This is a genomic window from uncultured Sulfitobacter sp. (assembly GCF_947502895.1).
Lineage (GTDB): Bacteria > Pseudomonadota > Alphaproteobacteria > Rhodobacterales > Rhodobacteraceae > Sulfitobacter.
The window spans coordinates 398981-456651 of record NZ_CANNBM010000002.1 but is presented as its reverse complement, the minus strand read 5'-3'; the positions used below and the strand labels follow the sequence as shown (position 1 = coordinate 456651).

General features: G+C 57.1%; 47 protein-coding genes and 1 pseudogene (2 of these 48 running past the window's edge). 31 read left to right on the top strand and 17 right to left on the bottom strand.

Annotated features, from left to right (window positions below; genetic code table 11):
- Together Q0903_RS10160 and Q0903_RS10155 are read left to right on the top strand one after the other, a co-directional pair.
- A protein-coding gene (locus Q0903_RS10160) for a hypothetical protein (protein ID WP_299414999.1) crosses the window boundary here: on the top strand, positions 1-462 show its 3' portion. Its footprint begins 108 nt before the window's first position; 462 of the gene's 570 nt are visible here — the last part of the coding sequence; the start codon falls outside the window, past its left edge; it ends in the stop codon at positions 460-462.
- A gap of 1 nt (position 463) precedes the next feature.
- Positions 464-1582: a S8 family serine peptidase gene (locus Q0903_RS10155; protein WP_299414997.1), complete on the top strand. Its 1119-nt coding sequence runs from the start codon at positions 464-466 to the stop codon at positions 1580-1582.
- Between the two features lie 222 nt (positions 1583-1804).
- Here the strand turns inward: Q0903_RS10155 and Q0903_RS10150 are convergent, their stop codons facing one another.
- Both Q0903_RS10150 and Q0903_RS10145 read right to left on the bottom strand, forming a co-directional pair.
- Positions 1805-3499: a flotillin domain-containing protein gene (locus Q0903_RS10150; RefSeq protein WP_299414995.1), complete on the bottom strand. Its 1695-nt coding sequence runs from the start codon at positions 3497-3499 to the stop codon at positions 1805-1807.
- 63 nt (positions 3500-3562) lie between these two features.
- Entirely contained in the window at positions 3563-4234 is a 672-nt protein-coding gene (locus Q0903_RS10145) for a YqiJ family protein (protein WP_299029249.1), read from the bottom strand.
- A 154-nt stretch (positions 4235-4388) separates the two neighbouring features.
- Here Q0903_RS10145 and Q0903_RS10140 point away from each other — a divergent pair, with 154 nt between their 5' ends.
- The 3 genes from Q0903_RS10140 to Q0903_RS10130 all read left to right on the top strand — a co-directional run bounded on the left by Q0903_RS10140 (position 4389) and on the right by Q0903_RS10130 (position 9994).
- Positions 4389-4835: a helix-turn-helix domain-containing protein gene (locus Q0903_RS10140; RefSeq protein WP_299414993.1), complete on the top strand. Its 447-nt coding sequence runs from the start codon at positions 4389-4391 to the stop codon at positions 4833-4835.
- Between the two features lie 202 nt (positions 4836-5037).
- On the top strand, positions 5038-5586 hold the full coding sequence (locus Q0903_RS10135; protein ID WP_299414992.1) for a YaeQ family protein: 549 nt from the start codon (positions 5038-5040) through the stop codon (positions 5584-5586).
- Between the two features lie 349 nt (positions 5587-5935).
- Positions 5936-9994: a hypothetical protein gene (locus tag Q0903_RS10130; protein ID WP_299414990.1), complete on the top strand. Its 4059-nt coding sequence runs from the start codon at positions 5936-5938 to the stop codon at positions 9992-9994.
- 107 nt (positions 9995-10101) lie between these two features.
- On the opposite strand, the gene Q0903_RS10125 is transcribed toward Q0903_RS10130, so the two are convergent.
- The 6 genes from Q0903_RS10125 to Q0903_RS10100 all read right to left on the bottom strand — a co-directional run bounded on the left by Q0903_RS10125 (position 10102) and on the right by Q0903_RS10100 (position 17249).
- Positions 10102-11064: an oligopeptide/dipeptide ABC transporter ATP-binding protein gene (locus tag Q0903_RS10125; protein WP_299414988.1), complete on the bottom strand. Its 963-nt coding sequence runs from the start codon at positions 11062-11064 to the stop codon at positions 10102-10104.
- Positions 11064-12038: an ABC transporter ATP-binding protein gene (locus Q0903_RS10120; RefSeq protein ID WP_299029263.1), complete on the bottom strand. Its 975-nt coding sequence runs from the start codon at positions 12036-12038 to the stop codon at positions 11064-11066. The genes Q0903_RS10125 and Q0903_RS10120 overlap by 1 nt, the downstream gene beginning before the upstream one ends.
- Positions 12038-12982 carry an ABC transporter permease gene (locus Q0903_RS10115; RefSeq protein WP_299029266.1) on the bottom strand — a complete coding sequence of 315 codons (945 nt, stop codon included), beginning with the start codon at positions 12980-12982 and terminating at the stop codon, positions 12038-12040. Before Q0903_RS10115 ends, Q0903_RS10120 begins: the two co-directional genes overlap by 1 nt.
- Positions 12982-13962, bottom strand: a complete 981-nt coding sequence (locus Q0903_RS10110; protein ID WP_299029269.1) for an ABC transporter permease — start codon at positions 13960-13962, stop codon at positions 12982-12984. The genes Q0903_RS10115 and Q0903_RS10110 overlap by 1 nt, the downstream gene beginning before the upstream one ends.
- A gap of 51 nt (positions 13963-14013) precedes the next feature.
- On the bottom strand, positions 14014-15579 hold the full coding sequence (locus tag Q0903_RS10105) for an ABC transporter substrate-binding protein (RefSeq protein ID WP_299414986.1): 1566 nt from the start codon (positions 15577-15579) through the stop codon (positions 14014-14016).
- A gap of 89 nt (positions 15580-15668) precedes the next feature.
- On the bottom strand, positions 15669-17249 hold the full coding sequence (locus Q0903_RS10100; RefSeq protein ID WP_299414984.1) for an ABC transporter substrate-binding protein: 1581 nt from the start codon (positions 17247-17249) through the stop codon (positions 15669-15671).
- Positions 17250-17527: 278 nt separating this feature from the next.
- On the opposite strand from Q0903_RS10100, the gene Q0903_RS10095 reads away from it, so the two are divergent.
- From Q0903_RS10095 to Q0903_RS10060, 8 genes are all read left to right on the top strand, one after another.
- Positions 17528-18271 (top strand): amino acid ABC transporter ATP-binding protein, encoded by a 744-nt coding sequence (locus Q0903_RS10095; protein WP_299414982.1) that lies wholly within the window; start codon positions 17528-17530, stop codon positions 18269-18271.
- A 9-nt stretch (positions 18272-18280) separates the two neighbouring features.
- A complete protein-coding gene (locus Q0903_RS10090; RefSeq protein WP_299414981.1) occupies positions 18281-19084 on the top strand; it encodes an amino acid ABC transporter permease in 804 nt (267 codons plus the stop codon).
- A 21-nt stretch (positions 19085-19105) separates the two neighbouring features.
- Entirely contained in the window at positions 19106-19954 is an 849-nt protein-coding gene (locus tag Q0903_RS10085; protein ID WP_299029282.1) for a transporter substrate-binding domain-containing protein, read from the top strand.
- A 12-nt stretch (positions 19955-19966) separates the two neighbouring features.
- A complete protein-coding gene (locus Q0903_RS10080; RefSeq protein ID WP_299414979.1) occupies positions 19967-20836 on the top strand; it encodes an amino acid ABC transporter permease in 870 nt (289 codons plus the stop codon).
- Positions 20837-20942: 106 nt separating this feature from the next.
- The gene (locus Q0903_RS10075) at positions 20943-21257 is read left to right on the top strand and encodes a metalloregulator ArsR/SmtB family transcription factor (protein WP_299029292.1); all 315 of its coding nucleotides are present in this window, start codon (positions 20943-20945) and stop codon (positions 21255-21257) included.
- 53 nt (positions 21258-21310) lie between these two features.
- Positions 21311-22363 carry a permease gene (locus Q0903_RS10070; protein WP_299414977.1) on the top strand — a complete coding sequence of 351 codons (1053 nt, stop codon included), beginning with the start codon at positions 21311-21313 and terminating at the stop codon, positions 22361-22363.
- A 285-nt stretch (positions 22364-22648) separates the two neighbouring features.
- Positions 22649-24457 carry an autotransporter assembly complex family protein gene (locus Q0903_RS10065; protein WP_299414976.1) on the top strand — a complete coding sequence of 603 codons (1809 nt, stop codon included), beginning with the start codon at positions 22649-22651 and terminating at the stop codon, positions 24455-24457.
- On the top strand, positions 24457-28608 hold the full coding sequence (locus Q0903_RS10060; RefSeq protein ID WP_299414974.1) for a translocation/assembly module TamB domain-containing protein: 4152 nt from the start codon (positions 24457-24459) through the stop codon (positions 28606-28608). The genes Q0903_RS10065 and Q0903_RS10060 overlap by 1 nt, the downstream gene beginning before the upstream one ends.
- A 2-nt stretch (positions 28609-28610) precedes the next feature.
- On the opposite strand, the gene Q0903_RS10055 is transcribed toward Q0903_RS10060, so the two are convergent.
- From Q0903_RS10055 to acs, 3 genes are all read right to left on the bottom strand, one after another.
- A complete protein-coding gene (locus Q0903_RS10055) occupies positions 28611-29108 on the bottom strand; it encodes a flavin reductase family protein (RefSeq protein WP_299414973.1) in 498 nt (165 codons plus the stop codon).
- A gap of 91 nt (positions 29109-29199) precedes the next feature.
- Positions 29200-29439: a hypothetical protein gene (locus Q0903_RS10050; protein WP_299414971.1), complete on the bottom strand. Its 240-nt coding sequence runs from the start codon at positions 29437-29439 to the stop codon at positions 29200-29202.
- 82 nt (positions 29440-29521) lie between these two features.
- Positions 29522-31474 carry an acetate--CoA ligase gene (gene acs, locus Q0903_RS10045; protein ID WP_299414970.1) on the bottom strand — a complete coding sequence of 651 codons (1953 nt, stop codon included), beginning with the start codon at positions 31472-31474 and terminating at the stop codon, positions 29522-29524.
- A 290-nt stretch (positions 31475-31764) separates the two neighbouring features.
- Between acs and Q0903_RS10040 the strand changes: the two genes are divergently transcribed.
- The 10 genes and pseudogenes from Q0903_RS10040 to ureC all read left to right on the top strand — a co-directional run bounded on the left by Q0903_RS10040 (position 31765) and on the right by ureC (position 42451).
- Positions 31765-32781 carry a C4-dicarboxylate TRAP transporter substrate-binding protein gene (locus Q0903_RS10040; RefSeq protein WP_299029310.1) on the top strand — a complete coding sequence of 339 codons (1017 nt, stop codon included), beginning with the start codon at positions 31765-31767 and terminating at the stop codon, positions 32779-32781.
- Positions 32782-32896: 115 nt separating this feature from the next.
- Positions 32897-33526, top strand: coding sequence for a TRAP transporter small permease (locus Q0903_RS10035; protein ID WP_299029314.1), 630 nt, complete (start codon positions 32897-32899; stop codon positions 33524-33526).
- Positions 33526-34926, top strand: a complete 1401-nt coding sequence (locus tag Q0903_RS10030) for a TRAP transporter large permease (RefSeq protein ID WP_299029317.1) — start codon at positions 33526-33528, stop codon at positions 34924-34926. The genes Q0903_RS10035 and Q0903_RS10030 overlap by 1 nt, the downstream gene beginning before the upstream one ends.
- Positions 34927-34996: 70 nt before the next feature.
- On the top strand, positions 34997-36130 hold the full coding sequence (locus tag Q0903_RS10025) for a metallophosphoesterase (RefSeq protein WP_299414968.1): 1134 nt from the start codon (positions 34997-34999) through the stop codon (positions 36128-36130).
- A complete protein-coding gene (locus tag Q0903_RS10020) occupies positions 36130-38772 on the top strand; it encodes an AAA family ATPase (protein WP_299414966.1) in 2643 nt (880 codons plus the stop codon). The genes Q0903_RS10025 and Q0903_RS10020 overlap by 1 nt, the downstream gene beginning before the upstream one ends.
- A 103-nt stretch (positions 38773-38875) precedes the next feature.
- Positions 38876-39727: an urease accessory protein UreD gene (locus tag Q0903_RS10015; RefSeq protein WP_299414964.1), complete on the top strand. Its 852-nt coding sequence runs from the start codon at positions 38876-38878 to the stop codon at positions 39725-39727.
- Positions 39728-39730: 3 nt separating this feature from the next.
- Positions 39731-40033 carry an urease subunit gamma gene (locus Q0903_RS10010; RefSeq protein WP_299414962.1) on the top strand — a complete coding sequence of 101 codons (303 nt, stop codon included), beginning with the start codon at positions 39731-39733 and terminating at the stop codon, positions 40031-40033.
- A 12-nt stretch (positions 40034-40045) separates the two neighbouring features.
- Positions 40046-40348: pseudogene (locus tag Q0903_RS10005) on the top strand (urease subunit beta); the annotation flags it as partial.
- The gene (locus Q0903_RS10000; RefSeq protein ID WP_299029865.1) at positions 40337-40714 is read left to right on the top strand and encodes a lysozyme inhibitor LprI family protein; all 378 of its coding nucleotides are present in this window, start codon (positions 40337-40339) and stop codon (positions 40712-40714) included. The pseudogene Q0903_RS10005 and the gene Q0903_RS10000, both read left to right, overlap by 12 nt.
- 27 nt (positions 40715-40741) lie before the next feature.
- On the top strand, positions 40742-42451 hold the full coding sequence (gene ureC / locus Q0903_RS09995) for an urease subunit alpha (RefSeq protein WP_299414960.1): 1710 nt from the start codon (positions 40742-40744) through the stop codon (positions 42449-42451).
- Here the strand turns inward: ureC and Q0903_RS09990 are convergent.
- Positions 42436-42843, bottom strand: a complete 408-nt coding sequence (locus Q0903_RS09990; protein ID WP_299029340.1) for a hypothetical protein — start codon at positions 42841-42843, stop codon at positions 42436-42438. The two genes, ureC and Q0903_RS09990, sit on opposite strands and share 16 nt — an antisense overlap.
- 39 nt (positions 42844-42882) lie before the next feature.
- On the opposite strand from Q0903_RS09990, the gene Q0903_RS09985 reads away from it, so the two are divergent.
- From Q0903_RS09985 to Q0903_RS09965, 5 genes are all read left to right on the top strand, one after another.
- Positions 42883-43374 carry an urease accessory protein UreE gene (locus Q0903_RS09985; protein WP_299029343.1) on the top strand — a complete coding sequence of 164 codons (492 nt, stop codon included), beginning with the start codon at positions 42883-42885 and terminating at the stop codon, positions 43372-43374.
- Positions 43304-44008 (top strand): urease accessory UreF family protein, encoded by a 705-nt coding sequence (locus Q0903_RS09980; protein ID WP_299414958.1) that lies wholly within the window; start codon positions 43304-43306, stop codon positions 44006-44008. The genes Q0903_RS09985 and Q0903_RS09980 overlap by 71 nt, the downstream gene beginning before the upstream one ends.
- The gene (gene ureG / locus Q0903_RS09975) at positions 44005-44625 is read left to right on the top strand and encodes an urease accessory protein UreG (RefSeq protein WP_299414956.1); all 621 of its coding nucleotides are present in this window, start codon (positions 44005-44007) and stop codon (positions 44623-44625) included. The genes Q0903_RS09980 and ureG overlap by 4 nt, the downstream gene beginning before the upstream one ends.
- A gap of 77 nt (positions 44626-44702) precedes the next feature.
- Positions 44703-46808 carry a hydantoinase/oxoprolinase family protein gene (locus Q0903_RS09970; RefSeq protein WP_299414954.1) on the top strand — a complete coding sequence of 702 codons (2106 nt, stop codon included), beginning with the start codon at positions 44703-44705 and terminating at the stop codon, positions 46806-46808.
- Positions 46809-47148: 340 nt separating this feature from the next.
- The gene (locus Q0903_RS09965) at positions 47149-48156 is read left to right on the top strand and encodes an extracellular solute-binding protein (protein ID WP_299416036.1); all 1008 of its coding nucleotides are present in this window, start codon (positions 47149-47151) and stop codon (positions 48154-48156) included.
- Positions 48157-48251: 95 nt separating this feature from the next.
- Here Q0903_RS09965 and Q0903_RS09960 read toward each other — a convergent pair whose 3' ends face one another.
- From Q0903_RS09960 to Q0903_RS09940, 5 genes are all read right to left on the bottom strand, one after another.
- Positions 48252-48398: a hypothetical protein gene (locus Q0903_RS09960; protein WP_299414953.1), complete on the bottom strand. Its 147-nt coding sequence runs from the start codon at positions 48396-48398 to the stop codon at positions 48252-48254.
- A gap of 88 nt (positions 48399-48486) precedes the next feature.
- Entirely contained in the window at positions 48487-49050 is a 564-nt protein-coding gene (locus Q0903_RS09955) for a sarcosine oxidase subunit gamma (RefSeq protein ID WP_299414951.1), read from the bottom strand.
- Positions 49043-51979, bottom strand: a complete 2937-nt coding sequence (locus Q0903_RS09950; protein WP_299414949.1) for a sarcosine oxidase subunit alpha family protein — start codon at positions 51977-51979, stop codon at positions 49043-49045. The genes Q0903_RS09955 and Q0903_RS09950 overlap by 8 nt, the downstream gene beginning before the upstream one ends.
- Positions 51976-52263, bottom strand: coding sequence for a sarcosine oxidase subunit delta (locus tag Q0903_RS09945; RefSeq protein WP_299414948.1), 288 nt, complete (start codon positions 52261-52263; stop codon positions 51976-51978). Before Q0903_RS09945 ends, Q0903_RS09950 begins: the two co-directional genes overlap by 4 nt.
- An 86-nt stretch (positions 52264-52349) precedes the next feature.
- A complete protein-coding gene (locus tag Q0903_RS09940) occupies positions 52350-53600 on the bottom strand; it encodes a sarcosine oxidase subunit beta family protein (protein ID WP_299414946.1) in 1251 nt (416 codons plus the stop codon).
- Positions 53601-54014: 414 nt separating this feature from the next.
- Here Q0903_RS09940 and Q0903_RS09935 point away from each other — a divergent pair, with 414 nt between their 5' ends.
- From Q0903_RS09935 to Q0903_RS09925, 3 genes are all read left to right on the top strand, one after another.
- Positions 54015-54929 (top strand): LysR family transcriptional regulator, encoded by a 915-nt coding sequence (locus tag Q0903_RS09935; protein ID WP_299414945.1) that lies wholly within the window; start codon positions 54015-54017, stop codon positions 54927-54929.
- 120 nt (positions 54930-55049) lie between these two features.
- Positions 55050-57140, top strand: coding sequence for a hydantoinase/oxoprolinase family protein (locus tag Q0903_RS09930; RefSeq protein WP_299414943.1), 2091 nt, complete (start codon positions 55050-55052; stop codon positions 57138-57140).
- On the top strand, positions 57140-57671 hold the start of the coding sequence (locus tag Q0903_RS09925; protein WP_299414942.1) for a hydantoinase B/oxoprolinase family protein. 1178 nt of this gene lie beyond the right edge of the window; only the first 532 of its 1710 coding nucleotides appear in the window; its start codon is at positions 57140-57142; its stop codon lies beyond the right edge, outside the window. The genes Q0903_RS09930 and Q0903_RS09925 overlap by 1 nt, the downstream gene beginning before the upstream one ends.

Below are 57671 nucleotides of genomic sequence, written 5' to 3'. Positions count from 1 at the left end.
GCATTGCGCGCGGAACTGGCGCTTATGGCAGGACTGCGCGATGCGCTCGCACAGGGCGACGGTGCGGCGCATGGGGGGTGGGCAAGGCTCGCCGCTGAGATTGACCAAACCAAACCGGCAAATCAGACCCATGCGCCTGTATGGCGCATAGCGGCCATGCTTCTGGGTGCTGTTGTTTTACTTCAGGGGGCATTTCTCATCGTTGGTGGCCCAACAGCGGATGCACCTGTTTATCGCACCGTATCCGAGGCGCCGATTGACGCGACCCTCGCAGTCGCTTTTGAGGCAGATACAACGATGGCAGACATCGAGGCTCTGCTGCGTGAGACTGGCGCAAATATCGCAGACGGGCCGAGTGCTCTGGGTCTCTACCGGTTGGTTTTTGATGATCCCAACGCGCGCGAAGCGGCGCTGTCCACGCTGGAAACCTCGCCTTTTGTCGCTCTCGTTGCTGAGCAATAACATGAAGTACTTAGTTTTTGCTTTTTTGAGCTTGTTCATGGCTGCTTGTGAGGCTGGCGATGCATTCCGCACCGCAGGTTCGGGCAATTTACCTTTTCCCGTAGCGGACGAGCGTGAGTTGATTGTACTGACCGCCGATGCGCCCGAAGGACTGATCAGCACAGCCCAAGCGCGCAAATATATCTTACGGGCGCAGCACGCTCTGCCTCGGTTGGATGATACGCTCGTTGTATTCGGAATTCCGACTGGTACTACCATTCCCGAGGCTATTAGCGAGATTGAGGATGCAGTTCCCGGTGTGACTGCTGGTGCAAACCATCTCTATTTTTTGCAGGGTAACGCCGAGGCGGAACTGGACTATGCCGGAGCAATGATCGGTTGGCCAAAGGAGGGCTGTGTGGCCCGTACATCTTTCGGCATGATCGACGGCGGAGTGACGGAGGATAATCCTGCTCTTGTATCGGGGCAGATCATACAAAAGGCGTTCGGCGACGGATCAAACCCGCGCGCCACAAAGCACGGCGGACGGGTTGCTGCGCTGTTGGCGGGGAAGGGGCGATTGCGCGGTGCGCCGCTCTACAGTGCTAATGTAATCGCGCGGGGGGATGCGGCAGGTGTTGTGCCGATCCTGCGGGGGCTCGACTGGCTGGCATCAAATGGTGTGCGTGTTGTAAACATCAGCATGGCGGGTCCGCGCAACAAGTTGATGAACCGAGCTTTGTCGCGGGCGGCCTCGAACGGGATGGTTCTTGTGGCGGCGGTAGGCAATGACGGCCCTAATGCCCCTCCCCGATACCCCGCCGCGTTTCCCTTTGTATTGGGCGTGACAGCGGTTGATCGCGATGGTGACGTTTTCCGCCGCGCAGGGCGTGGGGCGCATGTGGATGTGGCAGCACCAGGCGTCGATATCAGATTGCCCGATGCAGACCGGTTGCAAATTGCCAGCGGCACCTCAATGGCCGCGCCTTTTGTAACGGCGGCAATTGTAGCAGACCGGAGCATGGCACGGCGCCCGGTTGAGGTTATTCGGAAATCCTTGGCCACCACAGCGACAGATCTGGGGCCCGCAGGGCGCGACACTGTTTTTGGCGCAGGTCTGTTGCGGTTCCCCGGATGCTGATCTTCACGTTTTAGCCTCCTAGGGAGACTGGTCTGAGTGCTATGCGGCAGGTTTTTATACTTCTGTCAGCGCTGATGTTGCTTTGTCAAAGACTGCGCGGCCTCTGCCTGTATCGTCGGCTGCCAAAAAGGGCTGTGCAACAAAACCCAAGTCGTAAAGTGATACAGGCACCCGCGCGAACGCAGGTGCCTGTTAGTCTTAAGACGCTGGTGATTGCCAAGATCAGGACGTCGGCGTGTTTTCCTCTTTCGAAGTGTCAGGCTGCTCAGGCTTGGCCTGCTGGACGTCCGCTGTCTGCGGGACGTCGAGGACATCGTTGGCAACGCCCGCCATACCATTTTCCAAACTAATCCCAAGCTCTTTGCCCAAAGCTTGCATCGCGGGCATTTGCAAAGCCATTCCCAGAACGGAATCGAGCGCCTGATTGACAGGTGTGCCACCCGTTCCCGACATGCCTTCGCCGCCGCCGCCAGCATGGCCCATACCCGTGACCTGATGGATTTTGATCGAGTCGATTTTCTCTGCTGGCTTGACCATCTCGGCAATAATCGCTGGCATTGCCTCAAGGCCCGCAAGACGGATTTTCATAGCGATGATCTCGGCGCTCAACTCGTTTTCGGAGTTTGCAATCGCCGTCTGACCTTCGGCTGTGGCAAGCAGGTCTGCCTTTTTAGCGTCAGCGCGTATAATCATGGCGTTTGCATCTGCCTGCGCCTCTTCCAGTTTTGCGGATGCGCGATCGCTTGCGGCGTCCTTTTCGGCTTGCGCTGCAAGGCGGATGCCTGTGGCTTGGCGCTCTGCCTCTTTCTGGGCCTCGATCAAAGCAATCTGCTTTTGACGCTCGGCTTCGGCAACAGCGCGGGCGGTTTCAATTGCTTCTGAGGCCTTTTTGGCGTCTGCGCGCGCATGGTCGGCAGAGGCCCGTGCGTGGCTCTCTTCTTCGGATTTCTTGGCAACGATAATCTGGCGCTCTTGGTCTGCGACCTCCAATTCGCGCTCTTTGGCGATCTCGGCCTCTCGGATGGTCCGCTCGCGGTCAATCTCGGAGGCGCGCACCGCACGTTCACGCTCAATCCGTGCTTGGTCCTTTGCCTGATCTGAGGCCTCTTGATTGCGTGCGATTTCGGCTTCCTGACGGGCTTGCAACGTCTGGATTTCCTGAATTTGCATAATTGACGCTTCTTGCTGCTCACGGTCGATCTGGTATTTCAGTCTCTCGGCCTCCATCTCGGAGCGCGCAACAGATACATCGGCTTCTGCCGTAATCTCGGCACGTTGTTTGCGCGATGTTGCAATCACAGCAGCCAGCTTCTGCATACCTACTGCGTTAAACGCGTTATTTTCATCAAGTGATTCAAATGGCGTCTGATCAAGCGCGGTGAGTGATACAGCCTCAAGCTCAAGACCGTTTTTCAACAGATCCTCTGAGATCGCATTCTGGACCTCCTGCACAAAACTCGCACGGTTTTCATGCAGCTCATCCATGGTCATCTGCGCCGCAACAGCGCGCAAGCCGTCGATCAGTTTACCCTCGATCATTTCGCGCAACTGCTCGACGTGGAAGGTACGGTCGCCCAGTGTTTGGGCAGCGCGTGAAATGCCGTCATCGGTTGCATTGACAGACACGTAGAACTCGACGCCCACGTCGACACGCATCCGGTCCTTGGTGATCAGGGACTGTTCGTTGACGCGCGCCACCTCTAGCCGCAGTGTCTTCATATTGACCTTGGCGATTTCATGCAGGAACGGCACAACGATCGTACCCCCGTCCATGATCACCTTTTTGCCGCCCGAACCTGTTTTGACCAAACTGGTCTCGCGGGTGGCACGTTTGTAAAGCCGCGCCATGATCAGGCCGATAAAAACCAGAAGGGCGACGATGATACCGGCAATTGTTAATATGTTCGTGAGGTCCATTAGGTTCTCCTTCGGGCCGTGTTTATAAATAGAGTATTGGGTCGGCGCAGTTTCGAGTGTTCTCTAGATGACAAAGAACTTGTCGCCCCGTTTGCGGATGAGGGTAACATCGCTGCCTTGTGGAAACAGCCCGTCATCATCCAGCGGCTCGACACGCAGGTAATGCATGTTGCCATAGCGGTCTTTGATCTTGGCTTCTGCGGGGCTGCCGCGACGCGCAGTGCCTTGGGTGATCGTTCCGCGATGCCCGCCCAGAAACCGCGTGCGCATGGCGCTGGTTTCGGTCTTTGGCATGATAAGCGCCACCCAGTTTGCGATAACACGGGTAACAGCCAGGGCAGGCACAAAGGCAATCACGACGGCAAGGATCGTAAACAGCGGCGTGCCGAGGATGGTGGTGGACGCCGACTGTATCAACAACCCGAACAGGCCAAACATCGTCAGAAACGATATGAGCCAGATCAGGAAAGGAACGTCCCGCGCGCCGATCCAAGTCAGAATTCCAGAAGGAGCAGCGGATAAATCGCCCACCGGATCAGCGTCCAGCATGTCGACGTCAATGTCGGCGGATAGATCAAAATCTGCATCGACATCAAAATCCGGCGCCTCTCCTCCTAAGCCGAGCACGGTTGCCCCAAGAAGTAAGCTTATAATTTCAATAAGAAATAATCCCGCGACGACGGACAGGGCAATTGAGAATGGAAGTGCGTTTGGTGTCAAGAATAGGTCGAACATGTAATCTCCTTCACGCTACATATATCATAAATACACAAAAATGTTAGCTATAAATGTGCAAGATTGATATTTTTGTGATAAAAAATTAGATTTCGAGATGCATTTACGTTATGATAGTCGAGAAATAAGTCAGAAACTCGACCTAAGGGTAGCCATGCCGGACTTTATCCAACGAAGACGTCTCGCCCGCATTCTCGATCGCAGTGCGGAGCGTTTTGCCGGTACGTCCAACCCCGAAAAAGGGTGGATTGCAACCATGCGTCTGGCACTGGGTATGACAGCGGAGCAGGTCGCCCTGCGTAAAGGCGTCAGCCGGAACGCGGTCTATCAGGCAGAGCGGAGTGAGAAAGAGGGGGCGATTTCGCTCAAACAGATGGAAAACCTAGCAGCGGCTATGGGAGGGACCTTTGTCTATGCAATCGTGCCGAACGCCCCGATCGAACAGTTGAAATACCAGCAAGCCTTGCGTCGGGCATGCGCCCTGGCACGTCAGCAGACGGAATTTTCCCATTGGTCCGCGGATGAACGTCAGGACTGGATTGATGATGCAGCAGCACAGCAGTTGCACGACATGCCACCCGATTTCTGGGACGAAACGTGAGGTCAGCAACATTAATCACGGGCAAAGGGACACCTGCGCAATCTACCCTTAGTGTCAGGCCGTCGCTGTGATCGACAGATCGTCTGTCTGCAGATCATTCGATGCGTTGGTATAGCCCGTTTGGTGCGACCATTCTTTATCCGCTTTCATAACGCCCCCAGACGCAATAGACAGCGCTATCTCGGGAATATCAGGGCAGACCATGGCGCAAAAAGCTACCATTTACAAAGTTGAACTCTCTGTCTCTGACATGGATCGCCACTATTACGACAGCCATAAACTGACTGTTGCCAAGCACCCCTCCGAGACGGATGAGCGGTTGATGGTGCGGCTTTTGGCGTTTGCTCTTAACGCCCATGAGCAACTGGAAATGACCAAAGGGCTGTCGACAGATGACGAGCCTGATATCTGGCAAAAAAGCCTGAGTGACGAGCTGGAGTTATGGGTGGCGCTGGGCCTGCCCAGTGACAAGATTGTCCGCCAATCATGCGGCAAAGCGGGCAAGGTCATTGTCTACTGTTACGGCGGCCGGACGGCCGAGGTCTGGTGGGACAAGATCAAGAACAGCACCACCCGTTTCGACAACCTCAGCGTTATTAATCTGTCCGAGGCCGATACCACGGCCTTGGCAAAACTTGCGAGCCGCTCCATGAAGTTGCAGGTCAATATTCAGGATGGCGAAGTGATGGTTAGTCTCGATGACAGTATGATCTACATCACGCCAGACAAGTGGAAAACTGCGGCGCACTAACTGCTAGCGCAGCGCAATACACACCGCCGTTGTATCAGCATCAGGTTGCGTGATTTATCTGAGTTGTTTTGCACCGTTCAGGTGAAAGGCGCAGGAAGGGGCGCGGCGACATAATGCGCGCAGCTTGATCGGCAAGTCTATGTGTGGTTAAGGTTTGTTAATACTTTTTCGGGCGCGCTCATCCTGCGAAGCGTTTGCTTTCTATTTGTTATCACAGCAATTTTTTTGCGTGGTTTTTACCCCGGTTCACGCGGTTATTTTCCAACAGACAACGTAATATTTATGCGAAGCGGCCGAGGTTTTTTTAGCGGCATTATCGTAGCTATCATATATTCAAAGGACTTTTCACATGCCTGCACCAACAATCTGGTCATCCGTACAAACCGCCAATACAGGCCTCGCCAATACCGCAGGCATTAAAGACACGCAGATCACCGGCCTGGCGAACGGCAATATTCTGGTGACATGGGTCGAATCCGGCACCAGCGGTGTCGGATCATCCGCCGGTACTGATATCATAGGTAAAATCTATGCGGGCGACGGCGTCACGGTGATACGCGACAGCTATGTTCTAAACACGTTGTCTCTAGGGGATGACGATGAGGACTATGATGTGGCAGCCACCAATGACGGCGGTTTTGTCATGGTTTTTGCAGCGACAAACGGGGACGACTCAGCTGTGATCTGGGAGAGCAAGGATGCTCTTGGTGACTCGCTGCTTGCTAACATAATCGTTTCCGAGACAGGTACAGGCAACTTTAGTAATCCCCGTGTCGTGGTGGATAACACTGATAATTCTTCGTTTGTGACGTTCACCGATGTTTTCGTGGCTTCTGTACCCGAAGACGACGTGCGCGCGATGCGGCTGAACGCGTCGGGGGTCATCATAACGTCAGAGTTTAGTGTGGCGAATAACAATTCAAACAACCAGTTTCAAAACGGCGCGGCATTGATGACCAATGGCAATCTTGCCTCGGTCTACCGCGATGTCCAGACAAACGCAGTCCTGCTCGAAGTGCACAGCACAACAGGTGCCTTGGTCGGATCGCGGATAACGGTTGACGCAACAGGCACGCCGTTTGATCCGCAGATCGCAACGCTGACCAATGGTAACATCGCGGTTACGTGGATCGATGACACCGATGATTTGTCGATGGCGGTGTATGATTCATCTTTGGGCGTGGTCCGGAGCCCTATTTCACTCGATTCAACAGGCAGCGAACAGCCTGAAATTGTGGCACTTCCCTCGGGTGAATTCGCCCTCATCTATTTCGACAATTTTACTAACGAAGTAAAGATTCGGAACTATCAGAGTGATGGCACGTTTGACGGCCTATTGAACATCCCCGCAGCTGCAGGCGTTCAGACGCCGGATGTGGGCGTCACATCGGATGGCCGCCTGCTGCTAACGTGGGAGCAGTCGGATGATGCACAATTTATGATCGTCGATCCGCGCAATGGGGATATCTCAACCATTGATTATGACAACCCCGCGCGCAATTTTGTCGATGGGGATCATATTTACGGCAAGATCACAGGCACTTTGATTACGGGCGACAACGGCACAGCCGAAGTGATCTTTGGTCAGGCGGGCAATGATACAATCATCAGTGGCGGGGACGCGGATACGATCAGCGGGGGCGCGGGTGACGATTCAATCACGTCATCATCAGGGGCCCAGATCGACGCCGGATCGGGAAATGATACGGTACTTGTGTCTGGAAACAGTTCGGTAAACGGCGGCTTGGACGATGATTTGTTTATCATGTCGAGCAGCACGGCATCCTTCACGAGTACGTCGACGGTTCATGGGGGCGACGGGACAGATACGCTTGATTTCTCCGGGGCTTCTTCTTTTACGGGCACCTATGGTTTTGATTTGGATGAAGGTGTCAGCTCACTTAATAATGGCGTTTACACTGGCGATTGGAGTGGGATTGAAAACTTCATTGCACTGCCAAATGTGAGTTCCAACATCATTGGCAACGCACTTAACAACAGCATCACTGGTGGCTCGCAAAACGACACTATTATCGGTGAGGGCGGCAATGACACGCTGATCGGTGGCGACGGCAACGACACCCTGGACGGCGGGGCGGATGCCGACTTTCTCAGTGCGGGGATTGGTAATGACCTGATGCTGGGCGGAGACGGTAGTAATAGATATACTTGGGGATCAGGTGAAGATACGATCACTGGCGGCATCGGAAGTGATGCCGTACGTGTGTTCGATCCTACCGACCTATCCAGTGGGGATAGCGTTGTTGGGGGTGCAGGGGCATCGAGAGACGACATTATCGTCGATGGTGCGAATAACGAAGACTTTGATTTCACCGAAGCATCGATCAGCGGTTTTGAATTTTTTGCGATCGCTGGAATTACCGGAGACATCGGCGTTTTCTTTACTGCCGAACAAATCCAGCAATTTAACAGTGGGCAACAGGGGAGTAGCGGTATTCAGCTTGTCTCTCGCGGCGTTGCGCCAGCGGTTACGATAAACGTTGAGATGGGCCCCACCGCGTCATTGGATTTGTCGCCGATGCAATTCAGTTTCTTTACATCGGCAGACAAGTTCCACATCACCGGCGACACCAGTGACGAGATGATAACAGGGACGGCGAGAAACGATATTATCGACGGTAACGACGGTAACGACACGCTGAACGGTGGTGAGGACAACGACACGTTGAGGGGTGGTGAAGGTGACGACTTTATCGATGGTGGTTTTGATGCCGACCTGATCGAAGGGGGAATCGGCAACGACACCCTGATCGGTGGGGGCGGATTGGACACGATCAATGGCGGAAGCGGTGACGATTCTATTGTTGCGAGTCAGAGCAGTATGATTGTCGCGGGGGATGGTAACGATACAGTTATAGTCGGTGGCGATAGCACGGTAAATGGTGGGTTGGATAACGACGTGTTTGACATGTCTGTTGATGCCAACACGATCATCGTGTCGGCTACGTTGGACGGCGGAGATGGCACGGATACGATCGATTACTCGGCGACTACATTCAGCTCTTCCACGTTCGTACGAGGCTTTGATCTGGACGAAGGCTATAGTTTCTTAAATGACGGTACCTTTTTCGGCAGCTGGAGCGGGATCGAGAACTTCTTGACCACTGCAAATTCCATCAGCAACATCGTAGGTAACGATTTAAACAACCACATCACGGGCAGCTCTCAAAACGACACGATCTTGGGCGAGCTTGGAACTGACACGCTGATCGGCGGAGACGGGGACGACTCCGTTGACGGTGGTGATGATGCCGACGTCCTCGAAGGAGGGATCGGCAATGACACGCTGATGGGCGGCGGGGGAGATGACACCCTCAGCGGCGGCAACAGTGATGACCGTCTTGATGGTGGCGATGACAATGACAGATTGACCGGGTCGCTAGGGTTGGATGTTCTGCTGGGGCGCGATGGTTCCGACACGCTACTGGGGCAGGGCGGTGACGACACCCTACGCGGCGGCAGCGGTGCAGATTCGTTGAACGGCGGTAGCGACAATGATTTGATAACCGGCGGCGGATTTGGCGATAGTATCATCGGCGGAACGGGAAATGACACGCTCAGCGGTGAGAAAGGGTCCGACCTGATTGCTGGCGATGATGGTAATGACAACATTCAGGGCGGTTCTGGCAATGACACGCTTGAGGGTGGCAAAGGCGCCGACACTATAGGCGGTGGTGTTGGCAGTGACAGCATTGATGCGGGCGGCGGCGCGGACGATGTATCGGGGGCCTCTGGTAATGACACGGTGATCGGTGGCGACGGCAATGATACGATCGACGGTGGCGGCGGTGGCGACAGCCTGACGGGCGATGGTGGCAACGATTTCATGACCGGCAGCACTGGACAGGACACAATGTTTGGCGGGTCGGGTCAGGACACCATCGATGGCGGAAGTGATCATGACCTGATGTTCGGAGGCAATGCCGACGACATTATGACAGGCGGAAACGGTCGAGATACTATCTCGGGCGAAGGTGGCTCGGACTTTATTTCTGGTGGCGCGGCTGCGGACTTGATCAGCGGCGGCCTTGGCAACGATACCTTGAACGGTGATGACGGTGACGACGTCATTGGCGGGGGCGAGGCCAACGATGTCATTTATGGCAATCTTGGGAATGACACGATCATCGGCGGCGCGGGCAATGACCAGATGCTCGGGGGGAATGGCGCGGATGATTTCGTGTTTGACGGCCTGTTTGGCAACGACACCATCATCGGCTTCTCCGACGGCTTTGACGAGATTCTCATGATCGGCTACGGGGAGGCTGATCTGACGCTCAATACAGCCTCGGGCAGCACCACTGTCGAGGTTAACGGGGCGACCGATACGATCTTCTTCCAAGGCACGGTCTTGACCGATTTCTCGGACTTCAGTTTCATATCATAAACACTCTGCGGCGCCCCTGTTTACGCGGTGGGGTGCCGCAGGGCTAAGGCTGTTTGTCTGTCACTGAACACTGCCATAGCGCGTGCAGCCGCCATATCCGGCAGGGCTTAGTCCGCCAGATGGCAGGCCACACGCGTTTCATTGATTTGTCGCATGACCGGCCGCTCTGCCTTGCATATGTCGGTGGCAATCGGGCAGCGTGGATGAAAAGCACAGCCCGTTGGCGGATTGATCGGATCAGGTATCTCACCTTCTGGCAACACCGCTTCGCGGCCAAAGCCGTCCATACGTGGTGCCGCCTCCAGCAGCATTTTTGTATAGGGGTGTTTGGTGTTTGCAAACAGGTCTTCGGGGCTTGCTTCTTCGACGAGACGACCAAGGTATAGAACCCCGATGCGGTCCGCCATGTGCTGTACGACGGTCAAATCGTGGCTGATCAGCACGTAGGTCAGGCCAAAGTTGTCTTTGAGATCGCTCATCAAATTCAGTACTTGCGCCTGCACCGATACATCCAGTGCCGATGTAGGCTCGTCGCAGACGATCAGCTTTGGCTCTGAAGACAAGGCGCGGGCAATACATATACGCTGCCTTTGACCGCCTGAAAATTCATGCGGGAACTTCCCCGCATCCAGCGCCGACAGCCCGACTTGTTCAAGCAGCTTTTCGGCCAGCCCTGTTGCATCACCGCCCCGTGCCACGACAGGCTCGACAATAATGTCGCGGACGCGCCAGCGCGGGTTGAGCGAGGCAAAGGGGTCTTGGAAGATCATCTGGATATCAGAGCGGATCAGGTCGATCTTTGCCGCACTCTTCTCGGAGGCGAGGTTGACCCCGTTGATCTCCACCGTGCCCGATGTGGGTGTTAACAGCCCCACAAGCATACGACCGATGGTGGATTTGCCCGACCCGCTTTCGCCCACCAATGCGTAAGTGCTGCGCGCGGCCACGTCAAAATCGACTTCTGATACAGCCGTCAAAAGTGACTTGCCACGCCGTTCCAGCACACGGTTCAGCCACGGTTTGGAGACGTCAAAGACGCGGGTAAGAGATCTGACAGAAATCAGCGACATCAGGACACCTCTCGCTCGGCGATGGGGAACCAGCAGGCGGCTACGCCGTCTTGTATTTGGGGGCGGGGGGCGACACGGCATTTGTCTTGCGCATAAGTGCAACGCGGGTTGAAGGGACAGCCTTCGGGCACCTTGTTCAGCCTTGGCATTGCACCCTCGATCTGATGCAGCCGCGCCTTGCCAGCCGAGGCCAGCGGTGTCGAGGCCATGAGGCCAAAGGTGTAGGGGTGGCGCGGCGCGGTCAAAACATCGCGCACATTGCCCAACTCGGCCAGCCGTCCTGCATACATCACTGCCACGCGGTCTGCTGCTTCTGCGATAACACCCATGTCGTGGGTGATCAGCATCACTGCTGTACCGCGTTCGCGGCACAGGCGTTTGAGCAGGGCAATAATCTGCGCTTGGACGGATACATCCAGCGCGGTTGTCGGCTCGTCCGCGATAATTAGAGAAGGTTCAGCGCAGAGCGCCAGCGCAATAACCACACGTTGTCGCATGCCGCCGCTGAATTCATGGGGGTAGCTGCCGATCCGCTCGGCCGCTCCTGGAATGCCTACTTCTTCCAGTGCAGCGATGGCGCGTTTCTGCGCCTCCTGACGGGTGATATCCAGATGGGTCAGCATGGTTTCGGTTAACTGCTCGCCGACGCTCAACAGCGGGTTGAGCGACGTGAGCGGGTCCTGAAAGACCATCCCGATCTGCTTGCCGCGCAAACGGCGCATGTCTTCGCCCTTGAGGGTGTCGATGCGCGCACCATTCAGCCAGATTTCGCCTGCCGCGATATGGGCAGGTCGCGTCAACAGGCCGATCACTGCGTTACCCGCCATGGATTTACCTGCACCACTTTCGCCCACGATGCCCAGTATCTCACCTGCATGAATATCATAGCTGACGTCGTCCACAGGCTTTACCGTGCCTGTGCGGCTGGGGATTTCGACACAAAGCCCTCTGATTGACAAGACAACATCAGACATCAGCGTAACCTCGGGTTCAAAGCATCGCGCAGCCAGTCGCCCAGCAGGTTCACACTCAGCGCGAGGATCAACAGTGTCATGGCGGGAAACAGCAATATCCACCACTCACCCGAGAAGAGAAAACCCTGACCAATGCGGATGAGCGTTCCCAGCGACGGCTGGGTGGCAGGTGCACCCACGCCAAGAAAGCTCAGCGTGGCCTCGGCGATGATAGCAAGGGCCAGCGAAATTGTAGCAATCACCAGAACGGGCGACAGTACGTTGGGCAGGATATGACGCAGCATGATCGCAAACGGGCTGCGGCCGATCAGGCGGGCGGCCTCGACGTATTCTTTGCGTTTCTCGACCATTGTTGCGCCCCGCACAACACGCGCGAATTGCACCCAATCGCTCAGCCCAATCGCAAGGATCAGCACCCAGATCGCCATTTGGTCGCGGTATTCGACAGGGGTGATCCCCTTGGCAACACCAAAGATCAGCATCGCGACAAGGATAGAAGGAAAGGTCAGCTGCACGTCAGCCGTGCGCATTATGATCGTTTCTGTCCAGCCGCCGACATAGCCCGAGATCAACCCCAGCGTGATGCCCAGCACCATAGCCAGCAACACTGCGGTTACCCCTACAAAGAGCGACACGCGCATTCCGTAAAGGATGGTAGAGAACACATCGCGACCCTGATCGTCGGTCCCCAGCAGAAAACTCTCACCTGTAAAGGCATTGGGGGTCATCGGCCCTGTAAAGCCGTTCATCAGGTTCAACGATGCAGGATCAAACGGGTTTGTCGGCGCAATGAAGGGCGCAAAGATCGCCGAGAGCAGAAGGGCGCCGAAAACGACGGCCGAGACAACCGCTACGGGCGATTTTTTGAACATGTAGAAAACGTCGCTGTCCAGAAAGACACGCAAGCGCGATTTCTCGACTGCTTTGACTGGCAGATCGGTCATCAGTGGCCTCCTGTGCGGTCAGCCCGCAGCCGTGGATCAATAAAGAAATAGAGGATGTCCACAATCAGATTGATCGCAACAAACATGACCGAGATCAGCATCAGATAGGCAGCCATTACAGGGATATCTACAAACTGCACCGCATTGATGAACAGCAGGCCCACACCGGGCCACTGGAATACGGTTTCAGTGATGATCGCAAATGCGATGATCGCGCCCAGTTGAAGGCCGATCACAGTAATAACGGGGACCATCGTGTTTTTGAGTGCATGGCGGAAGTTGATTGCCCGCTCGCGCAGGCCGCGCGCACGGGCAAAGCGGATGTAATCCTGACGCAATACCTCCAGCATCTCTGATCGGACGAGCCGCATGATCAGCGTCATCTGGTAAAGCCCCAGTGTGATCGAAGGCAGCACCAGCGCCTTGAGCCCCGATGCGGTAAGCAGGCCCGTTGACCAGTTCCCGATCTGCACTGTTTCGCCACGGCCAAAACTGGGCAGCCACCCTAGCTCGACCGAGAATATGTAGATCAACAGGATACCGATCAGGAAAGTGGGAAGCGATACGCCGATAAGTGAAGCGGACATGATGAAATTCGCCACAAACCCGTCACGCCTGATCGCTGTAAAGACGCCAAAGGCGATGCCGAATGCAATGGCAAGGATTCCCGACACAGCGGCAAGCTCCAGCGTTGCAGGCGCGCGCTCGAGTAAAATCTCCGCAACCGGTCGCCCTTGGCGGTAGCTGACGCCAAAGTTACCCTGAGCCGCCTCTTGCAGGAACTTCACGTATTGCACGGGAAAGGGTTGATCGAGGCCAAGCTGCTCGCGCAGCCGCTCGATATCCATTGCGGTGCGTTCCTGACCCAGCATGTTGTCGATAGGATCACCTACAAAGCGAAACATCGAAAACGCGGTCAGTCCGACAATCAACAAAACAAGCGCGGATTGCAAAGCGCGCCGGATGATAAAGGCAAGCATGGTGGTGAATATCCCAATGGCCGGAGGGCCTGTGCAGCCCCCCGAGTGGTCTTAGTTAACCGTGACCCAGCGCAAGATAAAGAAGTTATCGGGGCGTTGCACCAGATCAATGTTGGCGCGCGTGCCCCAGACCAGCGGCTGCACATAAAGCGGCACATAAGCGGTGTCGTCTTGCAGCGTTTGTGCGACCTCGTCGAGCATCGCCTGACGCTTTGGCTCGTCGATTTCGGACTGGATCATCGGCAGCAGCGTGTCAACGCGTTCATTCGAGTAGCCGCCGAAATTCCAGCTGCCCAGACGCTTTTCCTCGTTGGGGGTGGCGGCAAGGAAACGGATCGGGTGTTCTGCATCAAACGTGCCGGGCGACCAGCCGAGCAAGTACATGTCAAAGTTATCAGCGCGCAGTTCTGGCCAGTAGTTTTGAACAGGCATCGCGTCCAGCGTGGCGCGCATGCCCACCTGTGCCAACATCCCTGTGATTGCCTGACACAAAGCTTCGTCATTGAGGTATCGGTCGTTGGGGCATTTCAGCCCAAAGGAAAATCCGTCGGAATATCCTGCCTCGGCCAAAAGGGCGCGCGCGGCATCTGGATCATATGCGGCATCATTCCCCAGTGCGTCCGAATAGCCGCGCATGGCAGGGCTGACCAACTGGTTTACGGCCTGCGCGTTGCCGCGCATCGTAGTCTGCAAGATGGCGGGTACATTTACCGCATGGGCCACTGCACGGCGCACGCGCGGGTCAGCGAACGGGTTGGCATCCGCCGTTTCGGATGAATATTTTAGTGCGTCAGCCTCATGTGGGAAGCCTAGCATAATCACACGTGCCTCGATCCCCTGAATGACGTCCACGTTGGGATCGCTCTGCAGGCGTGCTACGTCTTGAACAGGCACAGGGTTGATAAAATCAACATCGCCAGACAGCAGGGCGGCCAATGCTGTCGCAGGGTTCTGGATAGGCGTCAGCTCGGCGCGGGTGATGTTATGGGTGGCCTCCCCCCACCAGCCTGCATGCGGCTCCAGCACAGTGCGCAAACCGGGTTCGCGGTTTGTGATGGCAAAAGCGCCTGTGCCATTGGTGTTGAGGGTCGCAAAGTTGCCTGCCTCTTTATCAGGGCGAATGGCATCATTTGCTTGCGCCCAATCGCTGTCCATAATCATCCAGTTGGCAATGCTGTCGGGAAAGATCGGGTTGGGCGAGGCGGTCATGATATCAACGGTAAAGTCGTCTACGACGATCACATCAGACACAGGCGAGAACCAGCTGCGTGTGTCTGCTTCTTCGCTGGATGCACGCTGGTAGGAAAACAGCACATCTTGTGCTGTAAAAGCAGCGCCGTCCTGAAACGTCACACCTTCGCGCAGCCGAAAGCGCCAGCCTTCGCCCGCGCCGATTGGCTCCCAGCTGGTGGCAAGGGCAGGTTCAATCGTCATATCCTGTCCGCGGCGGACCAGACCCTCGTAGACGTTGTTCAAAAAGCCCAGAACAGGCGCCGAGTTTACGGCGTGTGGGTCCATCGTCTGCGGATCAGTGGTCGTAGCCCATGTGAACTCTGCGGCATAGGCTGCCGGCGCCAATGCGGCAATAAGCGCGGCGAAGCTGAAAGTGCGTAACATGCTAAATCCTAAATCCGTGCCACGGCAGCGCAGCGCAATGGCATGTGAAAAAGCGGCGCGCCGAAGGGTCCGGCGCGCCGCGTGTCAGGTTAGTTCATGGTGAAGTATTTAACCTTTGGCTGGTCTTCCGGATCCACTTCGATCCCGACTTTGTCTGCCATGCCCCAGTTCAGGACCTGGTGGTGGATGGGGATGTAGAGCGCTTCGTCCTGCACGACGCGCCAGATAGACGCGATATCGGCATTGCGTGCTTCCAGATCGGTGTTGGACGCCAGCGATTTGATTTTCGCATCCAGCTCGTCGTTGTCAAAACCTGTGCCATTCCATGTGCCGATCTCGGCTTCACGGCCATGCACGAGGAAGTTGAAGACATATTCGGAATCGTAAGTCGGCACACCCCAGCCCAACATGTAAAAGTCGGTCTTGCCATCGGTGATCAGCGGGAAGTGTTGTGCCTTTGGCTTGGCATCAAGGTTCACGGTCACGCCGATCTGGCCCAACATACCTACAGCTGCCTGACAGATGCCTTCGTCGTTGACATAGCGGTCATTCGGGCAATCCAGACGGATGGAGAAACCGTCAGCAAATCCTGCTTCTGCCATTAGCGCCTTTGCACCTTCGATGTCGGTGGATGACTCTGCGTCCATCTCAGCAGTCCAGCCGTTGACGAAGGGCGGTGCGATCATGCCCGCAGGCTCTGACTGGCCGCGCATCACGACCTGCTTGATTGCGTCGCGGTTGATTGCCATCGACATCGCCTTGCGCACACGCACATCAGCCAACGGGTTTTTGCCGTCGATGTTGTCTGCCTCGATATCATCGGCGCCTTGGTTCATGCCAAAGAAGATAACGCGGTTCTGCGGGGCTTGCTTGACCACCAGACCGTCGACAGCATTCACACGCTCAAGGTCTTGCACGGGCATGTCTTGCAGGAAATCAATCTCGCCCGATAGCATGGCAGCCACGCGGGTAGCCGCGTTCTGGATAGGGGTATATATGATTTCGGAGACTTCCATCGGGAACTGGTCGCGACCCCAATAGGCCTCGTTGCGCGCCATGACGGTTTTGACGTCAGGCTCGCGGCTGACCAGTGTATAGGGGCCAGTGCCGTTCACGTTGGTTGTGGCAAAGGTGATTTCGCCACCCTCAAAATCCTGAACGGCGACTGTGTTGTTCGCCTCGGTCCAGCCTTTGTCCATCATGTACAGGTTCGTCAGGTTGGAGGGCAGGATCGGGTTCGGGCCGTCTGTAACGATCTCGACCGAGTAATCACCAACAGCGCGCACTTCGGTGATAGAACCGATCAACTCTTTCATATCCGAGTTCGGCTGCTTGGCACGCTCGAAGCTGAACACAACATCTTCTGCTGTGAAATCAGCACCATCGTGGAATTTTACGCCTTGGCGCAGGTTGAAGACCCAAACGTTCGGATCGTCTGCTTTTGGGGCCCAATCAGTGGCAAGTGCAGGCTCGAACGCGCCCGTGACGTCGCGAATGACCAGCGGCTCGTACATCTGGTGGCGAATTGTGTGTGTCGGGCCTTCGTTCTGTGAATGCGGGTCAAGTGTCAGTGCATCGCCCGAGCGTGCCCAACGCAGTGTTTCCGCCGCGAGCGGTGCGGCTGTCGTGAGCAGCAAGGCGCCAATTGTGATTGCCAATGTCGGTTTCATCAGGATTCCCCATTTGTTGATTTTGTCGCTCAAGGTTGGGGTATTTTGCGACAATGGCAAGTCCCTGATCGGATTTGATGCTCCTGTTGCAGTCATTTTCGACAAAGACTTGGGCTTTGGGGAAATCTTGCCCTGTCTCGAACCACGCTCGTTGGCTGAGGGGGGGATGAGGGATGCAATTTGCGGAAAAGATTAAATAATAGATAGTAGGGCATGGCAGGTTGCCCATTTGGAATGCCGCTCTAGCTTGTCCTTTCTCACGGGGGCGAAACACAACTATGGCGCAAACGCCGATAATCATTGCCGAAGGGGTTGGTAAGTCTTTTGGGGATTTCAGCGCTCTTACAGATGTGGATCTTACCGTTCATCAGGGCGAGCGGGTGGTCATTTGCGGGCCATCGGGATCAGGAAAGTCTACGTTGATCCGCTGCTTTAACGGGTTGGAAAACCATGATGCGGGCCGCCTTAGTGTAGACGGTATGGAGGTGCGCGAGGACGTACCGGGTATGCGTCAGCTGCGGCAGGATGTCGGGATGGTGTTTCAACAGTTTAACCTGTTTCCACACCTGACGATCCTTGAAAACCTGATGATCGGCCCGATGAAAGTCCGCAAGCTGGACCGCACCGAAGCCGAAGAAACCGCACGCAAATATCTGGACCGTGTGCGCATCCCCGAACAAGCAGACAAAAAGCCTGCGCAATTGTCTGGCGGCCAGCAGCAGCGCGTGGCGATTGCGCGCGCTTTGTGTATGGAGCCGCGCGTGATGCTGTTTGACGAGCCGACGTCGGCGCTCGACCCCGAAATGATCGGCGAAGTGTTGGATGTTATGGTCGAACTGGCTGGCACCGGCATGACCATGGTCGTCGTCACCCACGAAATGGGTTTTGCCCGCAAGGTGGCTGACACGATGGTGTTTATGGAGGCGGGGCGTATCGTGGAAGTGTCACCGCCCGACACATTCTTTACCGCGCCCACAAGCGCGCGGGCTCGCATGTTCCTAGATCAGATACTCGAGCATTAGAATTTGCATATGGCTGCCCCGCTTACCCTTAAACGCGTCTTGAATACGCCGCTGGTGGCAGTTGCGCTCTATGGTGCAATCGTTACCGCTGTTGTCTGGACATCTTACACTGGCGCGCAGCAGATGGGCTATAACTGGCAGTGGTATCAGGTGCCCAAATACATCTACACCTTTACGGATCAAGGCTTTCAGGCAGGCGAAATTCTGACGGGACTTTGGGCGACAATCGTGCTGTCGCTGACGTGCTTTATCCTTGCAACGGTTTTGGGGCTTGGTGTGGCTTTGCTGCGGCTGTCAGGTCTGATTGTGGGGCGTGCTGTCGCCATCGGGTATCTGGAGTTCGTGCGCAACATTCCGTTGCTGGTGCTGCTCTATCTCTTTTACTATGTGCTTGGCCCGATATTCGGACTGGACCGCTGGACTGCCGCGGTGCTGACGCTCAGCGTCTTTCACTCTGCCCTGATTTCCGAGATTTTTCGCGCTGGCATCAATTCCGTGGCTGTAGGCCAGTGGGAGGCTGCTGCCTCTATCGGGATGAGTAAGGCGCAGGCCTACCGCTATATCATTCTGCCCCAATCCATCCGCATCATGCTGCCGCCGCTGACGGGAGAGATCGTAAACCTGATAAAGTCCTCGGCGATCGTCAGTGTGATCGCTGTGGCCGAACTGACAACTGTAGGGCGCAACATTATCTCTGATACCTACATGAGTTTCGAAATCTGGTTCACGATTGCTGCCGCGTATCTCGCACTTACCCTCGTCCTGTCCTTCGGCGTCTCGGCGCTGGAGCGACGATTTACCACTCAAACCTGAATTCAACCCAAGGAGACTATCATGTCAAACAACCGCAGAACCATTATGAGCGGCGCACTGGGCCTCGCCTTTGCAGCGCTCACCAGCACAGTGTTCACCACTGCTGCACTCGCTCAATCGACGACACAGACTCTCAGCTCTGAGTCCGTGATCGAGACGATCAAGAAAGACGGTGTTATCCGGATCGGCCTGTCCATTTTCACGCCATGGTCCATGCGCGACGTAAATGGTGAGCTGATCGGCTTTGAGCTGGACGTAGGCCGTGAACTGGCCAAGGATATGGGTGTGGACGTCGAGTTTGTGCCAACTGCATGGGACGGGATTATCCCGCAGCTTGTGTCGGGCAATTTTGATGTGATCATCTCGGGCATGTCGATTACGCCGGCGCGTAATCTGACTGTTAATTTCACACAGCCCTACGCCTACTCGGGTCTGACCATCCTTGCCAACAAAGAGATGACCAAAGGCTTCACGCTGGAGGACTACAACTCTCCCGATGTGACCTTCTCTGCGCGCCGTGGCGGTACACCCGCAACTGTCATCGCGCAGCTGTTCCCAGAGGCCGAGCTGCTGCTGTTTGACGAGGACGGTGCTGCGACCCAAGAGGTGCTGAACGGCAATGCGCACGCCAATATGCAGGCAGAGCCTACACCCTCTATCGAGGTGCGCCGCTATCCCGATCAGTTGGTTGTGCCGTTTGACCAGACCTTCCTTGCCACAGGCGAAGGGTTCGCACTTCGCAAAGGGGACGGGGACGCGCTCAACTTTTTCAATAACTGGATTGCTGTTAAGCAGGCCAGCGGTTGGCTGAAAGAGCGTAACGACTACTGGTTCAAAGGCAACGACTGGGAAGATCAGGTCAACCAGTAAGGAAAACTGCGCGTGCTCTCCTTGTTCAAACGTATCACATGGGCCGACTGGCTGATCCTTGCCGTATTGGCAGGGGCGGTGGCTTATGTGGGGCTGCGTCTGGAGGGCACGCTCAACTACACATGGCGGTGGGAGCTGATCCCCGACTATGTTATCCGCTACCGTGAGGACCGTCAGGAATGGTTCGCCAACTTGCTGTTGCAAGGGCTGATCGCCACCATCCGCATTTGCATCTACGCAGGTATACTGGCCGCATTTTTCGGCATCATTCTCGGTGTGGCGCGCTGCGCCGAGAACCTCACCGTGCGCTTGCTGGCACGTACCTACCTAGAGGTGCTGCGCAACATTCCTCCCGTTGTCATCATCTTCATCTTCTTCTTCTTCCTCTCTCAACAGCTGATCGACGCGCTGAACATGAACGCATGGGCGCGTGAAATCGCGCGCGGCGACAATGCGGGTGTGTGGGAGTTCTTTTTCGGTGACATGCGCCGCTTTCCATCACTGGTATCGGGCGTTTTGGTGTTGGGCCTGTTCCAAGCTGCATTCGTGGGCGAGATCGTGCGCGCAGGTATCCAGTCAATCCCCAAAGGCCAGTTCGAAGCTGCCCGCGCCATCGGGATGAGCCGCTTTCAAGAGATGCGGTATATCGTCATGCCGCAGGCCCTGCGCAAAGTGGTGCCGCCCATGGCGAACCAATTTATCAGCCTTATTAAAGACAGCTCTATTATCTCGCTGATATCTGTGCAGGAATTGACCTATAAGACGGTTGAGCTTGTCGCATCCACAAGGTTGATTTTCGAAGCGTGGCTGACGACTGCGGCTTTCTATTTCATCCTGTGCTTTGGCTTGTCACTGTTGTTTCGCCGTCTCGAGCGCGAGTAGGTGCATTAAGCGATCATTTGGTCAGCAGCTTTGCGTTAAGCGCCGGTATTTGCCTCGACATCATTTGGCGTTTGACAAAACTATAAAGTTAGTTTTATGGTGATGTATGATAAAACACTCATCCGCCGCCCTATCGCTCGCCGCACTTGGTCATGACACACGCCTTACAATCTTTCGGTTGCTTGTGCGGGCAGGGGAGGAGGGGCTCAATATCGGGGATATTGCAGATCATCTCGACATGGCCCCGTCAACACTGGCCTATCACCTCAAGACTTTGGTGGATGCAGGGTTGGTCGTGCAAGAGCGGCAAGGGCGCCAGATTTTCAATCGGGTAGATTTTGATGTGATGCACCAGACCGTATCGTTCCTGACGTCGGAGTGTTGCGCAGGTGTGAAACTTACGCAGGAGAATGCGGCATAGGCGTTTTACGGATTTTCGTCGATTAAAATAACTACAAAATTAAGGATATAGATATGACAGATATTGCTCCTAGCTTTCGTTCTCGGACCTCCGAGATGCTGGCCCGTCTCTGGATGACCGAAAAGGTCTGGCTCTTCTCCGCCAGCCTGCTTGCCGTGCTACTCATCTTTGCGCCAGAACTTGGGCAAAGCACTGTGGGGTTCGCCGCGCAGAACCTGCTGAATGTTGCGCCCTTTCTTGTCCTGTCCGTAGGTGTTGCCGCTTATGCGGGCGCAACCAGCGCCGACGCATTGATTGCGCGGGCCTTTACGGGCTCTCCTTTGGTGATGATTATGATTGCAGCAGCAATGGGCGGGCTTTCCCCCTTTTGTTCATGTGGTGTTATCCCGCTGATCGCAGCATTGCTGGCGATGGGTGTGCCGCTTTCGGCGGTGATGGCATTCTGGCTGGCCTCACCTGTGATGGACCCGTCGATGTTTGTGCTGACAACGGGCGTGCTGGGCCTTGAATTTGCAGTAGCCAAAACGCTCGCTGCTCTTGGCCTCGGTATCTTTGGCGGTCTTGTCGTACATCAAATGTCCCGCGCGGGCGCTCTTAGCGACCCGCTGCGAGAAGGTGTCGGAAATGGTGGCTGTGGTGGGGCCAAGGTGCGCACGGTGCAGCCGGTTGTCTGGAAGTTCTGGCGCGATGAGGTCCGCGTTGCCAAGTTCTGGGCTGAAACGATCAAGACATCGCTCTTTCTGGCGAAATGGCTGACCCTCGCGTTTATCCTGGAAAGCCTGATGCTGGCATGGGTGCCTGCCGATCTGGTGGCTACTGCACTGGGCGGGACTGGCCTCGCACCTATCGGGATTGCAACATTGGTCGGGGTGCCCGCTTATCTGAACGGCTATGCAGCATTGCCGCTTGTTGGCGGGCTTATCGGGCAAGGCATGGCCCCCGGTGCGGGCCTTGCGTTTCTGGTAGCTGGCGGGGTCAGCTCCCTTCCCGCCGCAATTGCGGTCTGGGCGCTGGTCAAGCGAGAGGTGTTTTTCCTCTATCTCGTCCTAGCATTGGCGGGATCGTTCGGGATCGGGGTGCTGTTTCAGTTCTGGACCACGCTATAAGCAACCGTTGTTTGACGAAAATCCTTGCAGGCGCATTTCAGATGCCTGCAAGGGCATTTCTATAAGAAGCCCTGTGATCGGCTGGTTCACCTTATCCGGATTGGCAAGAAGTGGCCGATGGCGTCCTCCGCGCCCAGCGGTGGTGGATAAGCTGGACAATAGTCGTTTGCGCCTGCCACCGCTAATCAGTTACAGTTAAAGAAAAAGCGTGTGTCAGCGCCGCAGGTTCAAGAGTACGCAATAAAGCGAACCGGAACGCAGCGGTACAAATTCGAGGGTAAGAGCATGGAGCGAGCAACTCGGTCAGAGGTTCGGCGTGTCGTCGCGTGTTGCATGGCGTTATGTGTAGCGACAGGGCCATTGTGGGCTGCCGATGTCCAGATGAATCCGTTGCAAGACGAAGACCTGAATAGCGCGCTGCGCGGTGGGTCGCTGTTGTTCGAGCAAACGCTGCTTGAAGAAAACAAACCCTCTACCGCCGAGGTCTTGGCGGCTGCACAGGCTGATTATAAGCGCCTATTGGCAGTCCTGTATGACAACGGCTATTTTAGCGGCGCAATTAATATCACCGTCGACGGGCGCGAGGCGGCAGCGATCCCGCCCGTGCAACCACCCGGCAGCATCAATCGCGTAAAGATCGCCATTGATCCGGGCCCCAAGTTCCAGTTCGGGCGTGCGCGTATCGCACCGCTTGCTGCGGGTACAGAATTACCTGAGGGGTTTGCCACGGGCCAGACGGCCAGTCTCGGTGTGTTGAAAAACACGGTGTCGGCCGGTGTGGACGGCTGGCGCGCTCAGGGTCACGCCAAGGCCGCGCTGGTCGCGCAGGAGCTGACAGCAGATCACCCCAACCGCCGCATCAATGCGGAAATGACCCTTGATGCAGGGCCAAAGCTGCGGTTCGGCCCCTTGCTGATTGACGGTCAAAGCGATGTGCGCCGCCAACGGATTATCGACATCGCAGGGCTGCCCGAAGGCGAGGTTTTCTCACCTGAGGAAATCCGTTTGTCTACAGAAAGGCTGCGTCGTACGGGCGCGTTCAATGCAGTTGCTCTCAGCGAGGCCGAGCAGATCGGGCCGAATGATACCTTGCCGATCATTGCGCAGATTACGGATGCGCCCAAACGCAGGCTCGGCTTCGGCGCAGAGCTTTCGACACTGGAAGGGGGCACAATCAGTGCATTCTGGCTGCACCGCAATTTCCTTGGCGGGGCCGAGCGGCTGCGCTTTGATGCCGAGATTAGCGGCATCGGTGGCAGTTCGGGCGGGACTGATTACTCCCTGAGCGCGCGCTTCGAGCGACCGGCGACGTTCAACGAAGATACTGACTTCTACGCACTGGCCAAAATTGAACAGTTGGACGAGGTGTCTTTTTTCTCGCGCCAGCTGGACCTAGAAGCAGGGATTGAGCGGATCGCATCGCCCGAGCGGACATATACGCTGGGCGTAGGCCTGCGCACTGCGGAAACCCGCGATGCCTTTGGCGAGAACAAATATACATTGCTGACACTTCCGCTCAGCGCGACATTCGACTACCGCGATAATCCGCTGAACGCGAAAGACGGCTATTATATCAAGGCAGATGCAATGCCTTTCGTGGCGCTTTCAGGGGCTGATAACGGTATCCGCACGTTTGTCGATGCGCGCGGCTACAAGACGTTCGGCACAGCGCGGCCTGTTACGTTGGCTCTGCGTGGGCAGTTCGGGTCGGTCTATGGGCCTGACCTGTCGGTAACCCCAGCAGACTATTTGTTTTATTCTGGTGGCGGTGGCACCGTCCGCGGGCAGGAGTACCAGTCCCTTGGCGTGGCTGTCGGATCGGACACAACAGGCGGGCGCAGTTTTGTCGGCCTGTCTGCCGAAGTGCGCGTGGGCGTGACAGACAGCATCGGTTTGGTCGGTTTTGCCGATGCAGGCTATGTCGGCGAAGAAGAATTTTATGACGGCTCAGGCACATGGCATTCAGGTGCGGGCCTCGGCCTGCGGTACAACACTGCCATCGGGCCGATCAGGCTGGACGTGGCTGTGCCGACATCTGGCCCTGAAACGGACGAGGATTTTCAGGTCTATATCGGTATAGGACAGTCTTTTTGATGCGTATGATACGGTACATTCTGATGGCGTTCGCGCTTGTCCTTGCTTTGCCTGCGATGGCGCAGGAAGAAGACAAAGGCTTTTTGACGCGAAAAATCCAAGAACTGCTGAGCGGAGCAGGCCGCGAAGTGAGCATCACTGGATTTACCGGCGCGCTTAGCTCCGCCGCTTCGTTTGAGCTGATGACCATTTCCGACGACGAAGGCGTCTGGCTTACCATGGAAGATGTGGTGCTGGATTGGAACCGGTCTGCGCTGCTGCGCGGGCGGCTGGAGGTGCAAGAGCTGAGTGCAGCGCGCATTGATCTTCCGCGTCTGCCGAAGGGCGATGAAGAGACGCTGCCCGATGCCGAGGCTACGCCCTTTACCTTTCCTCAACTTCCCGATCTGCCCGTATCGGTCGATATAGCGGTTCTGAATATCGCGCAGTTGCGTCTGGGTGCGCCCTTGGTCGGGCAAGAGGTTCTGCTGCAAATGACAGCAAATGCCACGCTGAACGATGCGGGGCTGGATGCGGCGTTTCAAGCAAACCGTACAGACGGCAAGCGTGGTACGTTTGATCTGCGCGCAACCCTGTCACGTGACGCCAGCACGCTGGATATGCTGCTGCGGCTAAGCGAGCAGGCGGATGGTATCGCAGCCAACCTGCTGGATATTCCTGACAAACCCTCTGTTGATCTGACCGTGCAGGCAGACGGGCCATTGGATGATCTGCGCACTGATCTAAAGGTTGATACTGACGGTGCCGAGCGTTTGGCGGGGGTGGTTAGCATCACAACGCAAGGCAGTGCATCCGATCCTGACAGACAGATAGTGGCGGATATTGGTGGTGATCTCACAGCCGTGATTTTACCTGAATATCGCGACTTCTTCGGCAATGATGTCTCTCTACGGGCTTCGGCTTTGCTGGAGGCGAGTGGCGCGATCACACTGGACCGCTTTGCGCTCAAGGCTGCTGCAGTCGATCTGGAGGGGCGTGCGGCGATCTCCGAGAATAACTGGCCCACGCTGTTGGATATTGAGGGGCGTGTGGCGCGTGCCGATGGCGCGCCTGTCGTGCTTCCAGGTGGAGGTGGCACTGCTTTTGTTGACCGGATCGTGCTGGACGTGGACTATGACGCCGCAAACGGTGACGCCTATGAGGCGAGCTTTAATATATCGGGCCTGCAAACTGATAGCGGCACGATAGAGCAGTCCACCCTCCGCTCTACGGGGACACTCACAGGGGCGCAGGGCAATCTGGGACAGTTGCGCGGTGTGGTCCAGTTTGCAACGCAGGGCGTGGCATTGGTTGACGCCGCACTTGCCGAAGCGTTGGGCGCACAGCTCACGGGCTCGACCGAGGTAAATTACATCACAGACCAGCCTTTGCGTTTGTCCAATCTGCAGGTTCAGGGCAGCGACTATAGCCTCAAAGGGGATATCGCCTTTGGGGGGCTCGGCTCTGGGGTAGAAACAGAAATAGATGCGCAGCTGATTGCCACCGACCTCAGCCGCTTTTCCGCGCTTGCTGGTCGGGAGCTGGATGGCGCAACGACACTGGCGCTGAGCGGTACGATCGTGCCGCTAAGTGGCGCGTTTGATTTGGATGCAAAAGGAACCGCAGATAACATCAAAACGGGTATCGCGCAGGCAGATGCTGTACTGGAAGGCCGGACAGATCTGACCATGAAGGCTATTCGAAACGAGAATGGCACCTTCTTGCGTGATCTTGAGCTGAGTAATGCGGCTCTGCTGTTTACTGGTTCAGCCGAACTTGCGAGCACGTCTTCGCGTGTGGATGCTGACATTGTGCTGCGCGATATCGCAACAGTTTTGCCGCAGTATGAGGGGCGCGTCGTTCTGAAAGGCGCCGCGCGCGAAAACGGATCGGGCTGGCGTGTGGATGTAACGGGCGACGGCCCGTATGATACAACACTGTCGCTCGAAGGGTTGGCGACAGGACCTGACGCCGAATTGGCATTTGACGCAAACGTGCCAGAGCTTTCGCCCTTTGCCGAAGGGATCGAGGGGCCGCTGCGTGCAGAGGGGACACTTCGTCAGACACCGCAAGGTTGGTTGCTGCAAACAGACGCTGCGGGCCCGTTTGATGCAACAGCCCGTTTGAACGGATTGGTGACCCCCTCGGTTGATCTGGGCTTTGATGTGGCCGTGCCACAGATTGCGCAAATCGCCCCCCAAGTTAGCGGCCCTGTTCGTGCCACAGGACGGCTGCGCCAGACCGATACAGGATTTGATATCACAACCGATGCGTCAGGTCCCTACAATGCGGATCTGTCTGTGACTGGTGCGCTGACACCAGCGATAGATGTGGCGTTCGATTTGGCCCTGCCAAACCTGCAGCCGCTGGTCCCGCAGGTGAACGGGCCTTTGCGTGCCAAAGGGCAGCTGCGTCAGAGCGAGCAGGGATTTGTGATCGACACGACCGCTAGTGGCCCCTACGGCGCGCGGGCGGCAGTCGAGGGATTGGCAACAGGGCCGGACGTGGCGCTTGAATTTGATGTATCCCTGCCGAATGTTGCGCCCTTTGCTCCTGGTGTGAATGGCCCGCTAACGGCCAAAGGCAATCTGCGCCAAACGCCTGCTGGTATTGCTTTGAACACCAACGCCACTGGCCCTTACAGCAGCCGCGCCTCGGCGCGCGGGGTGGTAACAGGACCAAACGCAGCGGTGGACTTTACGTTGGCGATGCCCAATATCGCAGCATTGGTGCCAAAATTGAATGGTCCTTTGAACGTGAATGGCGCGGCCAGCAAAACAACTCAGGGCTGGCAACTGGATACATCCTTGCGGGGGCCGTCAGGCACACAGGCCAGTGTCGCGGGTCTGGTGGGCAATGACGGGCGTTTGAATATCGGTATCAACGGCAACGCGCCATTGGGCCTTGCGGGGCCTTTCATCGCGCCGCGAAATTTGCAGGGGCAAGCGCGGTTTGATCTGCGCCTTGATGGCCCTGCGGGACTGGATGCGCTCAGCGGTCAGATACAAACATCAGGTGCGACGCTGACGGCCCCCAATTTCAGGGTCGGGCTGGAAGGAATAGATGCGGATATCCGCCTTGCCAACAGCCGCGCCCAACTGGATATCACGGCCAGTGCAACGGGGGGCGGGCGCCTTGGGGTCGCAGGTTCAGTAGCTCTGAGCGGCGCGCAGGTGGCTGATCTGGGCATTACATTGAATGATGTCGTATTGGTCGACCCGCGGCTCTATCGGACCTCGCTTAGCGGCGCGTTGCGACTGTCTGGCCCGCTTTCGGGGGGCGCTGGCATTGCTGGCAATATCGTGATTGGCGAGACGAACGTCACCGTTCCCTCAACGGGCCTAACGAGCATTGGTGATATCCCACCAATCACCCATATCGGCGCACCCGACGACAACCGCGCGACACGCCGCCGTGCAGGTCTGTTAGAAGAAGGCGCCGCGAGCGATCCTGTCCAGAATGGCAGCAGCGGAGGCGGTTTTGGTCTTGATATCAATGTGAACGCACCGGGGCGCATATTTGTGCGCGGTCGCGGGCTAGACGCGGAGTTGGGCGGTAATCTGCGGATCACGGGCCGCACAGATGCAATCGTGTCTTCCGGCCGCTTTGAGCTGCTGCGCGGCCGCCTTGATATCTTGGGCAAGCGCTTTGATCTGGAGGAAGGCTCGGCCCAGTTTCAGGGTGACTTCATTCCCTACATTCGATTTGTTTCAACCACATCTACGCAAACAGGTACGGCAAGCGTGATTGTCGAAGGGCCCGCCGATGCGCCCGAGGTCACATTCGAGAGCACGCCAGCGGGGCCGCAGGACGAAGTCCTCGCGCAGCTTTTGTTCGGACGCAATCTGTCCGAGATTTCCGCGTTTCAGGCGCTGCAACTTGCCAATGCCGTCGCCACGCTGGCGGGGCGCGGAGGTAACGGTGTGGTCGGCAACCTGCGCGACCGCTTCGGGCTGGATGATCTGGACGTCACCACCACCGACAGCGGCGAGACCGCTTTGCGCGTGGGTAAGTATCTGACAGATAATGTCTATACAGATGTCACCGCAGCCTCGGATGGCACCGGTGAAGTGTCGCTGAACATCGACATCACGCCCAACCTCAAAGGCAAGGCAACGCTGGGATCGGATGGTAACTCATCTATCGGTCTGTTTTTCGAGAAAGACTACTAGGCTCAGGACGGTGTGAAGCGCCCGAATTTGCCACGCTTGAACAACAGACCATCTGCTTCTTCCGGTTGGATCGCTGCAGAGGTGATCTGGCCCAGAATGATCGAGTGATCCCCCGCGGCGTGGACCGCGTAAGTATCGCAATGAAAGGTCGCCAGACAGCCATGAAGTGTTGGCGCACCATTCGGCCCTGCATCATAGAGATAGGGTGCAAAATCATGTCCTTGGGCCGCAAAATGGTTGGCAATTTCCATCTGATCGGCGCTCAGCACGTGGATGCAAAAGGACGCGGCATTGGTAAACGGATCATGGCGCTGTGACTTGCGCGCAGCCGACCACAGCACCAGCGGCGGATCCAGCGAGACAGAGGAGAATGAGTTTGCCGTCATACCCAGCGGTCCTGCCTCCGTCTGGGCCGTGATCAGGGCGACACCTGTCCCGAATTGACCCAGTGCGCGGCGCAGGTCAGTGGTGCGGGTAGGGTCGGGAACGAAGCTATGCATGTTGTTTTCCATCTGCCGAGCGGTGCCATGCAGCCGCTCATTTGTCCAGAGCGGACGACGTAGCGCACAACCGTGCGGCGCCAAGGCAGGATTAGTCGTTCAGGGCCTCTTTCAGCCAGTGAACGGTATCGCAGGCTGCTGCCAGTGCGCCTTCAAAGTCTTTCCAGCTGTCTGAACCGTGGTGTCCGATGCTGTACCAGCCGCGCCCGTCTTCGGGGTCGCGGCGAAATTCATCAAAGCCGTAGGTGCCATTTGGCCGCAAAAAGATGTCCACGCATACCGTCTCGCCTTGCAAATTGACCGAGCGGATAACCTTGTTTTCATGTGCCATTGCGGCCTCTCTTGGGATGTGCCTGAAAAGGCGAAGGGCGCCCCGCCAAGCGAAGCGCCCCCTTTTTTCGACTATTGCCAGCTTACTTGTTCATCCGGTTCTCGATCAGATCATCCACCACCGAAGGGTCGGCGAGCGTCGATGTATCGCCTAAGGTGGCATGATCATTCTCGGCGATCTTGCGCAAGATACGGCGCATGATCTTGCCTGAGCGTGTCTTGGGCAGACCAGGCGCCCATTGGATCAGATCGGGCGAGGCGATTGGCCCGATCTCGGTGCGGACCCAGCTGCGCAGCTCGGCGCGCAACTCGTCGGTATATTCCTCACCACCCATCAGGGTGACGTAGCAATAGATGCCCTGACCCTTGATCTCATGCGGGTAGCCAACAACCGCTGCTTCGGCGACTTTTGCGTGTGCCACGAGGGCCGATTCAACTTCGGCAGTGCCCATGCGGTGGCCCGACACGTTGATGACATCATCAACGCGGCCCGTGATCCAATAGTCGCCATCCGCATCGCGTTTGCAGCCGTCACCGGTAAAGTAATAGCCAGGATAGTCGGCGAAATACGTCTTTTCAAAACGCGCGTGATCACCCCAGACACTGCGCATCTGGCCCGGCCAGCTGTCTGCAATGCACAGCACGCCTTCCGCCGGATTGCCCTGCAGCTCTTCTGCGGTTGTCGGCTCCAGTACGACAGGTTTGATGCCAAAGAACGGCTTCATCGCCGAGCCTGGTTTCATCGCATGCGCACCGGGCAGGGGGGTCATCAAATGGCCGCCTGTTTCGGTTTGCCACCACGTATCCACGATGGGACAAGTGCCGCCGCCGACAACATCGTTGTACCAGTTCCATGCCTCGGGGTTGATCGGCTCGCCCACCGTGCCGAGAATGCGCAGGCTACTCAGATCGGCCTTTTTTACAAAATCATCGCCTTGGCCCATTAGTGCGCGGATCGCCGTGGGGGCGGTGTAGAACTGGTTGACCTTGTGCTTTTCACAGACCTGCCAGAAGCGGCTGGCATCGGGATAGGTCGGCACGCCCTCGAACATCAGTGTTGTCGCACCATTGGCCAGCGGGCCATAGACAATATAGCTGTGGCCCGTGACCCAGCCCACATCAGCCGTACACCAGAAGATATCGCCCTCTTTGTAGTCAAACGTCACCTCATGGGTCATGGCCGCATAAACCAGATAGCCGCCCGTGGTATGTACCACGCCTTTTGGCTGACCGGTCGAGCCTGAGGTGTACAGAATGAACAATGGGTCCTCTGCGCCCATCGCCTCGGGTGCGCAAGTGTCAGAGGCTTCGGCGGCAAGCGCGTTATAGTCAAAATCGCGCCCGTCGACCCATGTGGTTTGTCCGCCTGTGCGTTTGACCACCAGACATTTTACACTGTCTTTGCAATGCAGCAGTGCCTGATCCGCGTTTGTCTTGAGCGGGGTTGCCTTGCCACCGCGCGGGGCGTGATCCGCTGTGATAACGACCTTTGCTTCGCAGCCATTGACCCGCGCAGCCAATGCATCGGGGGAGAAACCGGCAAATACGATGGAATGAATTGCGCCAATCCGCGCGCAGGCCAGCATGGCATATGCCGCCTCGGGGATCATTGGCATATAGATGATCACACGGTCACCACGTTCGACCCCCATATCCTTGAGGACATTTGCCATTTTACAGGTGTTGGCATGCAGCGCACGATAGGTAATGTGCTGGGCTTGCTCTTCAGGGCTGTCCGGCTCCCAGATGATGGCAGTTTGATCGCCGCGTGTCTCAAGGTGACGGTCGATGCAATTGGCAGCGACGTTGAGCTGCCCGTCACCGTACCAGTTGATCTTGACCGACCCTAGGGTGAAATCCACATCCTTGACCTGCGTAAACGGCTTCATCCAATCCACGCGCTGTCCCTGTTCGCGCCAAAAGCCTTCGGGATCGTTGATAGATGCGGCATACATGGCATCATATTTGGCTTCGTTCACGTGCGCCTGCGCGGCCAGATCGGCGCTGGGCGGATAGGTTTTTGCGTTTTGTGACATGGGTGGTTTCCTCCAAAGGTGCGGCTTGCGTCTTGGGGTTGCGCAATGTCGCGGGTGTTTGGCGGCAGCTTAGGCTGTGTTCACGGGTAAGGGAATAATCAAGGCGGGCATTGCCTGTTGCTTGTGTAAACAAATTTCCCAACAGGGGTAAAGTTTGTAAACTCGTGGGTGGCGCGGGCATGGTCATGGCGGTTGATTGGCGTCAACAAAGGGTTGGCACTGGGAAACGGACAGGCTAGCGTATGCGCCAAGCGGGCCGTGAAAAGGCGCGCATCAATCGGGAGAAACCAATGAGTAAATATCTTAGCACCGCCGCTATTTGCGCCATCAGCTTTGCCTTCGTGACCGAGGCCGCTGCCACTGAATGGAACGTATCTGTCTGGGGCAAGCGCCGCGCGTTTACCGAGCATGTTGAAAAGCTGGCCGAGCTGGTGTCGGAAAAGACAAATGGCGAGTTCACAATGAACGTCAGCTACGGCGGTCTGTCCAAAAACCGTGAGAACCTTGATGGCATCTCCATCGGCGCTTTCGAGATGGCGCAGTTCTGCGCAGGGTACCACCGCGACAAAAACCGTGTTGTCACAGTGCTTGAGCTTCCCTTCCTCGGTGTCGAGAACCTTGAGCAAGAGCTGGCTGTGTCCAAAGCTGTATACGCCCACCCTGCGGCAGCCGAAGAAATGGCGCAGTGGAATGCAAAGCTGCTGATGACCTCGCCCATGCCGCAGTACAATCTTGTGGGTACAGGTGATCCACGCGCAACGCTGGAAGATTTTCAGGGTATGCGCGTCCGCGCGACAGGCGGCATTGGCCAAGCGTTCGAAGCGGTCGGCGGTGTGCCCACATCTGTGACGTCCTCCGAGGCGTTTCAGGCGATGGAATCGGGTGTTGTGGACACGGTTGCATTCGCCCAGCATGCGCACCTGTCCTTCGGCACGATCAACGAAGCCGACTGGTGGACAGCAAACCTGAACCCCGGCACGGTGAACTGCCCTGTCGTCGTCAACATCGACGCCTATGAAAGCCTGACAGACGCCGAGCGCGCAGCGTTGGACTCCTCGGTAGACGAGGCGTTGGAGCACTATCTGACCAACTACGGTGAATTGCTCACGCGTTGGGACGCCGTTCTGGAAGAGAAGGGCGTGGAGAAAGTAATGATCGCAGATGATGTGATTTCCGAATTCCGCGCCAAAGCAGCTGACCCGATCCGCGACAAATGGATCGCTGACATGGAAGCGCAAGGCATCCCGGGTCAGGAACTGTATGATCTGGTTGTCAAAACACTTGCCGACGCCAAAAGCGGTAGCTGATCCAGAGGCAGGGGGCGGATGCCCCTTGCCTGTTCAAGCACAGGCTGCGCGATCAACGCGCAGCCTTTTTGCACACTCTGACTGTCTGCATTGAATTCATAAAAGGGGCGTGGTTATGGCAGGTTCAGCCGCAGTGCTGGAGGATTCCAGCCTACTGAGCAAACTCGACCGCATGTTGTTGCCGCTGGAGCGTTTTTGCGCATTGCTGAGCGGCATTGCGATTTTCTCACTGATGTTTCTAGCGGCCTATTCCGTCACGGCGCGCAAGTTCTTTGGCAGCCCCCTGATGGGATATGTTGACTACATCGAAGCCGCGATGCCTGTCATTGCGATCATGGGTGTCTCTTACGTGGCACGTGATGGCACGCATATCCGCATGGATATGCTGGTCAACGCGCTCAAGGGCCGCGTTCTCTGGTTTTTTGAGCTGGTTTCGGTGTTGCTGATGCTTTTACTGATCGTTGGCCTGACCTACGGCGCATGGGAGCATTTCGACCGTTCGTTTGATTGCGCACGTCCCTTCTGTTCGCGCGACAGCTCTATCGACGTGAGCCTGCCAATCTGGCCCAGCAAACTGGTGGTGCCGATTGCCTTTGCGGTGCTGACACTGCGGCTTTTGTTGCAGGCGTGGGGCTATGGGCGCGCGCTGGTGCTAGGGCTGGAAAACCCTGTTGCCGTGCCGCTTTCGCTGACCATCGAAGAACAAGCCTTGGCCGAAGCGAAGATTTTGGAAGGGGCGGACTGATGGAACCTATTGAAATCGGGCTTTGGGTCTCGGGTGGTATGTTGGTCATGGTACTGCTTGGCATGCGCGTCGCATTCGCCGCGGGCCTTGCTGGCTATATTGGTCTGATCTGGTTGCGCTGGAACGGCTTTGACTATGATCCCGAGCGGTTCTGGAAGGCTGTCGAAATCAGCACCAAGATCGCGGGCCTGACACCCCATTCCAAAGTGAGCGCACAGGTCCTGAGCCTTATCCCTGTGTTTATCATGATCGGGTATCTCGCCTATCACGCCAAGCTGACGACTGCGCTGTTCGAGGCCTGTAAACGCTGGTTTGCATGGGTGCCCGGCGGGCTGGCTGTCTCTACTGTGTTCGCAACTGCAGGCTTTGCTGCTGTGTCGGGTGCATCTGTGGCAACGGCTGCCGTATTCGCACGTATTGCGATCCCGGAAATGCTCAAGATTGGCTACAACAAACAGTTCGCGGCGGGCGTAGTGGCGGCAGGTGGCACGCTGGCCTCGCTGATCCCGCCTTCCGCGATCCTTGTGATTTACGCAATTATCGTTGAGCAGGACGTGGGGATGCTCCTGTTGGCAGGCTTTATTCCGGGCATGTTCTCGGCCATTGTTTATGCTGCGCTGATTATTACAATCGCACTTGTGTGGAAGAACGTAGGCCCGCCTGTGCGCGGCTTCACGTGGAAGCAGCGTTTCGAGAGCCTGCCGCCCGCGCTGCCCATTGTAGCTGTGGTCGTGATTATTATCTTCTTTGTCTACAACCCTTTTGGCGATGCGTGGGGCACCCCCACCGAAGGCGGTGCTGTAGGGGCGTTCATCGTGTTCCTGATGGCGCTTTATCGCGGAATGCGCTGGGCCAAGCTGAAAGAGGCATTGCTGGAGACTGCAAAGCTGACCGTAATGATCTTTTCGATCATTTGGGGCGTTCTGATCTACGTGCGTTTCTTGGGCTTTGCAGAGCTGCCTGACGCGTTCTCGTCATGGATAACATCGTTGGATCTGGCGCCTATCGTTATCCTGATCTGTATTCTGCTGGCTTATGCAGTGCTGGGGATGTTCATGGATGCGATCGGGATGCTGCTGCTGACACTGCCTGTTGTCTACCCTGCTGTGATGGCGCTGAACGGGGGCGAGACTGTTGCGGCGGTGGATAGTGCGTTTGGAATGTCTGGCCCGATGTGCGCGATCTGGTTTGGTATTCTGGTGGTCAAAATGGCCGAATTCTGTCTGATCACACCGCCTATTGGCCTGAACTGTTTTGTCGTGGCAGGCGTGCGGGATGATCTGACCGTGCAGGACGTCTTTCGCGGTGTGATGCCGTTCTTTCTGGCCGATGCTGTGACAATCGCTCTGCTGGTTGCATTTCCTGCAATCGTCTTGTGGCTGCCCTCGCTGGCAAGCTAGATACCTCTCCGCATCGCTGTTGTAGTGGTGCGGGGTACCCGCTTAGATAATCCCGAGTTTGACGCCAAATATGTTTCGTTTCGTGCATTCCTCCGATCTGCATCTTGGCAAGCCGTTTGGCCGCCACAGCGAGGACGTGCGCGGGCGGTTGCGCCAAGCGCGGCATGGCGCGCTGGACCGTCTGGCGCTGGCAGCACGGACAGGCGGCGCGGCTGTTGTCATGCTGGCTGGCGATACGTTTGATCAAGAAACACCCGCCCCGCAAATCACCCGTCAGGCGCTTAATGCGATGGCGCAAGCGGATGACATCACGTGGGTCTTGATGCCAGGAAACCACGACAGTCTCGCAGCAAGCGAGTTGTGGCAGACCATCACCCGCGACACGCCCGAAAACGTCGTGCTGGCCCTGACGGCCGAGCCGATTGCCCTCGGTGAGGCTTATGTCCTGCCCGCGCCGTGTACTGTGCGCAACGCAGGGCGGGACCTGACAGTCGATATGGCGCAGCCCACACCCGAGGGCGCATTGCGCATCGGTCTGGGTCACGGCGGTATCACGGAATTTGCCAGCCTCGGCACCGTAGCTGCCGAGGGCCCCAGCGGCACAATCGCACCTGACCGCGCGGCGCTGGCAGGGCTTGATTATCTGGGGCTGGGTGATTGGCACGGTCAAATCAGGGTAAGTGGGAATACGTGGTATTCCGGTACGCCCGAGGCGGATAGCTTCAAACACGCAGACAACGGACGCGCGTTATTGGTGGCGCTTTCGTCAGCAGGGGCGATGCCTGATGTGACACCCGTCGAGACAGGTGAAATTGATTGGTTGCGCCAGAGTATCGAGTTGACGCCGCAAGATGATATTGATGCGCTCGTGCGTGCAATTACCCCACCATTGGGTAAACGGCGCGACACGCTGCTGCATGTCGTTGCCTCCGGGCGGATGGGCGTGCAGCAGATGCAACTCCTGTCAGCCGCGCTGGCGGCGATCACGCCCGATTTCCTCAGTCTTACGCAAAATACGGATGCCGTGACGCTGGCCCATAACACCGCCGATCTGGAGGCGATTGACCCGTCGGGAGGTGCGCTGCGCCAAGCTGCCGATGCACTGTCTGCACGGGCTCAAGATGGTGATCTGTCGGCCGCCGACCGCCGTTTGGCGGCCACAGCCCTATCGCAGCTCTTCTCGTTTGTGGCAGAGGAGCCTTGATGAGACTGCGCAGCCTCACCCTCACAAATGTGCGCAAATTTGCGGGCCAGACCGCAACAATCAGCGGCATCAGCGATGGCGTTACCGTGGTGGCCGAGGCCAACGAATTTGGCAAATCCACATTCTTTGACGCGCTGCATGCGCTTTTCTTTCTCAAATACGGCGCTGCGACCCGCGATGTGAAGGCGCTTCAGCCGCGCTCGGGCGGTCCTGTGCGCATCAGCGCCGAGGTTGAACTGCCAGAGGGGACGTTCACCTTAGAAAAAAGCTATCTCGCGCAAAAGCGGGCTACTGTACGCAATCAAGCGGGAAGCATCATCGCGCTGGATGATGAGGCAGAAGCATGGATCGCGCAGCTGATGGGCAGCGGGTTGGAAGGTCCGGCTGGCCTGCTGTGGGTGCGCCAAGGCACCACTGCGCTAGAGCCGTCGGGCACGGCAGCGGCAGACAAAACCGAGAAAGAGCGATTGCTGGGCGCACGGCGCAACTTGCTTTCTTCGGTTGCGGGCGAGATTGATATGGTCACTGGTGGGCGGCGCATGGACCGCGTGATCGAGGCCGCAGCGGCAGCTTTGGGGCGTCTGGCAACTGCCACGGGCCAACCAAAAGCAAACGGCCCGTGGAAAGAGGCAGAGCTAGAAGCGCAGGAACTGTCCGCGCGTCATGACGAGTTGTCGCGCCTGTGCACTGATCTGTCGCGCGCATTGGCCGAGCGGCGCGAAGTGATGCAACGGCTTGCTGTGCTTGAAGCGCCGGGCGCCGAAAATGCGCTGAGTGAGGCCGTGCAGCGCGCGCAGCAGGTCTATGATGCCGCGGCGGCCCATGCCGACAGGCTTGCACAGGCCGAGGGGCAAGCAGCCCTGCGCCGATTGGAACTGACCAGCGCAGAGCAAAAACTGGATGCGTTGATTGCAGCTGCAGCATCATTTGACGCGGCACAATCTGGTTTGGCGGCTGCAAAGGCCGTACATGAGCAGGCCATTCAGGATGTGCAGAGCACCCAACAGAACACGCAGAGTGCGCAGACTGCCTTGGAAACCGCTACGCGTGCGCTTGGCGTTTTGCAGTCGGCCAGAGAGGCCGTACAAAACGCTGCTTTGCGTCAGTCGGCGACTGACAAATACACCCGCGCCCAATCCGCACTGGCACAGGTAGAGGAAAAGCGCACGGCGCTTGAACGCGCACACGCTACTTTGGCGACACTTCCCGTGACGCAAGCTGCGCTTGATAAAATTGAGACGGCTGAGGCGGCTGTAAGCCGTGCAAAGGCAGATGTGGCGGCGCAGGGTGTTCAGATCGAGCTGTTTTATCAAGGAGATGCGCGCGTCAGCGTTGCCGGTGGCACGCTGCTGCAAGGGCCACATACAGTTGCTGCGCGTCAGGAATTCGACTTGCCCGGAATTGGCCGAATGATCGTTGATCCCGGTGCGGCAGCTATTGGGGAAGATAGTGTTAAATCGGCGCAAGAACGCCTAATTCAAGTATTGCAGGTGGTTCAGGTGTCGGATGTGGCGGCGGCGCGTCAGGGGGCTGGTTTGCGCGCTCAGACCGCGGGGGAGGTGGCGCTGCTGGAAAATGTACTGGCGACGCTGGCACCTGACGGGGTTGCGCGATTGCAGGCGGAGGTTTTCCAAGCCAAAGCAAGCCTTGATATGCTCTCTGCCGCCGAGATCCCCAAGGATATTGATCCCCAAACCATCGCCGCGCAACTGCAAGAAGTGCAAAGCGCAGAGGCGACAGCACGCGCAGCCTATGAGCGCGCGCGTGATGCTGCAGAAAGTGCGCGGACCACCGCCGCCCGCGCGCAAGCCAGATACGAGACAGCGCAGACCGCATATGCGGGGGCGGCAAGCGCCTATGGCGATGTGGAGAGTTTCGAAGCCCGAAAAGCCCAAGCCGCACGAGCACAGTCGCTGGCACAGGTCGCAGCTGATGATGCCGGCACCGCCGCAGACGCGCTGATGGAAGACGCACCAGATCTGGTGACGGCGCAGGCAGATTTGACCCGTGCCAAATCAGCGGCCGAGAATGCAAGAGACGCCCGCGCGCAGTTGCAGACCCGCTGCGCTGATCTGAATGCCACGATCCGCGCCCGCGCCGAAGACGGTGTGGAGGAAAAACGCGACGAGGCGGAAGGCATGATGCGGCGCGCGAAAGAACGCGCGGCAAGACTGGCGGAAGAGGCCGCAGGCCTGACGCTGCTTCTAGCGGCATTGCGTGACAGGCGCGGTGCGGCACAAGAGGCATATTTCGGACCTGTGCAAAAAGAACTGGCACCATTGCTGGCGCTGTTGCATGCGGATGCGGCGCTGAGTTTTGATCCTACGTCATTGCTGCCGCAAGGTATCGCGCGCGGGGGCGCTGATGAGGCGATGGAAACACTGAGCGGCGGAACCCAAGAGCAGATCGCAATCCTCACGCGTCTGGCCTTTGCGCGGCTTTTTGCACGGCAGGGCAAACCGATGCCCATTATTTTGGATGATGCGCTGGTCTATTCCGACGACAGCCGGATTGTCTCGATGTTCACGGCTCTGCATCGCGTGGCCCATGACCAGCAGGTTATCGTATTCACCTGCCGACAGATGGCATTCGAGCAGTTGGGCGGGGCCCGCCCGCGGGTCGAGATCACGCAAGAGGCATAAACTGCCTGTCATTTAGGCACTTTTCTTTTTCGTGGGTTTATTCACATTGAAAAAGCTATTCTTGCGGGTGGTCTCATGTTCAACTTTTCCCAAAGAGAAGTTGATGAGCCTAGATACCCTTCAGATCCACAGCGATAGAGATGCAGTTGCACCGCGCCATATACCGCGTGCACAAGGCGCGATAGATGTGTCGGTGTATTGCCGCGACGGGGCCACGCGGTTGTTTGCTCTGCGGCAATCGGGCTGTATGAAGTGCGTCTTTCCCACCATCTTTCGACCCGACGCTGAAGCGGTTCTGGTGAATACATCAGGGGGTGTAACGGGGGGCGACCGGATTTCGGTATTAGGCGCCATCGGGGAAGACAGTACGCTAACCCTAACCACACAAGCAGCCGAACGCATCTACCGTACAACGGACGGCACAACGGGGGGCGTGCAGACACGCCTGTGCGTCGCGCCGGGGGGGCGATTAAATTGGCTCCCGCAGGAAACTATTGTGTTTGACCGTGCGCGCTTGCGACGGGATTTGCGGATTGATCTGGCTAAAGGTGCCACGGCCTTGTTGTGCGAAACGCTGGTGTTTGGCCGCGCTGCAATGGGCGAGACACTGCAAGACGTCTCACTGCACGACAGTATCAAGATCACGCGCTGCGGCCTGCCGCTGTTTTTGGACGCGGTAAGGCTGAACGGCGCTGTGGCGCAGCATATGGACCGCGCAGCGATTGGGAATGGCGCGGGCGTTGTGGCAACTGCCGTACTGGTGTCGCCGCAGGCAGGGCTCCTTCTACCCAAGGTCCGCGCTCTGCTGCCCGCGACTGGCGGTGCCAGCCTGCGCAATGAAGACGTGCTGGTCGTCCGTGCGCTGGCCGAAGATTCGCTGGCACTGCGCCGATTTATGATTCCGGTGTTGGAACACCTCGCCGGTCAACCGCTGCCCGCTGTATGGAGGCTATGACACATGCAACTGACCCCGCGTGAAAAAGACAAACTGCTGATCGCGTTGGCCGCTGAAGTGGCCCGCAAACGGCTGGCGAGGGGCGTGAAGCTGAACCACCCAGAGGCGATCGCATTGATCACCGATGCTGTGGTTGAGGGCGCGCGCGATGGCCGCTCTGTCGCGGATATGATGGAGGCGGGTGGCCACATCATCACCCGCGATCAGTGCATGGAAGGTGTGCCCGAAATGATCGCGGATGTGCAGGTTGAAGCAACATTTCCCGACGGGACCAAGCTGGTCACAGTCCATAACCCGATCAGGTAGGAGGGGCACAGAATGATACCCGGAGAAGTAATGCCAGCAGAAGGTTCGGTGACGCTGAACGAGGGCGAAAAAACGACGGCCATGATTGTGGCAAATACGGGTGACAGGCCCATACAGGTCGGCAGTCATTATCATTTTGCCGAAACCAACCCTGCGCTGGATTTTGATCGCAAGCTGGCCCATGGAATGCGTCTGGATATCGCCGCCGGCACTGCTGTGCGGTTTGAGCCCGGACAACGCCGCGAGGTCCAGCTGATCCCTATAGGTGGCGCGCGCCGTGTCTTTGGCTTCAACGCCAAAGTTATGGGGCCTCTGGCCGTGGCTGTGGCCGTTGTGCTGGGCAGTCAGTTTGCAAGCGGTGCAGATGCCCAAACGGTGGCGCAATGCACCGCCCCGCAAGACCAGGCTACGATGAATGCCTGTGCTGCCCAAGCTTATGCGCAGGCAGATGCGGAACTGAATACCGCGTGGAAATCGGCCAGCACATTCGCAAAGGCCATCGGACAGGACAACGCATTGCTGGAGGCACAACGCGCATGGCTGCGCTACCGCGATCTGGCCTGTACTGTGCAGGCAAGCCCGTTCGAGGGCGGCACTCTGCAACCGTTCGTAAAGCTGGAATGTCTGCGCGAAGTGACTGCGGCGCGCACCAGAATGCTGCTTGATTTCAACGCCTACTGATCCCCGCGACATATAGGAGAGCACATTATGCCCGTCTCGATCCCGCGCGCCCAATACGCTGCCATGTATGGCCCCACCACAGGTGACCGCATCCGTCTTGCCGATACCGATCTCGTGATCGAGGTTGAGCATGACATGACGACCTACGGTGAAGAAGTGAAGTTCGGCGGGGGTAAAGTGATCCGTGACGGGATGGGCCAAAGCCAGTTCAGCCGCGCGCAGGGCGCTGTGGATACGGTCATAACCAACGCGCTGATCGTTGATCACACGGGCATCTACAAGGCGGATGTTGCGCTGCGTGACGGCCTGATCCACGCCATCGGCAAAGCGGGCAATCCCGACACGCAGAGCGGTGTGGACATTATCATCGGGCCGGGTACCGAAGTGATCGCGGGCGAGGGGCGGATACTAACGGCGGGCGCTATGGACAGTCACATCCATTTCATTGCCCCGCAACAGATGGAAGACGCGCTTCATTCAGGTGTCACGACATGTTTCGGGGGCGGTACGGGCCCCGCGCATGGCACTTTGGCCACCACCTGTACGCCCGGTCCGTGGCACATCGGGCGGATGTTGCAGGCATTCGATGGCATACCCATGAACATCGGCCTGTCAGGCAAAGGCAATGCCAGCCAGCCGCAGGCGCTGGAAGAAATGGTGCGTGGCGGGGCTTGCGCGCTGAAGCTGCATGAGGATTGGGGCACGACCCCTGCGGCGATTGATTGCTGCCTGAGCGTGGCCGACGCTATGGACGTTCAAGTTATGATCCACACTGATACGCTGAACGAGAGCGGCTTTGTCGAGCATACTGTGGCCGCTATGAAAGGCCGCACAATCCATGCATTTCATACCGAAGGGGCAGGGGGCGGGCATGCCCCTGATATCATCAAGATTTGTGGCGAGGAGTATGTGCTGCCGTCCTCTACCAACCCCACCCGCCCTTTCACGGTCAACACCGTGGAGGAGCATCTGGACATGCTCATGGTCTGCCACCACCTTGATAAGTCCATCCCCGAGGACATCGCGTTCGCCGAAAGCCGCATCCGGCGCGAGACAATCGCTGCAGAAGATATTCTGCACGATATGGGTGCTTTTTCTATCATCGCAAGCGACAGTCAGGCGATGGGCCGTGTGGGCGAGGTTTTGATCCGCACTTGGCAGACCGCAGACAAAATGCGCAAACAGCGCGGACGATTGAGCGAGGAGAGTGGCGACAACGACAATTTTCGCGTCCGCCGCTATATTGCAAAATACACCATCAATCCTGCAATCGCACAAGGCGTCAGCCATGTCATAGGCTCGGTCGAGGTGGGCAAACGCGCCGACCTTGTACTCTGGAATCCTGCATTTTTCGGGGTGAAGCCGGAAATGGTGCTGCTGGGGGGCAGCATCGCTGTGGCGCAGATGGGTGATACCAACGCGTCGATCCCGACACCCCAGCCCGTCTATTCGCGCCCCATGTTCGGGGCGTACGGGCGTGCCTTGACGGAAACGTCAGTTACATTCGTTTCGGCTGCGGCACATGCCGACAGTCTGGGCAGCACACTTGGGTTGGCCAAGCAGACGGTACCAGTGAAAAACACCCGGACCATCGGCAAAAAAGATTTGATCCTGAATGATGCCACGCCGCAGGTTGAAGTGGACCCCGAGACCTACGAAGTACGTGCTGATGGTATATTGCTCACCTGTGAACCGGCCACAGTGCTGCCAATGGCGCAGCGCTATTTCATGTTTTGAGGCGGCTGCGCATGGGTTTTTGCAACGACGTAGGTCGTGAATTTTACAGTGTTATACCGCGCATCTTCCAGAATTTCTGGCGGCAGCAGGCTACGGTCAAAGACGGGTTTATAGTACCAGTCATCCTCGCGGATTATGGCAGGCAGCTTTTCAGCATCCAAAAAGCGTTTGCAGAATTGCGGATCGTCCAGAACGGCATCGGGCAACAGGGCCGTGTCGAATTTGAAGGTCGGACGCTGATGCACCTCAACAGTGTAGCGACTGCCGCTAATCGGACCATTCGGGCGAAAGGCTATGATGCGCGCCCGCAGCGATGCTTCGCGCGCTTTAAGCGTCTTGATCTGCTCACGTATCGCGCCCAGCTCATCCGCAATTATGTCGATTCCATTCATGCAGCCACGCTGCCACATCCTGGTAAATGAAAGTATAACATGCCTGACCATCTTACCCGAACAATTCACGCCGCTGGTACGTGGCACAAAGCCGATGCACGATGTGAGCTGACCTATGACCAGCGGTTTTTGCGGCGCAAAGTGATTTCGACCACCGACGGGCAGAGTGTGCTTGTCGATCTGGAACATACGACGTCGCTGAATAACGCGGACGCTCTGGAAACCACGGCAGGTGTGATGATTGAGGTCGCCGCCGCGCAGGAGGCATTGTTGCAGATAACTGGTGATAACCTTGTGCAGCTTGCATGGCATATCGGAAACCGCCACACACCCTGCCAGATCGAGGCCGATCATCTGCTGATCCAGACCGACCCTGTAATCGGCCATATGCTGACCCATCTGGGGGCCGTCGTGAAAGAAGTGCAACGCGCGTTTACGCCGGAAGGGGGCGCTTACGGCCATGGCCGCACGCACAGTCACGAGCATGTCGCCACCGCCCATGCGCCCCATTTGCACAGCCATGATCATTGATCCGGTCTTTACGCTAAACCAATGGTTTTCCCCGAACTATCCACTGGGCAGTTTCGCCTACTCCCATGGGATGGAAGTCGCCATTCAGGACGGCAGGGTTTCCAGTGCCGCCACGCTGGAGAATTGGGTGCGCGATATTCTCGAGCATGGCACGGGGCGCAGTGATGCTATCTTGTTGCACGCGGCATATCGGTGTGTCGATGCAAATGCAGCAGTGGAACTTGACGCCGTTGCACGCGCCTATTCCCCTAGCGCAGAGCGGTTGATGGAGAGCATTCAGCAAGGCGATGCCTTTTGCCGCACGACCAACGCGATCTGGCCTGTGCAACTACCAGACCTCTGTCACCCTGTCGCTGTCGGCTATTCAGCGGGGCAGCTGGGCCTGCCTGCCGTCTTGGCAGCAGGAATGTACATGCAGGCGTTTGCGGCCAATCTGGTGTCTTGTGCCGTGCGGCTGGTGCCGTTGGGTCAGACCGAGGGGCAAATGGTTTTGCACAGGCTTGCTTCTGTATGCAGCAGTATTGGCGCGGCATCAGCCAAAGACAGCCTTGATGATCTGGCCAGCAGTGCCTTTGCCGCCGAGATCGCATCAATGCAGCACGAAACCCTCCACCATAGGATATTCAGAACATGACACAGATGAACGGCCCCCTGCGTGTGGGCATTGGCGGACCCGTCGGCGCAGGCAAAACAACACTGACGGCGGCGTTGGCCCGTGCGCTGCACCCCAAACTGTCACTGGGGGTGATCACCAATGATATTTATACCCAAGAAGATGCCGAGGCGCTGATGCGCCTGCAAGTTTTGCCCAAAGACCGCGTGATCGGAGTAGAGACAGGCGGTTGCCCCCATACGGCAATCCGCGAGGACGCCTCTATCAATCTGGCGGCGATTGCACAGATGCGCGCACGCCATGATGATCTTGATCTGGTTCTGATCGAGAGCGGGGGGGACAACCTCTCTGCCACTTTCAGCCCCGAACTTGCGGATCTGACAATTTATGTGATCGATGTGGCTGCTGGCGAAGAGATACCGCGCAAAGGCGGTCCTGCGATTACCAAATCCGATCTGCTTGTGATCAATAAAACCGATCTTGCCCCCCATGTGGGTGCGTCGCTGGACGTCATGGCGCGGGATGCCAAAAGAATGCGTGGTGATCTGCCTTTCGTCTTCTGTGCTCTGCGTCATGGCAAGGGGGCTGACGCCGTCGTGCAGCATATCGTTCAGCAGGGCGGCCTGCATGTGGCCTAGCTTCGCGTGAATAAAAAGGGTTTGTAGTCGCAGCCCGCCTGTCACACAGTTTGCTTGCGCAACTCGGGAGGTATGCTGTGGCAACGCAATCTGTGCGGCTGGCGGTTGATACTGGCGGAACTTTTACATCTGTCATGCTGGATGTGGAGGGACAGACCTTTGCGGCCAAGACGCTTACGCCCTGTTCAAAACCCGAAGATGCGGTGATTGAAGCCATGCGAACAGTCTGCGCCGAGGCGGGCATCATACCAAACGAAATTACCCAGATCATCCATGGCACGACACTGGCAACCAATACCCTACGCGCACGGCGTGGCGCTAAAACAGCTTTCATAACCACTCAGGTCTATCCTGAAACGACAGATGGGCAAAGAGACCAACAAGGACAGATAATCAGCCCGAACCCGCCATTGCCGGAACAGCTGCTGTCGCGTGATGCTTGGTTCACCATACCCTTGCGTACAGTTGATGCCAGCGACGCCAGTTTTTCGCTGATCCGCGCGGATGTCGAAGCGGTTGTGTCCCAGCTGTCCGTCGTAGGGTTTGAATGTGTGGCCGTGGGGCTTTGCCCGTCGCATCATAGCGCCGCGCAAGAGATGTTTGTGGCACAGGTGCTGGCAGAAATGATGCCAGATGCGTGGGTATCGCTATCTTGCAAAATGCCTCTGCAACCACGCGCGTCCAAGCGTTTTAGCAAAGTAGTTGCCAACGCTATTATCGCACCCGTGATGACCGCCTATCTTGCAGGGCTTGAGACACAGTTGAGAGCAGAGGGTGTGGCCTGTGATGTATTGCTCATGTCTGCGGATGGGGGGCTCATGTCATTTGACGAAGGCATGGCGTCTCCTGTGCGGCTGGTTGCTGCCAGCAATGACAGCGGTGTGGCTTTTGCCAAAGATATCGCCGCGCGCTACGGGGTGGAAAAAGTCATATCGTTTGAAATGGGGGGCGTGTCATCCAAGATTTCGCTCATTGATAATGGACCTTCGAAAACGCGCAGCCCGTCTGGCGAGATTGGCGCACCCCGACACACGGAAGGCTGGGACGTACGACCTAAACTGCCTGATGTTGTCGAAATTGCAGTAGGGGGCGGGTCGCTCGCTAGTCTGGATGCGGCCCGAGATATCTGTGTCGCAGCGGACACCGCAGGATTGGTGCTGGGGCCTGCATGTTACGGGCGCGGCGGTGGCAAACCTGCGGTGAGCGATGCAAATCTTGTGGTGGACAGAATGCGTGAAACTTACGTTGCGGGCGGTACAATAGAGCTGGACCATACAGCTGCGCTGACAGCGATTCAAACAGTAGTGGGTAAGCCACTTGATATTCAAACCCGCACGGCCGCTTTTCGCATTGTCGAAGCGGTAGATCAGATCTTGGCCAGAGCAGGAGTGGCACTTGCAACAGCGACTGGTGCAGACCTGACGGGATATACAATGATCGCTTTTGGTGGGGCTGGCCCGCAGCATGCAGGCCGTTTGTGCGAAAACCTCGGTGTTACGCGCTGTCTGGTTCCGCCTGATGCTGGTATCGGGTCTGCCATCGGGCTGTTGCGCGCGCCGTTCAGTCATAGGGCCTACTGTCATGCACAAATGTCCCTTTCGGCGTTTGAGGTGGGCGAGACCAAAGACCTGTTTGCGCAGCTTCGGGCCAAGGCCACATCTTTTCTGCGCAAGTGTAATGCCAGCAGCCCGATCTTGTTTGAGTTCACGGCCCAAATGCATGTCTCGGGAGAAGACCGTGAAATTGCAGTCACCCTGACCGAGGCGCAAGCCTTGAGCCCTGATGCGGCGATATTGCGTAGGTTGTTCCTGGGCGTATACGAAAAGCTGTTTGGCGACAGTTTCGGGGATGCCGAGATTTTGATTGTGGCATTGTCGGTCAATGCCATGACACAAGAGCAACAAGTTGCCCGAAGCGCGCAGGTTCAACCACCGCTTAAAACTGCGGTTATCAACGGAAAATGTAGAATATATGATCCTGGGGTGGGCACATCCCTGTCGAGCTACCGCTATGATCGTGACAGGTTCAAGGTGGGCAGGCTGGTCAGGGGGGCTGCTCAGATCGCAGAAGCGAATACCACAACGATTGTTCCCAAAAGCCGTGTTGCCATATGCCAGCCTGATGGCTGTATCGACATTGTGGTGCCAAGCGAAAATACCCGTATCGCACCCTCCAAGTACTGAAACAGTAGCGCGCCATTCTCCGTGATCCATGCAAGCAATGCCACGCGCGGATTTTATGTAAACGCGGTCAGGGACAGGTGCGGGCGTTGTACATGTCCGGTCTGCGGTAGGATCACACAAGCTGCGTTAGCGGATAATTACCAATGTCCATCCACCCGCCGCGCATTTGAAGAAGCGCTGGCAAATGTGAGTACGGTGTAGTTGAACCAAACCAAGATAGGCAAAAAAATACACGACTAATTTAGTCGGAATAGTTGCGCTTGCCGAAAAAATAGTGTCTGACTGTTTTAGTAAACAAATTTTTCAAGGATATCCTATGAAACGCTCTTTCACATATCTGATGGCCTCAATGACAACGGCGTTGGTTGCGCTTGGGCCGGTTGTGGCTTCGGCCGAAGGTGAGCTGAACCTGTATTCATCGCGTCACTACGACACGGATGAACGGCTTTATTCTGACTTTACTGAAAGTACGGGCATCACGATTAACCGGATTGAGGGCAAGGCGGACGAACTCATTGCCCGCATGCAAGCAGAAGGTACGAACTCTCCTGCGGACATCTTGCTGACGGTAGATACTTCGCGACTGGAACGGGCGAAATCCGTTGGGGTGCTACAGTCTATCGACAGCGATGTCCTGGAGGCGCGCATTCCTGCAAACCTGCAAGATGCAGACAACCAGTGGTTTGGTTTCAGCCAACGTGCGCGGATTATCTTTTACGACAAAAATGATGTAGCCAACCCGCCGCAGGATTATGTATCGCTGGCTGATCCGGCCTATAAAGGCATGGTCTGCCACCGTTCCTCCTCCAACGTGTATTCGCAGACCTTGCTGGCTGCAGTGATCGAAAACCACGGTGAAGAGGCGGCAACAGCATGGGCGCAAGGCGTGGTCGATAACTTTGCCCGCGATCCTGAAGGTGGTGACACCGACCAGCTGCGCGGGATAGTGTCGGGCCAGTGTGATATATCGATTGCGAATACCTACTATTTTGCGCGTTCTATCCGCAGAGAAGTCAGCGGTCTGCCAGAAGACGCGCGTGCGAACATCGGCTGGGTGTTTCCAGCGCAAAACGGTGAAGGCGCGCACATGAATTTGTCAGGTGGCGGCATTGCATTGAATGCACCCAATAAAGAAAACGCGATCCGGTTTATGGAGTATCTTGTGAGCGATCAGGCGCAGCAGTATTTCTCGGCTGGCAATGACGAGTATCCCGCTGTGCCAGGAGTGGCGCTCAGCCCGTCTGTTGCGGCCTTGGGTTTGTTCCGTCCTGATGCTGTAGATCTGAGCAAAGTGGCGCAAAACGTCCCAACAGCGCAGAAAATCTTCAATCAGGTCGGTTGGAAGTAATTGCGCGCAGGGCTGTGCCTGAGGTGGCACATATCCGATCGTCTTAGCGGTAGCTAAATGCGCGTGAACGCGGCCAGAGGTGTGCTTTGGCCGCGTTATTGCGTCTCGCGCAGCTCTTTGGGCGGCGCAATCGAACATGCTGTCGCCCTGTCATGGAAACTGTAAGGGTTTTCATCATCTATGGGATCATGCGCGACAACCGCCGTCGCCTGAACGTCGCGCGGTTCTGGTGTGTTTGTCACCCCTGAAGCCGTGACACACCATCTGATATATAAATCGAGACCCTGTCGGGGGCCACGTAAGTCTACCTCGATCAGGTTCAATCACGCCTTACGAGATAGCCTCTGCCGCCTCTATCAATGCATGATGCAAGGAGGCGGCCGAAGCGCGAGGGCCAAGAATACGGATGTGATCTTGTGCTTGTCTACGCAGCACGTAGCAGCCCAAGTGATGGATAACTGTGCGCTGGGCATCACCTGCGATCATGCGGCGGATCGGTACGGCGCAAACACGTTCGCTCAGGTCCGGCATCGCGGGGCCTGTGACGTCAAAACAAACCCATGCGCCTGATTGCTCGGTTACGGAAGCAGCATCGCCGAACAATGCGCCTAGCTGTTCTGCCAGAAGTTCATGGGTGGCGCGCGGTGCGCCCAACATCCATTGCTCGGGCCCCATCCAGAAACCTGCCTCGGGGTCGTGCAAGACGGCTTTGCCGACTTGTGGGACAGCGCCCAACAGATTTTTCAGGACGGCGTGGCATTCTGTTTCCCGCCCCATCCGCGCGGCGACAGAGGCCAGCGCCAGCCCGTCATTTTCGGTGATGGTAAGACGGTCAAAGCGATCAACGCGTGGCTCGGCAAAGCCGAGGGCGGTCACGGGAGTAAGATCATGCACGAAGCCGCTCTCCTTCTGGGTCAATGAAATGCGCGCTGACGATCTCGACTTCTACCTCAACGCCTGTGAGGGGGCTGACTAGTCGCATCCGCTCTCCCATACGGTTGCTGCCATCCTTCACAAACGCGAGTGCGATGGCATGGCCGAGGTTGGGAGAATAGCACGCGGAGGTCACGTAACCCTGATCATGGGCGGCTTCTACCGGCCCGTCTGCATTCATCAGATGCGCGCCAGCGGGCACAGGGTCGTTCGGGTCAATTGGTTTGATGCCAACCTGCCGCAGATCGTCCGTACGGTTAAGCCCCTCGCGTTCGGACAGTTTTGACCCGATGCTGTCCTTGGCCTTGCTTACCATTCTGCCCATGCCAAGGTTTTGTGCAGTCGTGGTCCCGTTCAGCTCGTTCCCTGCGGCGTGACCCTTCTCGATCCGCATGACACCTAGGGCTTCGGTGCCGTAAGGGGTGACGTCATATTCGGCGCCGGCTTCCATGATCTTGCGGATCAGTGCATCACCATAGGCAGTCGGCACGGCGATCTCGAATGCCAGTTCGCCACTAAATGAGATACGGAAAAGTCGCGCGCGCAGCCCGCCGCAGACGGTGATGTTGGCGCATGCCATGAAGGGAAATGCGTCATTCGAAATGTCTTGATCAACGATCTTTTCCAGCAGTTTTCGACTGTTGGGGCCTGCTACGGCGTACTGCGCCCAGCCTTCGGTGGTCGAGATCAGCTGCACATCGAGATCGGGAAAGAGGCATTGTCGCACAAATTCCATATGGCGGTAGACAGGCAGCGCGTTGGCGGTTGTGGTGGTGACGACAAAGTGGTCTTCGGCGAGCCGTGCGGCAGTGCCGTCGTCCATAGCAATCCCGTCTTCGCGCAGCATCAGGCCGTATCGGGTTTTACCGACGGCCAGTTTCGCAAAACCGTTGCAGTAGATTTTATTAAGGAAAGTGGCGGCATCGGTGCCTTGCACATCGACCTTGCCCAATGTGGTCACATCGCAGACGCCAACAGAGGCTCGCGTGGCGAGCACTTCGCGGTCAACGCTTTCGCGCCACGTTGTCTCGTCCGCGCGTGGAAACCACTGGGCGCGCAGCCAGTTACCAACTTCGACAAATACCGCGCCCTGTTCTTGGGCCCATGCGTGGGAAGGCGTGAGGCGTTTGGGATGGAAGGCTTGGCCTCGCGCGCGGCCCCCGAAAACCCCGATTGCCGTGGGCGTATAGGGGGGGCGGAAGATGGTTGTTCCCACTTCGGGGATGGTCTTGCCCGCAAGCTCTGCCATGATGGCAAGGCCGCCCATGTTCGATGTTTTACCCTGGTCTGTGGCCATGCCCAGCGTGGTATACCGTTTGAGGTGCTCGACGGAGCGGAAGCCCTCTTGATGGCTGAGCTTGACGTCTTTGACTGTTACATCGTTTTGCTGGTCAAGCCATGCACGGTTGCATCCCTCGACATACCAGAACGGTTTGATGTTAACCGGCGCATCCTCGGCCTGCGGCAGATCGGGCAGGGCGGATTTCAGGCCGAGCGCATTTTGGGCGGCCTGCGCACCACCGCGCAGGGCCCCCGTAGTAGACATATCGCCATTGGCCGCACCTGCGACTGTCATGCCTGGGGGGAGGGCCTTCCCCGGTACAAAAGCGGCAAGCGCCTCGTTCCACATGGGACGGCCCCGCTGATGGCAGGTCATATGTACATTGGGGTTCCATCCGCCTGACAGGCCCAAGGCGCCACATTCCAGCGTTCGAACGGTGCCGTCTGCAAGACGCACTTCTGCAAAGGTAAGGCCAAGACGGCCTTTGGTATCAATGACTTCACCGTGCAGCACCTCGTAGTCAAGGCTGCGAGGTGCATCTGCGCGCACGTCGACTACGGCTGCGATTTTGACCCCTTTGGCCAATAAATCCGTTGCTGTTCGGTGTCCGTCATCATTGTTGGTGAAGATCGCAACGCGCCTGTCTGCTGCAACGGCATAACGGTTCGCATAGGTGCGCAGCGCCGAGGCGAGCATGATACCTGGTCGGTCGTTGTTCTCAAACGCAATGGGACGCTCGATAGCACCTGCGGTCAGGATGCTCTGCCGTGTATAGATGCGCCAAAGCACTTGGCGTGGCTTGCCAGCTTCGGGTATGTGCAGATGGTCGCTGACGCGCTCTACCGCGCCAAATATCCCGTGGTCGAACGCGCCGATAATCGTGGTGCGCGGCATGATGCGCACGTTCGGAAGTGTGGCAAGTTCGGCTACGGTCGCGGCTGCCCAATCGCTACCCGCGACATCTCCCAGACTATGGGTTTCGCTGTTCAGACGTCCGCCCATGCGGAAATCCTCATCCGCAATGATAACATCGGCCCCGCTGCGCGCGGCTGTGAGCGCGGCTGCAAGCCCTGCTGGCCCCGCACCGATAATCAGCAGATCACAGTGCAAAAATCCTTTATCATATACATCGGGGTCATCCTTGAGCGAGAGCGACCCAAGACCTGCGGCATTGCGGATGATCGGCTCGTATACCTTCTCCCAGAAGGCAGCGGGCCACATGAATGTTTTGTAGTAAAACCCTGCTGTCAGAAAATTTGAAAAGCGGTCGTTGATCGAGAGCAGATCGAACTTGAGCGACCCGAGCCTGTTCTGGCTTTTGGCGACCAGCCCGTCAAAGAGCTCGGCTGTGGTGGCGCGTGTGTTGGGTTCCTGCCGCGCACCGCCGCGCAATTCAACCAGCGCGTTGGGTTCTTCGGACCCTGCTGTCAGCGGGCCGCGGGGGCGGTGATATTTGAACGACCGCCCCATAAGCCGCACACCATTGGCCAGCAACGCCGAGGCAAGCGTATCGCCGGCATGGCCTGTGTAGTGTTTGCCATCAAAAAGAAATTTATGGGTTTTGGCCCGATTGATCTGGCCACCCGGAAGCCTGTTTTTCTGGCTCATCTGCTGCGACCCCTTTCGCGCGCCACGTCTCTGGCAAGCTCTACCTTTGAAATCTCGTGCGTGACTGTGTTGCGGGTCACGACGAGCCATGATCTGTCGCCCGCCTCGTGAAACCATAGCTCTTCGTGCCAACCGGCAGGGTTGTCGCGCAGATAGCCATACTCAAAGAAATCCTGCGCTGCAGTCTCGGCTTCGCTATCTGGGCGGTCGATTAGACGTGCATCGCCCATATAGGTGAATTCTGCGCTGTCGCGGGGGCCGAGAAGGGGGTGATGTATGATCATATGTCGGTGCTCGCGGTGAGTACGGGATTGAGTTTAAGGGAAAAATAAAGAAGCGGTGAAGGTATGTTTCGCTCTGGCTGCGCGTGTCAGTGCAGGTTGGGTTGGTTGCCCATGCCTTTTTCGTCGATCATCATACCCTTCTCGAAGCGGTCAAAGCGGTAAGCGGTTGCATTGGGATGGGGGGCGTCGCGTGCCAGCAAGTGGGCAAAGCACATGCCTGATGCGGGCGTGGCCTTGAACCCGCCGTAGCACCAGCCGCCGTTGAAATAGAGCCCGTCGGTATGGGTTTTGTCGATGATGGGTGAGCCGTCCATGGACATGTCCATGATGCCGCCCCACATACGCAGCAACCGCGCGCGGCCAAAGGCCGGAAAAATCGCCATGCCGCCCTCGCAGACGTCCTCGACCACGGGCAGGTTGCCGCGCTGGGCGTAGGAATTATAGCCGTCAAGGTCACCGCCGAACACCAGCCCGCCTTTGTCAGACTGGCTGCAATAGAAATGTCCTGCGCCGAATGTCACAACTCCGGGCATGACGGGTTTGAGACCTTCGGACACAAAGGCCTGAAGAACGTGGCTTTCGATCGGGAGGCGCATCCCGGCTTTGGCCATCAGTCGGCCCGAAGAGCCTGCGACTGCGCAGCCGACTTTTTGCGCCCCGATGAAGCCACGTGAGGTTTCCACGCCGAGGCATTTGCCGTTTTCAATTCTGAAGCCCGTGACTTCGCAATTCTGGATAATATCGACACCGCGGGAATCTGCTCCGCGTGCATAACCCCAAGCGACTGCATCATGGCGTACAGTTCCGCCGCGATGTTGTGCCAGCCCGCCTTTGATTGGAAAGCGTGCGTCCTGTGTATTGAGATAGGGATAGCGCGCTTTTATCTGTGCAGTTGTAAGCAGCTCTGCGTCCGCGCCATTCAGAATCATCGCATTGCCACGCCGGATGAACGCATCGCGCTGCGCGTCGGAGTGGATGAGATTGAGGATGCCGCGCTGCGATATCATAGCGTTGAAGTTGAAGTCTTGCTCCAGCCCTTCCCACAGTTTCAGCGACATCTCGTAGAACGGCTCGTTCCCGTCGAGAAGATAGTTCGACCGTATGATCGTTGTGTTACGCCCGACATTCCCGCCACCGATCCAACCTTTTTCCAGTACCGCGATACGCTTCTGTTGGAACTGTTTGGCAAGATAGTAAGCCGTGGCAAGGCCGTGACCGCCGCCACCGATGACTATGATATCATAGTGTGCTTGGGGTTCTGGATCACGCCATGCAGGGGTCCAGCCTTTGTGGCCGCTCAAAGCTTCCTTGATTACCCGTAGTCCCGAAAAGCGCATATCATCTATCCTCTTGCGGTGATCATTCCATCCAGCCTCCATAAAGTCACAGCAAGATCGGACATGAATCGGTTCAAATACGTCATCGGGCTCCTGAAAAGGAAAAAGCCGTGCTTTTTACCGGTGTGAAATTTGTGTTGAGGGGAGGGCGGCGTCAATCAACCCTTCATCAGCGCGCGTGAGGGGGCGCTTTTGCAAAGGTTCATACAACTTACTCTCCGCAAGGTGGCATCTGGTGCGGCCCTTGGAGTGATATCCGGTCTGGCCGCGGTGTCGACCGAAGTACTGAAGGGTTACCGTGTTTTGGCGGGGCATTTTAGACAGTGTAATGACTGGAGTAGATCGAAATAGAGCTTGAACTTAGTGTTCTATTGCGCATCTCTAGTATAGATTTTCTTTATGCTAGGGGTCGATATGATCAAGAGTCAATTCACGCTCAAGCAACTGGAAGCCTTTGTACTTGTTGTCGATACGGGGACATTTCGCAAAGCAGCGGCGGCACTCGGGACGACGCAACCAAATGTTTCAGCGAGGATTTCATCGCTTGAGGCCTCTCTTGATGTCGTATTGATGCACCGCGACGCGGGATCGGTGCGGTTGACGGAGGAGGGCAAGAAGCTGGTTGTAGCAGCGCGGCAGGTGATCTGGTCAGGCGAGGCGCTGCTGGAAGAAGCAAAACGTCAGGACCTTATCAAAGAGCGGCTGCGACTAGGCGTGACCGAACTGATTGCCTGTACATGGCTGCATGATTTCTTGCGCGCGTTCAAAGAGGCCTACCCGTCGGTCAGTGTTGAGCTGCAAGTTGACTTGTCGCGTGAAATTGATCGCAGTCTTGCAGGCGGGCAGCTTGATCTGGCTGTTCAGACCGCGCCTTTCTCGACCAAGTTGGAAGGTGGGCTTGCGTTGGGCTCATACCCGTATGTCTGGGTCGCCACACCCGATGTTGCGCAGCGCATCGGGGTGGAGCCGGGGTTGGCGCAAATGTTTGGTCATTCAATTTTGACCCATGCGAAACATTCAAAAGCGTCGCGGGAGCTTGCGGATTATGCTCAGGCGCATAACCTTCCCAAGGATCAGATTGTTCATTCTAACAGTCTGGCGACTTGTGTGCCGATGGCGGTGGATGGCATGGGCATCGCGCTGTTGCCGCGCCAGATTGTGGCACCCGAAGTGGCGAAGGGCCGCTTGGTCGAGCTTGCTGCCGATTGGCACCCAAGCGCGTTAGAAGTCTTCGCGCGTTACGACGATGCCCGCGTGCCACGCTTTGTGCGCCATGCGGCGGGGATCGCCAGCCGGATCGCAGCGCAAGAAATAGATAATGAAAAGTAACCACCCCTAGAAATAATAAGAATTTTTAGTTCTCGTTTGGGGGTCGTAAGCTGGCGCCCAAGGGAGGCAGCAAACCTGCTTTGCTGTCCTGTGGCGTGCAATCTAAAAGGAACATCTAGAATGCAGACTTCTTCGATCCGGCTTGGTGCGGATATTGGCGGCACATTCACGGACGTGGTCCTCGAAAAAGAGGGTGAGGTTTTTTCGACCAAAGTCCTCACCACATATGCCGGGCCTGAAAACGCGATTATTGACGGGATGCATCAGGTCTGCGCCAAGGCTGGTGTTACCCCAGATCAGATCGGGCAAATCATTCATGGTACAACACTGGCCACAAATGCGCTGATCGAGCGGCGCGGGGCCAAGACAGCGCTGATCACCACGCAAGGGTTCCGCGATGTGATCGAAATGCGGACCGAGTCGCGGTTCGAGCAATATGATCTGAACCTGACCCTGCCCGAACCACTTCTGCCGCGTCAGTTCCGCTTTACTGTAAATGAGCGCGTGAACGCCAAGGGCGAGGTGATGATTGATCTGGACCGTGCCGAAATAGAGGCGGTGGCCGATCAGATTGCAGCAGGCGGTTTTCAAAGCGTCGCTGTGGGTCTGATCCATTCTTATCTGAACCCAGCGCATGAGCAGATGGTGCGCGAGGTGCTGGCAGAGCGGCTGCCTGATGTGGCGGTATCGATCTCATCCGAGGTGTCACCCCAGATGCGTGAGTATGAGCGGTTCAACACGGTCGTAGCAAACGCCTATATTAAACCGTTGATGGCGTCCTATCTGGGACGGCTTGAAGAGCGATTGAAGGGCGAAGGCGTCCAGTGTCGGGTGTTTCTGATGCACTCTGGCGGAGGCATCATCTCGATCCAGAACGCGGCAGATTTTCCTGTGCGTCTGGTCGAATCCGGCCCAGCGGGGGGCGCAGTCTTTGCGGCTCATATCGCGGCGCGCTACGGCATCGACAAAGTGCTGAGTTTTGACATGGGCGGCACCACGGCCAAGATTTGCCTGATCAAGAACCAGACACCCAAAACCAGCCGCGTTTTTGAAGTGGCGCGGACCTACCGCTTCAAAAAAGGGTCGGGCATGCCGATCTCGATCCCTGTGATTGATATGGTCGAGATTGGTGCGGGAGGTGGCTCTCTGGCTCATGTGGACAGCATGCGCCAGATCCGTGTGGGGCCTGAAAGTGCGGGGTCCGAGCCGGGGCCTGCGTGCTACGGGCGCGGAGGAGAGCGCCCTGCGGTGACGGATGCGGACCTTGTTCTAGGCAAGCTCGATGCGGATAATTTTGCAGGGGGATCAATCCAGCTTCACGCGGATCAATCGCAAGCGGCACTTGCTGCGCATGTGGGCGATACCCTTGATATGGATGCGGTCGAGGCAGCCTTTGGTGTGGCCGAAGTGGTAGACGAAAATATGGCAAACGCGGCGCGTGTTCATGCGGTCGAGAATGGTGAGGACCTGTCGGAATATACCATGATCGCCTTTGGGGGGGCGGCGCCCCTCCATGCAGGGCGATTATGCGAAAAGCTGGGCGTGGACCGCTTGATCGTGCCACCGGGGGCGGGGGTTGGATCAGCCATCGGTTTTCTGCGTGCGCCTTATAGCTTTGAGGCGAACCGCTCTGTCTATATGAAGCTCAGCGATTTCGCGCCGGATGTCATTCGCACGCTGCTGACGGACCTTCAGGCAGAGGCGACGGGTTTTGTGCGCACCTGTGACGAGAACGCGGAAATATTGTCCGAGTTCAAAGTGTACATGCGGTATTCAGGGCAGGGCTGGGAAATCCCGATTGAGCTGACCCAAGACCAAGCGATGAATCCGGACGCGGCAACGTTCCAAGCGCGGTTTGAAGAGGAATATACCAAGCTGTTTGGCCGCACCGTCGTAGGTATGGATGTCGAGATCACCGTTTGGTCTGTGAATGCGACCACCCCATCCGAGAATGTTGCGCGGGTTGAGGTCACACGGGGCGAGGCCAAGGCAGTGCGCCAAGGCCAGCGGTCTGTCTTTGATGCGGCGGCGGGTAAGTATCTGGAGGCGGATGTTATTGACCGCACTTTGATGCAAACGGGTCAGCGCGTGCAGGGTCCTGCGGCTGTAACCGAAGACGAGACCACAATCATTGTCCCCGCAAGCCGCGATGCGATCCGACAGCCTGATGGCTGCATAGACGTGGTGATGACAGGGAAGGGAGCAGCATAATGGCACAGACACATTCAAAAGTCGCCTATCAGGTCATGTGGAACCGCTTGATCTCGGTTGTGGAAGAACAGGCGCAAGCGCTTGTGCGCACAGCATTCTCCACCTCGGTGCGCGAGGCGGGTGATTTGTCAGCGGGTGTCTACGACACGCAAGGCAACATGCTGGCGCAGGCGGTGACGGGCACGCCTGGTCATGTGAATGCGATGGCCGATGCCGTGGCGCATTTCATCCGGCACATCGGGCGGGCGAATATCTGTGAAGGTGATGTCTATATCACCAATGATCCGTGGGAGGGCACAGGCCACCTGCACGACATTACCATGGTCACGCCATCGTTTCACAAGGGCGCGCTGGTCGGCTTTTTCGCCTGTACCGCGCATATCGTGGACATTGGCGGGCGCGGCTTTGGCGCGGATGCGCACAGCATTTACGAAGAAGGTCTGCAAATCCCGATCATGAAGTTCGCCGATAAGGGTGAGGTGGACGAGACACTGACGCGGATCATTCGCGGCAATGTGCGCGAGCCGGACC

What these genes read in the sequence shown, in the direction of transcription:
- Q0903_RS10110 (WP_299029269.1), bottom strand. Translation starts at nt 13,962, where the DNA reads ATGCTTGCCTTTATCATCCGGCGCGCTTTGCAATCCGCGCTTGTTTTG.
- Q0903_RS09940 (WP_299414946.1), bottom strand. Translation starts at nt 53,600, where the DNA reads ATGCGCTTTTCGGGACTACGGGTAATCAAGGAAGCTTTGAGCGGCCAC.
- Q0903_RS09945 (WP_299414948.1), bottom strand. Translation starts at nt 52,263, where the DNA reads ATGATCATACATCACCCCCTTCTCGGCCCCCGCGACAGCGCAGAATTC.
- Q0903_RS10145 (WP_299029249.1), bottom strand. Translation starts at nt 4,234, where the DNA reads ATGTTCGACCTATTCTTGACACCAAACGCACTTCCATTCTCAATTGCC.
- Q0903_RS10025 (WP_299414968.1), top strand. Translation starts at nt 34,997, where the DNA reads ATGTTTCGTTTCGTGCATTCCTCCGATCTGCATCTTGGCAAGCCGTTT.
- Q0903_RS10015 (WP_299414964.1), top strand. Translation starts at nt 38,876, where the DNA reads ATGAGCCTAGATACCCTTCAGATCCACAGCGATAGAGATGCAGTTGCA.
- Q0903_RS10155 (WP_299414997.1), top strand. Translation starts at nt 464, where the DNA reads ATGAAGTACTTAGTTTTTGCTTTTTTGAGCTTGTTCATGGCTGCTTGT.
- ureG (WP_299414956.1), top strand. Translation starts at nt 44,005, where the DNA reads ATGACACAGATGAACGGCCCCCTGCGTGTGGGCATTGGCGGACCCGTC.
- Q0903_RS10075 (WP_299029292.1), top strand. Translation starts at nt 20,943, where the DNA reads ATGATAAAACACTCATCCGCCGCCCTATCGCTCGCCGCACTTGGTCAT.
- Q0903_RS10035 (WP_299029314.1), top strand. Translation starts at nt 32,897, where the DNA reads ATGGCAGGTTCAGCCGCAGTGCTGGAGGATTCCAGCCTACTGAGCAAA.
- Q0903_RS10135 (WP_299414992.1), top strand. Translation starts at nt 5,038, where the DNA reads ATGGCGCAAAAAGCTACCATTTACAAAGTTGAACTCTCTGTCTCTGAC.
- Q0903_RS09935 (WP_299414945.1), top strand. Translation starts at nt 54,015, where the DNA reads ATGATCAAGAGTCAATTCACGCTCAAGCAACTGGAAGCCTTTGTACTT.
- Q0903_RS09950 (WP_299414949.1), bottom strand. Translation starts at nt 51,979, where the DNA reads ATGAGCCAGAAAAACAGGCTTCCGGGTGGCCAGATCAATCGGGCCAAA.
- Q0903_RS10010 (WP_299414962.1), top strand. Translation starts at nt 39,731, where the DNA reads ATGCAACTGACCCCGCGTGAAAAAGACAAACTGCTGATCGCGTTGGCC.
- Q0903_RS10085 (WP_299029282.1), top strand. Translation starts at nt 19,106, where the DNA reads ATGTCAAACAACCGCAGAACCATTATGAGCGGCGCACTGGGCCTCGCC.
- Q0903_RS10040 (WP_299029310.1), top strand. Translation starts at nt 31,765, where the DNA reads ATGAGTAAATATCTTAGCACCGCCGCTATTTGCGCCATCAGCTTTGCC.
- Q0903_RS09930 (WP_299414943.1), top strand. Translation starts at nt 55,050, where the DNA reads ATGCAGACTTCTTCGATCCGGCTTGGTGCGGATATTGGCGGCACATTC.
- Q0903_RS09985 (WP_299029343.1), top strand. Translation starts at nt 42,883, where the DNA reads ATGCCTGACCATCTTACCCGAACAATTCACGCCGCTGGTACGTGGCAC.
- Q0903_RS10060 (WP_299414974.1), top strand. Translation starts at nt 24,457, where the DNA reads ATGCGTATGATACGGTACATTCTGATGGCGTTCGCGCTTGTCCTTGCT.
- Q0903_RS10150 (WP_299414995.1), bottom strand. Translation starts at nt 3,499, where the DNA reads ATGGACCTCACGAACATATTAACAATTGCCGGTATCATCGTCGCCCTT.
- Q0903_RS10130 (WP_299414990.1), top strand. Translation starts at nt 5,936, where the DNA reads ATGCCTGCACCAACAATCTGGTCATCCGTACAAACCGCCAATACAGGC.
- Q0903_RS09980 (WP_299414958.1), top strand. Translation starts at nt 43,304, where the DNA reads ATGGCCGCACGCACAGTCACGAGCATGTCGCCACCGCCCATGCGCCCC.
- Q0903_RS10115 (WP_299029266.1), bottom strand. Translation starts at nt 12,982, where the DNA reads ATGACCGATCTGCCAGTCAAAGCAGTCGAGAAATCGCGCTTGCGTGTC.
- Q0903_RS10050 (WP_299414971.1), bottom strand. Translation starts at nt 29,439, where the DNA reads ATGGCACATGAAAACAAGGTTATCCGCTCGGTCAATTTGCAAGGCGAG.
- Q0903_RS09965 (WP_299416036.1), top strand. Translation starts at nt 47,149, where the DNA reads ATGGCCTCAATGACAACGGCGTTGGTTGCGCTTGGGCCGGTTGTGGCT.
- Q0903_RS10095 (WP_299414982.1), top strand. Translation starts at nt 17,528, where the DNA reads ATGGCGCAAACGCCGATAATCATTGCCGAAGGGGTTGGTAAGTCTTTT.
- Q0903_RS10120 (WP_299029263.1), bottom strand. Translation starts at nt 12,038, where the DNA reads ATGTCTGATGTTGTCTTGTCAATCAGAGGGCTTTGTGTCGAAATCCCC.
- Q0903_RS10100 (WP_299414984.1), bottom strand. Translation starts at nt 17,249, where the DNA reads ATGAAACCGACATTGGCAATCACAATTGGCGCCTTGCTGCTCACGACA.
- ureC (WP_299414960.1), top strand. Translation starts at nt 40,742, where the DNA reads ATGCCCGTCTCGATCCCGCGCGCCCAATACGCTGCCATGTATGGCCCC.
- Q0903_RS10030 (WP_299029317.1), top strand. Translation starts at nt 33,526, where the DNA reads ATGGAACCTATTGAAATCGGGCTTTGGGTCTCGGGTGGTATGTTGGTC.
- Q0903_RS10140 (WP_299414993.1), top strand. Translation starts at nt 4,389, where the DNA reads ATGCCGGACTTTATCCAACGAAGACGTCTCGCCCGCATTCTCGATCGC.
- Q0903_RS10055 (WP_299414973.1), bottom strand. Translation starts at nt 29,108, where the DNA reads ATGCATAGCTTCGTTCCCGACCCTACCCGCACCACTGACCTGCGCCGC.
- Q0903_RS09990 (WP_299029340.1), bottom strand. Translation starts at nt 42,843, where the DNA reads ATGAATGGAATCGACATAATTGCGGATGAGCTGGGCGCGATACGTGAG.
- Q0903_RS10065 (WP_299414976.1), top strand. Translation starts at nt 22,649, where the DNA reads ATGGAGCGAGCAACTCGGTCAGAGGTTCGGCGTGTCGTCGCGTGTTGC.
- Q0903_RS10125 (WP_299414988.1), bottom strand. Translation starts at nt 11,064, where the DNA reads ATGTCGCTGATTTCTGTCAGATCTCTTACCCGCGTCTTTGACGTCTCC.
- Q0903_RS10090 (WP_299414981.1), top strand. Translation starts at nt 18,281, where the DNA reads ATGGCTGCCCCGCTTACCCTTAAACGCGTCTTGAATACGCCGCTGGTG.
- Q0903_RS10105 (WP_299414986.1), bottom strand. Translation starts at nt 15,579, where the DNA reads ATGTTACGCACTTTCAGCTTCGCCGCGCTTATTGCCGCATTGGCGCCG.
- Q0903_RS10020 (WP_299414966.1), top strand. Translation starts at nt 36,130, where the DNA reads ATGAGACTGCGCAGCCTCACCCTCACAAATGTGCGCAAATTTGCGGGC.
- Q0903_RS10000 (WP_299029865.1), top strand. Translation starts at nt 40,337, where the DNA reads ATGGGGCCTCTGGCCGTGGCTGTGGCCGTTGTGCTGGGCAGTCAGTTT.
- acs (WP_299414970.1), bottom strand. Translation starts at nt 31,474, where the DNA reads ATGTCACAAAACGCAAAAACCTATCCGCCCAGCGCCGATCTGGCCGCG.
- Q0903_RS10070 (WP_299414977.1), top strand. Translation starts at nt 21,311, where the DNA reads ATGACAGATATTGCTCCTAGCTTTCGTTCTCGGACCTCCGAGATGCTG.